The 57,671-nt window shown below is 40.2% G+C and carries 52 protein-coding genes and 2 pseudogenes; 29 read left to right on the top strand and 25 right to left on the bottom strand.

Going from position 1 to position 57,671, the window contains the following annotated elements; translation table 11 throughout:
• Positions 1-8 precede the first annotated feature (8 nt).
• Entirely contained in the window at positions 9-233 is a 225-nt protein-coding gene (locus AC2SLP_RS02715) for a DUF1653 domain-containing protein (protein WP_486535103.1), read from the top strand.
• A 142-nt stretch (positions 234-375) separates the two neighbouring features.
• Here AC2SLP_RS02715 and AC2SLP_RS02710 read toward each other — a convergent pair whose 3' ends face one another.
• From AC2SLP_RS02710 to AC2SLP_RS02700, 3 genes are all read right to left on the bottom strand, one after another.
• Positions 376-1,584 (bottom strand): low temperature requirement protein A, encoded by a 1,209-nt coding sequence (locus tag AC2SLP_RS02710; protein ID WP_486535102.1) that lies wholly within the window; start codon positions 1,582-1,584, stop codon positions 376-378.
• A gap of 140 nt (positions 1,585-1,724) precedes the next feature.
• Positions 1,725-2,309 carry a YceI family protein gene (locus AC2SLP_RS02705; protein ID WP_486535101.1) on the bottom strand — a complete coding sequence of 195 codons (585 nt, stop codon included), beginning with the start codon at positions 2,307-2,309 and terminating at the stop codon, positions 1,725-1,727.
• Between the two features lie 258 nt (positions 2,310-2,567).
• Positions 2,568-3,026 carry an Mpo1 family 2-hydroxy fatty acid dioxygenase gene (locus AC2SLP_RS02700; protein WP_486535100.1) on the bottom strand — a complete coding sequence of 153 codons (459 nt, stop codon included), beginning with the start codon at positions 3,024-3,026 and terminating at the stop codon, positions 2,568-2,570.
• A gap of 490 nt (positions 3,027-3,516) precedes the next feature.
• Between AC2SLP_RS02700 and htpX the strand changes: the two genes are divergently transcribed.
• Positions 3,517-4,428: a protease HtpX gene (gene htpX, locus AC2SLP_RS02695; RefSeq protein ID WP_486535099.1), complete on the top strand. Its 912-nt coding sequence runs from the start codon at positions 3,517-3,519 to the stop codon at positions 4,426-4,428.
• 216 nt (positions 4,429-4,644) lie between these two features.
• Here htpX and pnuC read toward each other — a convergent pair whose 3' ends face one another.
• Together pnuC and nadR are read right to left on the bottom strand one after the other, a co-directional pair.
• Positions 4,645-5,385 (bottom strand): nicotinamide riboside transporter PnuC, encoded by a 741-nt coding sequence (gene pnuC, locus AC2SLP_RS02690; protein ID WP_486535098.1) that lies wholly within the window; start codon positions 5,383-5,385, stop codon positions 4,645-4,647.
• Positions 5,386-5,593: 208 nt separating this feature from the next.
• Positions 5,594-6,640 carry a multifunctional transcriptional regulator/nicotinamide-nucleotide adenylyltransferase/ribosylnicotinamide kinase NadR gene (nadR, locus tag AC2SLP_RS02685; RefSeq protein WP_486535097.1) on the bottom strand — a complete coding sequence of 349 codons (1,047 nt, stop codon included), beginning with the start codon at positions 6,638-6,640 and terminating at the stop codon, positions 5,594-5,596.
• Positions 6,641-7,124: 484 nt separating this feature from the next.
• Between nadR and AC2SLP_RS02680 the strand changes: the two genes are divergently transcribed.
• The 6 genes and pseudogenes from AC2SLP_RS02680 (at position 7,125) to epmA (ending at position 15,200) form a co-directional block, all read left to right on the top strand.
• Positions 7,125-7,337, top strand: coding sequence for a PspC domain-containing protein (locus AC2SLP_RS02680; protein ID WP_486535096.1), 213 nt, complete (start codon positions 7,125-7,127; stop codon positions 7,335-7,337).
• Between the two features lie 428 nt (positions 7,338-7,765).
• Entirely contained in the window at positions 7,766-8,773 is a 1,008-nt protein-coding gene (glyQ, locus tag AC2SLP_RS02675) for a glycine--tRNA ligase subunit alpha (RefSeq protein WP_486535095.1), read from the top strand.
• 75 nt (positions 8,774-8,848) lie between these two features.
• On the top strand, positions 8,849-10,942 hold the full coding sequence (gene glyS, locus AC2SLP_RS02670) for a glycine--tRNA ligase subunit beta (protein ID WP_486535094.1): 2,094 nt from the start codon (positions 8,849-8,851) through the stop codon (positions 10,940-10,942).
• A 562-nt stretch (positions 10,943-11,504) separates the two neighbouring features.
• Positions 11,505-12,569, top strand: a pseudogene (locus AC2SLP_RS02665) (AI-2E family transporter); the annotation flags it as partial.
• Between the two features lie 507 nt (positions 12,570-13,076).
• Complete coding sequence (locus AC2SLP_RS02660) at positions 13,077-14,216, top strand: 4-phosphoerythronate dehydrogenase (protein WP_486535093.1); 1,140 nt, start codon at positions 13,077-13,079, stop codon at positions 14,214-14,216.
• 9 nt (positions 14,217-14,225) lie between these two features.
• A complete protein-coding gene (epmA, locus tag AC2SLP_RS02655; RefSeq protein WP_486535092.1) occupies positions 14,226-15,200 on the top strand; it encodes an EF-P lysine aminoacylase EpmA in 975 nt (324 codons plus the stop codon).
• Positions 15,201-15,380: 180 nt separating this feature from the next.
• Here the strand turns inward: epmA and AC2SLP_RS02650 are convergent, their stop codons facing one another.
• From AC2SLP_RS02650 to AC2SLP_RS02620, 7 genes are all read right to left on the bottom strand, one after another.
• A complete protein-coding gene (locus tag AC2SLP_RS02650) occupies positions 15,381-15,581 on the bottom strand; it encodes a zf-HC2 domain-containing protein (protein ID WP_486535091.1) in 201 nt (66 codons plus the stop codon).
• Between the two features lie 192 nt (positions 15,582-15,773).
• Entirely contained in the window at positions 15,774-16,400 is a 627-nt protein-coding gene (locus tag AC2SLP_RS02645) for a sigma-70 family RNA polymerase sigma factor (protein ID WP_486535090.1), read from the bottom strand.
• Positions 16,401-16,536: 136 nt separating this feature from the next.
• Complete coding sequence (locus AC2SLP_RS02640) at positions 16,537-17,208, bottom strand: HvfX family Cu-binding RiPP maturation protein (RefSeq protein WP_486535089.1); 672 nt, start codon at positions 17,206-17,208, stop codon at positions 16,537-16,539.
• 162 nt (positions 17,209-17,370) lie between these two features.
• Positions 17,371-18,426: an HvfC family RiPP maturation protein gene (locus tag AC2SLP_RS02635; protein ID WP_486535088.1), complete on the bottom strand. Its 1,056-nt coding sequence runs from the start codon at positions 18,424-18,426 to the stop codon at positions 17,371-17,373.
• On the bottom strand, positions 18,413-19,465 hold the full coding sequence (locus AC2SLP_RS02630; RefSeq protein ID WP_486535087.1) for an HvfB family MNIO-type RiPP peptide maturase: 1,053 nt from the start codon (positions 19,463-19,465) through the stop codon (positions 18,413-18,415). The genes AC2SLP_RS02635 and AC2SLP_RS02630 overlap by 14 nt, the downstream gene beginning before the upstream one ends.
• Before the next feature lie 77 nt (positions 19,466-19,542).
• A complete protein-coding gene (locus tag AC2SLP_RS02625) occupies positions 19,543-19,803 on the bottom strand; it encodes an HvfA family oxazolone/thioamide-modified RiPP metallophore (protein ID WP_486535086.1) in 261 nt (86 codons plus the stop codon).
• A 128-nt stretch (positions 19,804-19,931) separates the two neighbouring features.
• Positions 19,932-20,159: an HvfA family oxazolone/thioamide-modified RiPP metallophore gene (locus tag AC2SLP_RS02620; RefSeq protein WP_486535085.1), complete on the bottom strand. Its 228-nt coding sequence runs from the start codon at positions 20,157-20,159 to the stop codon at positions 19,932-19,934.
• 388 nt (positions 20,160-20,547) lie between these two features.
• Here AC2SLP_RS02620 and AC2SLP_RS02615 point away from each other — a divergent pair, with 388 nt between their 5' ends.
• A complete protein-coding gene (locus AC2SLP_RS02615; RefSeq protein ID WP_486535084.1) occupies positions 20,548-20,997 on the top strand; it encodes a GNAT family N-acetyltransferase in 450 nt (149 codons plus the stop codon).
• Between the two features lie 23 nt (positions 20,998-21,020).
• Here AC2SLP_RS02615 and AC2SLP_RS02610 read toward each other — a convergent pair whose 3' ends face one another.
• From AC2SLP_RS02610 to AC2SLP_RS02590, 5 genes and pseudogenes are all read right to left on the bottom strand, one after another.
• The gene (locus tag AC2SLP_RS02610; protein WP_486535258.1) at positions 21,021-21,470 is read right to left on the bottom strand and encodes a YaiI/YqxD family protein; all 450 of its coding nucleotides are present in this window, start codon (positions 21,468-21,470) and stop codon (positions 21,021-21,023) included.
• A gap of 32 nt (positions 21,471-21,502) precedes the next feature.
• On the bottom strand, positions 21,503-22,702 hold the full coding sequence (locus AC2SLP_RS02605) for a 5-(carboxyamino)imidazole ribonucleotide synthase (protein WP_486535083.1): 1,200 nt from the start codon (positions 22,700-22,702) through the stop codon (positions 21,503-21,505).
• A gap of 96 nt (positions 22,703-22,798) precedes the next feature.
• Entirely contained in the window at positions 22,799-23,359 is a 561-nt protein-coding gene (gene purE, locus AC2SLP_RS02600; protein WP_486535082.1) for a 5-(carboxyamino)imidazole ribonucleotide mutase, read from the bottom strand.
• A gap of 97 nt (positions 23,360-23,456) precedes the next feature.
• Positions 23,457-24,461, bottom strand: coding sequence for a metallophosphoesterase (locus tag AC2SLP_RS02595; protein ID WP_486535081.1), 1,005 nt, complete (start codon positions 24,459-24,461; stop codon positions 23,457-23,459).
• A gap of 234 nt (positions 24,462-24,695) precedes the next feature.
• Positions 24,696-24,864, bottom strand: a pseudogene (locus AC2SLP_RS02590) (DUF1328 family protein).
• Positions 24,865-25,119: 255 nt separating this feature from the next.
• Here AC2SLP_RS02590 and AC2SLP_RS02585 point away from each other — a divergent pair.
• The 5 genes from AC2SLP_RS02585 (at position 25,120) to AC2SLP_RS02565 (ending at position 29,288) form a co-directional block, all read left to right on the top strand.
• On the top strand, positions 25,120-25,716 hold the full coding sequence (locus tag AC2SLP_RS02585) for a DUF421 domain-containing protein (protein ID WP_486535080.1): 597 nt from the start codon (positions 25,120-25,122) through the stop codon (positions 25,714-25,716).
• Between the two features lie 68 nt (positions 25,717-25,784).
• Complete coding sequence (locus AC2SLP_RS02580; protein WP_486535079.1) at positions 25,785-27,122, top strand: FUSC family protein; 1,338 nt, start codon at positions 25,785-25,787, stop codon at positions 27,120-27,122.
• Positions 27,123-27,149: 27 nt separating this feature from the next.
• Positions 27,150-27,866, top strand: a complete 717-nt coding sequence (locus tag AC2SLP_RS02575) for a hypothetical protein (RefSeq protein ID WP_486535078.1) — start codon at positions 27,150-27,152, stop codon at positions 27,864-27,866.
• A 238-nt stretch (positions 27,867-28,104) separates the two neighbouring features.
• Positions 28,105-28,725 carry a hemerythrin domain-containing protein gene (locus AC2SLP_RS02570; protein ID WP_486535077.1) on the top strand — a complete coding sequence of 207 codons (621 nt, stop codon included), beginning with the start codon at positions 28,105-28,107 and terminating at the stop codon, positions 28,723-28,725.
• Positions 28,726-29,024: 299 nt separating this feature from the next.
• Positions 29,025-29,288 (top strand): hypothetical protein, encoded by a 264-nt coding sequence (locus AC2SLP_RS02565; protein WP_486535076.1) that lies wholly within the window; start codon positions 29,025-29,027, stop codon positions 29,286-29,288.
• Between the two features lie 232 nt (positions 29,289-29,520).
• Here the strand turns inward: AC2SLP_RS02565 and AC2SLP_RS02560 are convergent, their stop codons facing one another.
• Together AC2SLP_RS02560 and parC are read right to left on the bottom strand one after the other, a co-directional pair.
• Complete coding sequence (locus AC2SLP_RS02560) at positions 29,521-30,192, bottom strand: DUF805 domain-containing protein (RefSeq protein ID WP_486535075.1); 672 nt, start codon at positions 30,190-30,192, stop codon at positions 29,521-29,523.
• 565 nt (positions 30,193-30,757) lie between these two features.
• Complete coding sequence (gene parC / locus AC2SLP_RS02555; protein WP_486535074.1) at positions 30,758-33,058, bottom strand: DNA topoisomerase IV subunit A; 2,301 nt, start codon at positions 33,056-33,058, stop codon at positions 30,758-30,760.
• A 640-nt stretch (positions 33,059-33,698) separates the two neighbouring features.
• Here parC and AC2SLP_RS02550 point away from each other — a divergent pair.
• The 6 genes from AC2SLP_RS02550 (at position 33,699) to AC2SLP_RS02525 (ending at position 41,827) form a co-directional block, all read left to right on the top strand.
• A complete protein-coding gene (locus AC2SLP_RS02550; RefSeq protein ID WP_486535073.1) occupies positions 33,699-35,435 on the top strand; it encodes an AMP-binding protein in 1,737 nt (578 codons plus the stop codon).
• 725 nt (positions 35,436-36,160) lie between these two features.
• Complete coding sequence (locus tag AC2SLP_RS02545; RefSeq protein ID WP_486535072.1) at positions 36,161-37,969, top strand: AMP-binding protein; 1,809 nt, start codon at positions 36,161-36,163, stop codon at positions 37,967-37,969.
• Positions 37,970-38,218: 249 nt separating this feature from the next.
• Positions 38,219-38,935 (top strand): ribonuclease PH, encoded by a 717-nt coding sequence (rph, locus tag AC2SLP_RS02540; protein ID WP_486535071.1) that lies wholly within the window; start codon positions 38,219-38,221, stop codon positions 38,933-38,935.
• Positions 38,936-39,028: 93 nt separating this feature from the next.
• A complete protein-coding gene (locus AC2SLP_RS02535) occupies positions 39,029-39,517 on the top strand; it encodes a hypothetical protein (protein WP_486535070.1) in 489 nt (162 codons plus the stop codon).
• 204 nt (positions 39,518-39,721) lie between these two features.
• Positions 39,722-40,615, top strand: a complete 894-nt coding sequence (locus AC2SLP_RS02530; RefSeq protein WP_486535069.1) for a hypothetical protein — start codon at positions 39,722-39,724, stop codon at positions 40,613-40,615.
• Positions 40,616-40,738: 123 nt separating this feature from the next.
• Positions 40,739-41,827: an alpha/beta hydrolase gene (locus tag AC2SLP_RS02525; RefSeq protein WP_486535068.1), complete on the top strand. Its 1,089-nt coding sequence runs from the start codon at positions 40,739-40,741 to the stop codon at positions 41,825-41,827.
• A gap of 81 nt (positions 41,828-41,908) precedes the next feature.
• On the opposite strand, the gene hemJ is transcribed toward AC2SLP_RS02525, so the two are convergent.
• The 5 genes from hemJ to serB all read right to left on the bottom strand — a co-directional run bounded on the left by hemJ (position 41,909) and on the right by serB (position 46,796).
• On the bottom strand, positions 41,909-42,343 hold the full coding sequence (gene hemJ, locus AC2SLP_RS02520; RefSeq protein ID WP_486535067.1) for a protoporphyrinogen oxidase HemJ: 435 nt from the start codon (positions 42,341-42,343) through the stop codon (positions 41,909-41,911).
• Positions 42,344-42,406: 63 nt separating this feature from the next.
• On the bottom strand, positions 42,407-43,576 hold the full coding sequence (gene bioB / locus AC2SLP_RS02515) for a biotin synthase BioB (protein WP_486535066.1): 1,170 nt from the start codon (positions 43,574-43,576) through the stop codon (positions 42,407-42,409).
• Between the two features lie 255 nt (positions 43,577-43,831).
• On the bottom strand, positions 43,832-44,338 hold the full coding sequence (locus AC2SLP_RS02510) for a hypothetical protein (protein WP_486535065.1): 507 nt from the start codon (positions 44,336-44,338) through the stop codon (positions 43,832-43,834).
• Between the two features lie 245 nt (positions 44,339-44,583).
• Complete coding sequence (locus AC2SLP_RS02505) at positions 44,584-44,997, bottom strand: AciT family ciprofloxacin tolerance protein (RefSeq protein WP_486535064.1); 414 nt, start codon at positions 44,995-44,997, stop codon at positions 44,584-44,586.
• A 479-nt stretch (positions 44,998-45,476) separates the two neighbouring features.
• Positions 45,477-46,796: a phosphoserine phosphatase SerB gene (serB, locus tag AC2SLP_RS02500; protein WP_486535063.1), complete on the bottom strand. Its 1,320-nt coding sequence runs from the start codon at positions 46,794-46,796 to the stop codon at positions 45,477-45,479.
• A 99-nt stretch (positions 46,797-46,895) separates the two neighbouring features.
• Here serB and AC2SLP_RS02495 point away from each other — a divergent pair, with 99 nt between their 5' ends.
• From AC2SLP_RS02495 to AC2SLP_RS02475, 5 genes are all read left to right on the top strand, one after another.
• Positions 46,896-48,458 carry a hypothetical protein gene (locus tag AC2SLP_RS02495; RefSeq protein ID WP_486535062.1) on the top strand — a complete coding sequence of 521 codons (1,563 nt, stop codon included), beginning with the start codon at positions 46,896-46,898 and terminating at the stop codon, positions 48,456-48,458.
• Between the two features lie 230 nt (positions 48,459-48,688).
• The gene (locus tag AC2SLP_RS02490; RefSeq protein ID WP_486535061.1) at positions 48,689-48,934 is read left to right on the top strand and encodes a PA3496 family putative envelope integrity protein; all 246 of its coding nucleotides are present in this window, start codon (positions 48,689-48,691) and stop codon (positions 48,932-48,934) included.
• A 313-nt stretch (positions 48,935-49,247) separates the two neighbouring features.
• The gene (locus AC2SLP_RS02485; RefSeq protein ID WP_486535060.1) at positions 49,248-49,811 is read left to right on the top strand and encodes a YecA/YgfB family protein; all 564 of its coding nucleotides are present in this window, start codon (positions 49,248-49,250) and stop codon (positions 49,809-49,811) included.
• A gap of 3 nt (positions 49,812-49,814) precedes the next feature.
• Positions 49,815-50,243 (top strand): YbjQ family protein, encoded by a 429-nt coding sequence (locus tag AC2SLP_RS02480; protein WP_486535059.1) that lies wholly within the window; start codon positions 49,815-49,817, stop codon positions 50,241-50,243.
• A 58-nt stretch (positions 50,244-50,301) separates the two neighbouring features.
• Positions 50,302-50,793 carry a YbjQ family protein gene (locus tag AC2SLP_RS02475; RefSeq protein ID WP_486535058.1) on the top strand — a complete coding sequence of 164 codons (492 nt, stop codon included), beginning with the start codon at positions 50,302-50,304 and terminating at the stop codon, positions 50,791-50,793.
• 68 nt (positions 50,794-50,861) lie between these two features.
• Here the strand turns inward: AC2SLP_RS02475 and AC2SLP_RS02470 are convergent, their stop codons facing one another.
• The gene (locus AC2SLP_RS02470) at positions 50,862-51,497 is read right to left on the bottom strand and encodes a formate/nitrite transporter family protein (protein WP_486535057.1); all 636 of its coding nucleotides are present in this window, start codon (positions 51,495-51,497) and stop codon (positions 50,862-50,864) included.
• Between the two features lie 376 nt (positions 51,498-51,873).
• Here AC2SLP_RS02470 and AC2SLP_RS02465 point away from each other — a divergent pair, with 376 nt between their 5' ends.
• From AC2SLP_RS02465 to AC2SLP_RS02450, 4 genes are all read left to right on the top strand, one after another.
• Complete coding sequence (locus AC2SLP_RS02465; RefSeq protein WP_486535056.1) at positions 51,874-54,828, top strand: valine--tRNA ligase; 2,955 nt, start codon at positions 51,874-51,876, stop codon at positions 54,826-54,828.
• Between the two features lie 274 nt (positions 54,829-55,102).
• Positions 55,103-55,339, top strand: a complete 237-nt coding sequence (locus tag AC2SLP_RS02460; protein WP_486535055.1) for a hypothetical protein — start codon at positions 55,103-55,105, stop codon at positions 55,337-55,339.
• A gap of 187 nt (positions 55,340-55,526) precedes the next feature.
• The gene (locus tag AC2SLP_RS02455; RefSeq protein ID WP_486535054.1) at positions 55,527-56,504 is read left to right on the top strand and encodes a hypothetical protein; all 978 of its coding nucleotides are present in this window, start codon (positions 55,527-55,529) and stop codon (positions 56,502-56,504) included.
• Between the two features lie 50 nt (positions 56,505-56,554).
• Positions 56,555-57,630 (top strand): IS3 family transposase gene (locus AC2SLP_RS02450; protein WP_486535053.1). Its coding sequence is split into 2 segments (ribosomal slippage): positions 56,555-56,801 and positions 56,801-57,630, totalling 1,077 coding nucleotides; the frame shifts between segments, so codons are not numbered across the junction.
• Positions 57,631-57,671: the final 41 nt, after the last annotated feature.

The following is a 57,671-nucleotide window of genomic DNA, read 5'->3' as shown; positions in this document are numbered from 1 at the left end:
GTATTAGAATGCAAACAGTTCAACAAGGTATCTACCGCCATTACAAAGGCAGTCTATATCAGGTGCTGCATACCGCCCATCATTCTGAAACAGAAGAAGATCTTGTGGTCTATCGCTGTCTGTATGGTGAGTATGGGGTGTGGGTACGCCCGCTAGAGATGTTTACCGAAACCATAGAGCGAGATGGCAAGCAGATACCTCGCTTTGAGCTGATCAAGCCGCTTGCGGATTAAGTCGTCTTAATCTAATAAAAAGCAGCTATCATAAAAAAAGACAGCGTAAGTGCTATCTTTTTCATTTATCTTGTTCATTGCTCTTATTACTTGGGTTGCTCTTAACTCGTTATTAGCCCATTACTATTTCGTTATTAGCCCATTAATGCAAGGCGCTTTGACTTCGATTAAATTTGAAAGTCATTAAGATAGGCGCAAGTACGCTAAGCCAAATGCCATAGGTAATGGGCAGACCGAGTACAACGGCATAGAAGCTAATGCCAATGATAGCTAAAGCGATGAGTAATGTCAGAATATTATACTGCGAGCTGCGACAGATAAGGCGGCGCAGCACCCATAAGATAACCAAAAATGCCGCCAGTTGAAGCATTACCATACCCATAGCATAGGGCATCGTTACCGCATGGTGTACTGACTTAGCAGAGGCTTCGACTGCATAATCCATCGCATCGGGGACTAAGTTTAAAGCGCTGCCAATACCTGCTAGTGAAGCGAAAATAAAAAAATGTCCATACCCAAAAGAAATCAAATCATGACGTCGTCTCTCTTCTTTTAAAATAGCATCAAATGGTACGCTAAAGTACAGCCACCATAATGCAAATAAAAGCGCTACCATACCTGACCCTGTGACCAATATATCGCTGGCGTTGTAAGCAGGATCTGCTAATAAATAGCGGATGGTGCCACTTACTCCTAGAATTCCTTCACCCAATACGATAATGGTTAATAGTCCATACCGCTCGGCTAAATGACTAGGGTGCCAATTATTAAATTGCTCAGCACGCGCCCAAATAGGCATAATTAGTTCCGCGATGACAAAGACTAAAAGTGCCGGCGTTTGTAGTACAGGCGGTAAAAACAGCCAGCTGATCCACATGGCCTGTAAGCCAAGTAGGCCAATTACACTGCGTCTAGCAACTTGTCTGTGCTCAGGTAAGTGTTTGTAGACCCGATACCACTGGCTACAGCTTGCAAGGCGCATAATGGCGTAACCGGCGACGCCAATCCAAATAAGGCCCTGATCAAAAAACCGACTAATATTGGCCGCTATCAACAACGAGCCAAACATTTGCATTAAGACGGAAAGACGATAAGGGGTATCGTCGGGATCGTAGCCTGAGCCAAACCAAGTGAAGCTGGTCCACGCATTCCATAAGATAAAAAATGCTAAAGTAAAAGTAATAAACCCACTTAAATCATGTTCACTCAACCGATGATAAAAGCCTTCTGCCGCGGCGGAGACGGCGATGACATATACCAAATCAAATAATAACTCGAGTGTAGTTGAAGCGCGATGTGGCTCAGTTGGGTCTCGAGCATAAATTCGTCTGATGTTGGGCATAAAATTCATGCGGTATTTTCCAAGTATGGCGTTTTAATACATTGTACTTAATATAGCAAGAATATTAGCAGTCAAAAATAGAGTATAAAAAAAGGCGATACTCAACTATGAAGTAGCGCCTTCTTAAAAAGCTTAATCATATATAGATTTTATTTTTTCAAACCAGCTTCGATTTGAATTTTAAGCTTAATATCCTTCATCATGCCGCCATCAGTGTAGGTGTCGATACCCCATTTAGTTCTGTCGATAGTGGTTTCAAAATCGCCACCACATACTTGGGTTTTTAGTAAGGGGCTATCATAGCAGTTAAACTTAGTGGCTGTCAGTGTAACAGGGTGAGTCTGATCAAGCAACGTAAGATGCCCATTCACGGCAGCAACTTTATTGCCATTAAATACCCAATCTGTAGACTTGAAGTAAGCTGTTGGATATTCCTCAACATTAAAGAAATCAGCAGACTTTAAATGGTCGTTAAATTTGCGATTACCAGTATCAATACTGCTAATTGGAATCGTAACCCCAACAAAGCCTTCACGCTTAGTAGGTTCATACTCTACAATACCTGTTAAACCATAAAAACCACCAGCGTTGGTAGAAGTACCGAAATGATCTACCGAAAAACGTGCGTTGGCATGATGCGGGTCAATTTCATAAGTAGCGGCATTACTGGCCACACTTAACGTACCAAGTCCTGCTAAAACGGCGATAGTGACAGCATTTTTTAATATTTTCACAGTTAATCTCCTTATGATAGTCCTAAAGCTTAATAATTGACTTAAACTATTACTAGATAGATAATTAAGTACGCATAAACATTTATTAGTAATACTTATATTTAAAGCGATAAAGTTTAATAAATATATAAGTTTAGCACACACAAGGCTACTGCTGTTTGAAGCAATTTGGTTGTATTTTAGTATATAAAACACTTATCAAACTGATCTAAAATGCGTCCATATTCACCGATACGTATAAAACTTAAACAGTCTGACTCAAGCCGTCTGAGTAGGTTTAATTTTACGACGTAAAAACAAAGTATTGGCAACCCATGCTGGTCCGATCAGTAAGAACTGCAGGTCTTCAAAGAAAGAAGGTTTTTTGCCTTCTATTTTATGCCCGATGAACTGACCAATCCATGCCACGACAAATACAGCCGCCCAACCCTTAAAGCCAATAGGTAATAGGGCAATTACTGAAAAACAAATCAGCGTAAATATGCCCATTGCAACGAACATAGGCGGGGACAGTTTGAAGTAAAATATGGCTATCAACATGGCGACCACGATAGTGAACCATGCAGCGACTGACATCCCCATACCTAAAATACTGGCAAAAATGGTAGGAACGCACAGCCAGTGAATGGTTTTATTAATTGGGTTTTGATGGCTAACTGCATAGTCAGCAAGCCATTGTTCTAAAGAGCGTTTGGTAGATTGCTTACGAGATGACATCCTAATGTCCTTATTAGTGATGAATGTAGAATTCTATTATTGCAGGTAGCTAGCTTGTTGTAAACACATAGGTAATGTAAACACATAAGTTAATTGCATAGCCTATCTGCTTGATGTTCAACTTAATTTTTAATTTATAGATAAGAGAGGCGCCCTAGATTGAATGACGAAATAATATTGAATAAGTAAGTTATAGTTAATCAGCAAGAAATATTGAATAAAGACCTCACCACCCCCATTTTATTAACTAACATAAGTATTTAAGTATTTAAACAAGAGTAGGACAACAGCAGCAGTAAACCCAGTTATATCGGTTATCTTTATTTAAAAGCTATTTAAAAGCTATTTATAAGCTATCTAGCATAAGTTATTAGTCATAAGTTATGTGACATCATTTAATGGATACATTCTACACCGTTGAATGATACGGAATGATTAAGTAATATGGGCGTTGACGTTGTATTGAAACTTTGAAAAGGAAGTAAAGCGTATGATGCGTGTGGGGTTATTTTTATTAACAAACTTAGCAGTGCTGGTTGTATTCGGCATTGTATTTAGTATTTTGTCTAGCGTCTTTGGGCTAGGGTCTGTACATGGTGTGGGCGGTCTGAATCTAGGTAGCTTAGCGGTAATGTGTGCGATATATGGCATGGTAGGGTCAATGATCTCTCTATTATTGTCAAAATGGATGGCAAAGCGCTCAACAGGGACAGTCGTTATCGACACTCCAAGTAACGCCACAGAAAAATGGTTGATGGATACAGTGGCAAAGCAAGCCAAAGCAGTCAATATCGATATGCCAGAAGTAGGGATTTTTGATAATGCACAGCCAAATGCCTTTGCAACGGGTTGGAATAAGAACAAAGCCTTAGTTGCCGTGTCTTCAGGACTGCTACACTCTATGACGCCAGATGAAGTAGAAGCTGTGTTGGCGCATGAAATTGGCCACGTCGCTAATGGTGATATGGTGACTTTGGCGCTGATTCAAGGGGTGATAAACGCCTTTGTGATGTTCTTTGCACGTATCGTGGGTAGCTTTGTGGATAGAGTGGTATTTAAAAACGAAGATGGCCCCGGTATTGGGTACTTCGTCACCAGTATTGTGATGGATATATTGCTTGGATTCTTGGCATCCGCCATTGTGATGTGGTTCTCGCGTAAGCGTGAATACCGTGCTGACCAGATGGGCGCAAAGCTTGCAGGCCGTGACAAAATGGTAAGTGCGCTTGATGCCCTGCGACCCGTTGAAGCCAGCCCTGCCCAAATGCCAGATAACATGAAGGCGTTTGCAATAGCGACTGGTCAGGCGCAAAGCTTTAGCATTGCTAGCTTCTTTCGCTCGCATCCTTCATTAGATGATCGTATTGCGGCGCTTAAAGATTATACGCCTAACAAGGTTTAATTCATTTGTGGTAAGATTTATTTGGTCATTGGCTTGATTTATTAAAGTATAACCTGCTCCAATAAACTCTTATCTATAAAAATACCGCCAGAGTGTCGCGGTATTTTTTATGGAACATCGTATTTAATACCTCACTCTAATGTCTTATAATAAACACACGGCATCAAACATACAGTATAAAGCATACAGTTGATAACGATGAGGTTTGTATGGCTATTAAGACGTGCTTTCACGGGCGTTTCGTTGCCATTCATACAAACCAACAAAAGAATTAATTTGATACACCATAGTTTGAATGGCAAAAATATAATTGCCCGTCATGAGGTTAACAATTAGCCATACGAAATTAACCATAATCCATATCCACCAATTAAATGAATAACGCAGAATCATAGTAGCTTGCGCCGTAATGGACAGTATAAAGGCAAAGACGTTAATCCAATAAAAGTCTATCTTACCTAAGAACTGACTGCCATCATTTTTAACGAGCGCATAACCTTGATGCGCAAGCCATTCGTTGACGATAGGGAATAAAGCCAAGCCAATAGCAATAAAAGCAATGGTCACCATCCATACCCACTTGGTCGCTGACTTGGGTATCATATTACCATCAGCATCTGTATTTTTAGACCAATAAAACAAGCCATACACATGCGTAAAGAAATTAAATAAAGGAGCAAGCATTAAGCCAACAGCGCCAGAGGTAGCTTGCACCACCACTTCACCAGCGGTTGCTGCCATACCCAGTCCATTACCCATGACGTTTTTGCGAAAGGATAGCGATACCACACAGACTAAGCCGACCAATGAGACGCCCAAATAAAACCAATCTAACGTCTCATGCTCAGTAGTTAGCCAAAACCCTGAACTCAATGCAATAACACCAAATAAAAACCATGCAACAATCCATTGCAGGGCCCATTTTCCCGTAATATTATCCAAAAACTTTATGCGCATATGAGTCCTTTATAGTTGTGGTTCTGGTTTAGAAGGTGTGATTAACATCCATAAGTTAATGTGAATCGATGAAAGTTAATGTGAATCGCTGAAATCCTGAATCAATGACCTACCGTAACCGAATCTCTAAACACATGACCAAACCACTAGCTTGATGAGAGACGTTAGGGCGATAATAGCAAAATTTGATCGTTATGATAAACCTTACTTAGCGCGTTGTATTATAAATATTTTTGTCAATATAATTGATGGCATCGGCATAACGCTGGAAATAGTCTGGGCTAGAGATACGGAAAGTATCTATATTATGACGATTAAAAATATCTACCAAGCGACTCTCAAAACGGTCTCGGGCTGTTTCAGAGCCCAGTGAGCGCATACCATCAGCAACCCAAGGGGTGTTATTGGCCAAAAATAAAGTATGATCGAAGCGAAACTCTTCAATACACGCCGTGACAAAAGGATGAGTACGACCTTCGTATTCTTCACAAAACGCTTGTGTCGTGACAAAGTCAGTATCCACAATTGTAATAGGCGCTTGCGCTTGGTACATGATCTCACGCATGGCTTGGGCGTGGTCAAGTGCAATTGGACCGTAGTCGTTATATTGCAAACCCACCTCAGTACCCCCTAGATCGGTACCGACATACAGCCTACCCATTTCTAACACCAAGTCAGCACCATAATAATTGGCAAGTTTGTGCGCCAAAGTTGTTTTTCCAGAGCTTTCACCGCCAACGATAGCGACTGTTCGGGTGTAACTGCCACGAGCTTCGGGATGAATAATGTCCCAGTTGGCAATCGGGTTAAAATGAATCGCTGTACTATCAAACTCAGGATGAAGAGGGGTGCTGGTGACGTCCATATTTAATGACGTAGTCACCGCAGGTTTAGATAGGGGGTGACCTTCGGTAACCAGTAATACGTTATCTTTATCTATCGAAAATTTATCTTGAATATAATCGATTTTGGCGTTGTAGGCATCAATGTTAATTGTAATGTCTTCAACACTATCATGTACTGGGAATGAAAAATCATCGCACACATGAATCCTGATAAAAGGAAGATCGCTACAGGCCATCTGCAACCAGCGCGCTTTGTCTTGCAATGTCACTGGAAACTTAGGATTCGGGTTGGGGTGCCGGGTTATCACAATATGCAAAACTTCGACCAAAGAAGAAGCATGCAAAATAGTGCGAATATGTCCTAAATGTAGGGGTTCAAAATGTCCTATCATAAGTCCGGATTTTTGCATAACTTGTCCTTAGAGCGGCTTATTAAATGTATATGAACGCAAATATATTATAGATCTTGTCGAGGGTTATATTAAGGGAGTTTATTCTACATAATTCAATCGACAGGTTATATAAATTTATAGATAGGCTGCTAGTTATTAAATTCTGTTAATTATTAATAGTCCAAAAGAATCATATAGTTACATTGTACATCTGTTTTATGCTTTAGTGACAGTTGTGAAAATTTGGAAAGATTCTTTGGCTACAAACTTACAAATTCATTATAAAGGATAAACAGCATTTTTAGTCAATTTAGCTATAATAGAACGACATAAGATATTTGAGATATTCTAAATATCCCCGCACAAATATATTAATTTATTTTTGAGTTATAGATTGAATAATGGACAGCTATTATCGGTATCATAGCGTTAATTTGTCGTGGTGTTAATAGTGTTTAAGTATCTTTGGACGGATATCTCATCATATAAAGGAGTTATGTAAATGCAAAGACTTAATAAATTACATCGTTCACGTAATCATAAAATGATTGCAGGTGTGATGGGCGGTATTGCAGAATATTTTGGTTGGTCACCTAACTTAACTCGTATTTTATTCGTGATTATTTCGAGTGCAAGTACTGGCGTACCTGGTATATTAATCTATTTAATTTTATGGCTAATAATGCCTAAAGCATCTGTAGATTCTTATGTTTAAACATTTTTAAGTTTTATGTATTACTTAAAAGTTTATAGTTATTGGTTTGAAAGTACAGGGTTAGGTTTTAAGCTAATTTAATTTAAGCACCTATTAATTCAAGCAACTTTTTACCTTTTACATTATAACTTTCAAAAATATCACAACATCCCTAATTATAGCTAAATTCCTAATAATTAAATTAAAGTTCCGATTTGTTTTCCTCCTGCCTAGATGGCTAACCATCTAGGTATTTTTTTGTGTACATTAGTGCCTTTGTATCCTAATGCTCGAATATTGCGCAGACCCTAGATAAATTCGCGTTTTTTTAGTAAGGTTAGCGTATTAAAAATTATGTATTTATATCAAAATATACAAGCTTTATTATTTGTTGATCATCAACCCTTCTTTTTATTATTTCTTTCTTTCTTTCAAAACATGGCTATTTTATGACATTTCAAGAACTCATTTTAACGTTGCAAACCTATTGGGCAGATAAAGGATGTGTGGTATTACAGCCATATGATATGGAAGTGGGTGCAGGCACGTTTCATACTGCCACATTTCTACGATCATTAGGCCCAGAAATTTGGAACGCAGCGTATGTGCAGCCGTCACGTCGTCCTACGGATGGCCGGTATGGTAATAACCCAAATCGTCTACAGCACTATTATCAGTTCCAAGTGGTGATGAAGCCTAATCCTCCCAATATTCAAGAGCTTTATTTGGGTTCACTTGAAGCCATAGGTATCGATACGCTCACGCATGATGTGCGATTTGTAGAAGATAACTGGGAGTCGCCCACACTAGGGGCGTGGGGTCTTGGCTGGGAAGTTTGGCTTAATGGTATGGAAGTCACTCAGTTTACTTATTTTCAGCAGGTGGGCGGGCTTGAATGCTTCCCGGTGACGGGTGAAATTACATACGGCCTTGAGCGTTTGGCTATGTATATCCAAGGTGTCGATAGTGTTTATGACTTGGTGTGGACCGATGGTGAATTTGGTAAAGTGACCTATGGCGACGTGTTCCACCAAAATGAAGTAGAGCAATCTACTTATAACTTTGAACACGCCGATGTACCAAAAATGTTTGAACTATTTGATTTTTATGAGCAGCAAGCGGATAAATTGGTAGCAGCGGATCTTCCTTTGCCAGCATATGAGATGGTATTAAAAGCGTCGCACACCTTTAACCTATTAGATGCTCGTGGCGCAATATCAGTCACGGAACGTCAACGCTTTATTTTAAGAGTGCGTACCTTGGCGCGTAAAGTTGCGCAAGGTTATGTTCAGGCACGCGCAAAACTTGGATTCCCACTGGCAGATGAGGCGCATAAAGAAGCGGCTTTGAAAAAGTATTTACCACATGAGAGTGCTGAAGCTTGCGAGAAGCAGGATGGCAAGAAAGACGGGAAGAAAGACAAACAAGCCATTAAGAAAGGCGGCAATCAAAAGTAGATCACGTCAAGCCTGCACACTTGAACTCAATAGCGAGATAAATATTTATAACATCTTATAATCACAGAGAGCCACATGAGCACAATTTTATTTGAACTTGGTAGTGAAGAGCTGCCACCAAAGAGTCTAAAACCCCTACGCGATTCGCTAAAAGCAAGCGTTGAGAGTCAACTAAAAGACGCCAATATCAGTTATGATCAGATCAAAGCTTTTGCCGCACCACGTCGTTTGGCCATCCAAATTGAGGGCATTAGCGAAAAGCAGCCAGACCGTAGTGAGCAAAAACGCGGTCCAGCCGTTAAAGCCGCTTACGATAGCGAGGGCAACCCCACACGCGCAGCACAAGGTTTTGCTAAAGGATTGGGCGTAGATGTAAATGACTTAATAACCATCAATACCGACAAAGGGGATTACATTGGTTATGATTTAACTGTACATGGTCAAGCAACAACTGAGCTATTGCCTGCTATTTTTCAAACTGCATTAGACAATCTACCGATTGCCAAGCGTATGCGCTCTGGTGCTAGTCGTGAAGAGTTTGTGCGTCCTGTTAAGTGGTTGGTACTTATGCAAGATGATCAAGTTATTGAAGCAAACATTCAAGGCTTAACGTCTGCTAATCAAACCTTAGGACATCGATATCACTCCCCAACTGCGTTAACGATTAGTCATGCTAAAGATTATGAAAGCCTGCTTGAAGACAATAAAGTGATAGCAGATTTTGATCGTCGTCAGCAAACCATTTTAGAGCGAGTTAAATCATTAGCAGATGAGGTTGATTCGCAGCCCATCGTGCCGCAAGAGTTACTTGATGAAGTTACTTCATTAGTAGACTTGCCGGTAGCACTACGAGCCAGCTTTGAAGAGCGGTTTTTGCAAGTGCCTCAAGAAGCTTTAATCAGCACCATGCAAGCGGATCAAAAGTATTTTTGCTTAACTGATAAAGACGGTAAGCTACAACCTTACTTTATTTTTATCAGTAATATTGAATCCAAAGACCCAAGTCAAGTGGTTAGCGGTAACGAAAAGGTTGTGCGTCCACGCTTGGCAGATGCTGAGTTTTTCTACCTGCAAGATCAAAAGCAGCCACTAATTGAAATGGCTGAGAGTCTAAAAACACGCGTATTCCAAGATAAATTAGGCACAATTTGGGAGAAGTCTGAACGCATTGCCAAACTTGCAGCCTCAATTGCCTCACTATTAATAGAAGATAATATAGAAGGTTATACTGATATTGATATCGCGCAAACTAAACGCGCTGCGATATTGTCTAAAGCTGATTTAACCAGTACCTTAGTTGGTGAATTTTCGGAATTACAAGGTATTGCAGGTACCTATTATGCGCGATTGAATGGGGAGCCAGAAACCATAGCAGCGGCTATCGAAGAGCAGTATTTACCTAAGTTTAGTGGTGATGTATTGCCGCAAACGCCAATCGGTATTTGCTTAGCATTGGCCGACCGTTTGGATACGTTAGTCGGTATCTTTGGTATTAATCAAGCGCCAACGGGATCAAAAGATCCGTTTAGCCTACGCCGCTCAGCAATTGGGATACTGCGTATCCTAATTGAAAAACAGCTGCCTATTAATCTAGATAAGCTAATTGAGCAAGCCATTACAAATTACGAGGGTAGGCTCGAAAATAGTGAGGAAACTTTAACCCAAGTTATTGATTTTGTGAACTCACGATATCGTGCTATGTATGTCGAGCAAGGTATGAGTGTTGATACGATTCAAGCGGTTTTAGCCATCGACCCCGCTGTACCAATGGACTTTGACCAGCGTATCCATGCGGTAAGTGCATTTCGTAAGCTGCCTCAAGCGGCCACCTTAGCTGAAATTAATAAACGTGTGGCCAATATTTTAGCCAAATCTGAAGGTAAGGTTAGTGATAGGGTGACCCAAAGCTTATTAAAAGAAGCGGCCGAGCAAGCGTTATACAATGCCGTAGTCAAGGCACAAGAAACAGTCGCGCCGCTACAGTCCGAAGCTAAGTATAACGAGATTCTACAGGCCTTAACGAAACTTGAATCACCCCTTACCGATTTCTTCGATAATGTAATGGTGAATAGCGACAATGACGCGTTAAAGTCTAATAGATTGTCCTTGTTAAAACAGGTACGTGAGTTATTCTTAACGGTTGCCGATGTCGGCGAGTTACAGATTTAATGACATCCTAATTGGTTTTTAAAAATACCAGTCTTTTTAAGAGGGCATAACGTTCGATTATGTCCTTTTTGATATCTAATGTTTGAAAATTAAACCTTTTTTGATATATAACCCTCTATAGTCAAAGAACTTTAAAGTAGTCACAAGGCAACCGAGTGCAAGTACTACTAGGGTAGGCTTAACGAGGTTAACACCGTGACTCTTTATAAGTTCGCCGACTATATGTCAAGCTCACTGAACTTATTAACGGTCGTGTTTGTACTCGTTTCCCTCAATATTCTGACTTTAAGATAATGTGTTAGATTTTCAGCAGCTTTAATGCTCTAGCAGTAATATTGTAAGTAATAATTACAAGTTAGCATTACTCATTTATATGACTTTATCGCATAATATTAAGCGTCACTCTTTGACATTATTCTTTTTATCATAACTCTCTTAAGATTATTTTTTATTTTATCGAATCTATACTTTCGAACCTTATAGTATCGAATTTGTGGCATCGTATTTGAGGCATCGTATTTGAGGCATTGTTAAGACTGTATTTCTTTAGGTATGCGTTATCATGATTGAAAACTGGACACGTGAGCTGGTTACGCAGCGAATATTAACCGCAACATTGTTGGTTATCTTATTTATACTGTGTTTTAAAGTGGTACAGTTTTTCATCGTGCCTGCACTTTGGGCAGCGATTTTGGCTTATGTGACATACCCTCTTTACAATTTCTTTTATCGAAAAGTTAAATTAAGCTCTGATATGAGCGCCGGTATCATGACGGTGACTGTATCACTGATTTTAGGCGTACCTATCGTGCTTGGGCTGTTTGTTTTACAACAAGAGGCGCTTAATTTGTACGGTACATTATTACACCGCATCAAAGCAGGCTATGTTGATTTGCCAGAAGAGATTAAGAACTTACCTGTCATTGGACAACAGATCAAAGATATCTTGTGGGAGATAAATAAAGACCCTGAAGCTTCATTAAATGCATTTAGAGCGTGGATGCAGTCGCATTTGTATTACGGTAAGGTAGCGTTAGATGTGGCGTTTAGTACCATGGCAAAGCTAGGTATGGCGCTGATGACGCTGTTTTTCTTTTACCGTGATGGTATCAGTTTGATGAAACAAATTCGTCAAGCGCTGCGTAACATTATTGGCAATCGGATTGATAATTACATTGATTCGGTAGGATCTACTACCCAAGCTGTTGTGTATGGCATTGGTTTGACTGCTTTGGCGCAGGCATTTTTGGCAGGTATTGGCTACTATTTTGCTGGGGCGCCAAGTCCAATTTTGTTAACGCTAATGACCTTTGTGATTGCGTTAATCCCGTTTGGTACGCCTTTTGCTTGGGGCGGGGTGTGTATTTGGCTATTTACTCAAGGAATGGCTGCTGAAGCAATTGGCTTAGCGTTATGGGGGACTTTGGTTATAAGCTGGGTAGATAATTTAATTCGTCCTATCGTCATATCAGGCGCTACTAAGATTCCTTTTATCATTATCTTTATTGGGGTGTTAGGCGGATTAACCGCTTTTGGATTTGTCGGTCTGTTTATTGGGCCTGTGGTGTTAGCCATTGCTCTGGCTGTATGGCGCGAATGGATTAATGAGCACCGTAATGTGATTTTTGCGCCATTCTATACCAGGCTCCATCGTCACCAATGGACGCCTGCAGAAACCCCTGTGTCATTTGAAATATCTCCTGATGTGGTCTCGTTTAGTAAATATCCGTTCGCAGATTCTGCTTTACATCGTGTAGAGCAAGGTTTAGACAAAGAAGCGATGCAAACGCCTTCTGCAGCTGACCCAAATGCTGGCCTCGGTAATAATGAATCCAGTAACTCAAATGCTAGTAGCTTAAAGAAAAACAATATTGTCGTCATAGGCAAAGCGCCTGACTTAGAGGATTCCCCTCAGGTAGATACAACCGATGCAACAGATGAATCCAAGGCGGCTAATAGCACCCACGAAAAATAATAGCTACGCGAAATAGCACCTATAATAAACCGCACCTATATAAATAGAAACTAATTAATAGAAACTATAAAAAAACACTTAAAAAAAAGCACGTATAAAAAATGTCACCTACAATATCCAGTAGGGTATAAAAGCGTTTATATAATAAAAAGGGTAAGTATGCTGACCATAATCGCTGATAGTAATATTGCGAATTTACATGATTATTTTAATGAGCAAGTGTTGCAGCAGTCTATTAATCTCATTGCGATGGCTGGTCGTGATATCGATACCAAAGTCATTGCTGAGTATCAGCCTGACGCATTACTGATTCGTTCAGTTACTCCAATAAACGAAGCGCTTTTAGCAAACAATAGCACTGTTAAATATGTGGGCTCAGCAACCATAGGTACGGATCATGTCGATCAAGATTATCTAACTCAGCGTGGTGTTAATTTTTCCAATGCAGCTGGCTGTAGTAAGCACTCAGTTGCGCAGTATGTCATTAGCGCCATCCTAACACTGCGTCCTCAGTATTGGGCATTTAAAGACAGTAAAGATACACCTACCAAACCAATAGAGCCAATAAAGTTAGGTATTATCGGTTTGGGCAATATTGGTAGTACGCTTGCTGGATACGCCCTTGATTTAGGCTGGCAGGTGCTAGGTTATGACCCTTTGTTAGCTGATTCTAAGATTAACAATGCAAGCTTTGATAAAGTGCTTCGTGAAAGCGACGTTATTAGCTTACATGTACCATTGACCCTGCTGGGCTATAGTGAGTTGCCCACCCAGCATATGATTAATAGTACTGTTTTAGAAAAAATGCCGGTAGATACAATGCTAATCAATACCTCACGTGGTGCTGTGGTCAATGAAGCAGATTTATTGGCGGATTTGGATAAACATCCTGAGCGTCAGGTTGTGCTTGATGTGTTCGAACATGAGCCAACCGTTAGTGCCGAGTTATTAAATAGATTAACGATTGCCACGCCACATATTGCTGGTTATACCCTTGAGGGCAAGCTGCGAGGGACGCAGATGATTTTTGATACTTTTGTACGCTCTTATGGCGAGAGGGGTACAGATATCTTGACCATTAAAGAGCAGGACTTAATGGCTGATTTATTGCTTGAGAATCCATATAAGTGGCAGCAGCTAAAAGATAATCCGCAACAACTGACTGAGTTTTATGATATTAAAGCAGATGATAAGTTGCTTAGAGACAGTGTCGATAGCAGTGAGCAAGCTGTACCTGCTGAGGCGTTTGATGTTCTTCGTAAAAACTACTCTCTGCGCCGTGAATGGCTATTTGTATAGGGTGTTTCCATGTCTCAATCACTTGATTTCCACCCTACAATGAGCCTTGGGATGGCTCATAAACGTGCCGAGATGCTTGCCAAAATCCGAGAATTTTTCGCACAGAAAAACGTACTAGAAGTGCAAACGCCTCTGCTTTCTCAAGCAGGCAATACAGATGTGTTTGTGCCATCAATTTCTGCCAATATTACTCTCCAAGATACCCCAACAACTTACTACCTACATACGTCACCAGAATTTACCATGAAACGTATGTTGGCAGCTTGGCAAGTGGCGATTTATCAGATTTGTCCTGTATTTAGAGATAATGAGGTAGGTCATCGTCATAACAGTGAGTTTACGATGCTTGAGTGGTATCGTCCTGGATTTAGTCTAAATGAGCTGGCTTTAGAGCTGGCTGAATTGCTCACTGTGGTTTTTGAGCGTGAGCAGGTACTAACACACTACAGTTATAGCCAAGCATATATGGATTATGTGGGTGTAAACCCTTTAAGTGCCAATTGCCATATTTTATCGGCTATTGCAAAGCATAATGGTCTGTCTGGTATCGATTTGGGGGAGGATCATCAAGGGTGGCTAGATTTGTTGTTTAGCCACCTAGTAGAGCCTAATTTGGGTCACGATAGTCCGACTTTGATAACCGATTATCCCCCTGCGACCGCGGCTTTGGCAAAAATTGAAACGGATAGTGACGGTAATAAGGTTGCCAAACGATTCGAGTTATATATCAATGGCATTGAGATTGCCAATGCGTATGATGAACTGGCAGACAGTCAAGCATTAAGGGCGCGATTTGAGCAGGATAATATTGAACGGACTCAGCGAGGGTTGCCTGTTATGCCAATCGATGAGCGTCTATTGGCGGCTTGCGATGCGCTGCCAGCGTGTAGTGGCATTGCGCTAGGCATTGATAGGTTGATGATGGTGATGACGGGTGCAAAAAATATTGATGATGTGATCGGGTTTGGTGTGGATAGGGCTTAGTATGCCAGCCATTCGACAACTATAAGCCATTCGACAATTTTAATTAATTCGACAGTTTCAAGTAATTCGATTAGGTCAAGCAATTAACCCTTTTAAACCATTAAGTAGCGTTTAAGCCATTAAGTAGCATTAAAGTAGTATATATACTGGCCTTCATCGATAAGTTAATTGTTAGATGTGCTACTCATTTTCAGAGGGACTATGAGTATCTTTGGACTGAAAGTCTTTCATAATTTTACTCAATGTTTTACTGTTGTCTTTGAACGCTCGACATCCAGGGCACATTATTAAATGGGAATGCAGTTGTATTTTTTCCGCAAGATGTAATGGTCGCTCTTGCCCATCGCTGACAATTTTGGTGATGCGTTTACAGTTTTTCATAGTGTATGTCGCCTTAGCCTTAATATCGATGAATTCTCTACAGCTCTCTAATATAGTCAGCGAACGACTAAATGGTTGCAGTGTTACCCTCGTTAATCCTACTCCAGTAGTACTTGCACTCGGTTGCCTTATAACCCTTTTAAAACTTCTTTGACTATACCTTTTCTATAAAACCCTTATCCAAGAAAGCCGTTATTCGTCAGCATAGTTAAACCATTTTATGGACAAACAAGTCTGAAGACCAAGTCGTGCTCGATGCATTAACACATAATAATTACTGCTACTTATCTTTAACGACTCGCAGATCTCTTGGGTCTCAAGCTCAATGTATTCACGCATCAAAAATGCGCGCGCTTGTTCACTTGGTAGGTTGGTTAAGCAGGCTTCAAGTACCTGCCAAAATCCCTCGGTATGGACATGGGCTTCAGGGTCACACCAACTGTCATCAAATTGACTCGGCTTACACTCTGGATACCAAGACCCAGCCTCATCAAATAAGGCATCCAATAAGCTATCCTCATTGCCATCGCTACTCTCTTGCATGCTCGATATCGTAGAGTATTTACTATTTTTGCGAATATTATCAATAATTTTATTTTTTAAAATGGCAAATACCCAGCTTTTAAAAGCCGCATTGCCTTTAAATTGACCACTATATTGTAGCGCTGAGAGTAACGCATCTTGAACCACATCTTCTGCCAAATGATAATCGTCCAATTGCAGGCGAGCAAATGCAAGCATTTGATGTCGAACTGCTTCGACAAACTGCGGGGTAATACTAGAATGCTCCGGGACAGGAAGCTGACTCGCTTCGTTCATTTTAACAGCTCTTATGTGTACCGTTGTCAAACAAGACAAGTTATCGGGTACGGTTGTTAGTATTTAGTATTGAGGGTATAACTTTAAAGTGCAAGGTTTAGGCATAAGCAAAATCATAAGTAAAAGTATAAGCTAATTAAGTCTTGTAATTATACTGCCGCTTAGAAGCAGAAGGATTTAGCCAATAATCTAAACTCACATAACGACCTGCGCCATAAAATAAGGTCACCAGTAGCATGACTGCATAGGTGGCCGCAAACTCAATTCCGTTATTTAAAATCACAAAATTACCCGTTTCGGTTAGCCAGTCATAGTTACCATGAGTTTGTAATATCTCTTTTGCCTTATCCAAACGTGACGCCGCCTCATTTGTATTCTCTAAACTGGCCTCACTGCCCCAAAAGCCAAACGTATTCATTAGGCTAGAAAGGCTGGTGTCTGGATTGGTCGGAGTAATAGCATACCAGCCATTGACCCAGTGGACACTGAACATCGCTACCAACATGGTAATAATCAAGGAGAATGACACAAAACGGGTGCCTAACCCAAATAATAACGCAATGCCGCCCACTAGTTCTGCCAAAATAACAAGTACCGCCATAAACGTCGGCATTGGCAAACCTAATCCCCAATCACTATTGCCAAACCATTGTACGATGTCATTAAAACCTGTGACCTTGTTCCAGCCTGCACTGATAAAAATAGGCGCAAGGTATAAGCGTATCGCTAAAGGCGTAATAAAATCTAACGATTCTAATCGAGAAATAACGGCGTTAAAGGGTCTAAGGGTGTTGTTGGCAAAGCTCATAAGATACTCTCAAGGTTAGAAAAGGGTTCTATATATTTGGACGGTAAGGTTAGGGCTTAAGCATAATGGAGACTATAGTGACTGGGTATCATTTATTGACACTGTCTGAAAGGTGGTGTCAGAAGTTTAATAAATAATTCCCAGTCTGCTATCACCTAGCTGCTATAAACAGTTAAATACAGGTATTTGAGTATGTCCTAATGTTTTATCCGGTATTGGTATTAAAACCTGCTGATCCACTAGCTGATGAATTAAAGGTATGCCAAAGGATACTAAAATCTGCTCGTCGTCATATCCTAAGTGGTTAGCAAACGCTTGCATCAATTTGGTCAGACCACTGTCAGTTGCCATAATTGGGCTATAGTTATCGACATTGCTACTGCTACTGACATGGCTTTGGATAAAGTCACTTAGGGCATAAGTGAGCGCATTAACGGTCATAAACTGAACCTTATCCTGATAATCTCTATAGACCAAGTAAAAACTGTCCTCAGGATTACTGGGTTGAAACTCCGAGCTAATAAGATGTACCGGCCATTGGTAGTGTAAATTTTGAACGCTTGGATTTATGCTTAAATAGCTTCTACACAAGTCGTTTAAACCCATATCGTTTAAATCTAAATCGCAGTCATCCAAAGCCGAGTCACTGATAAGCTGCTTAGTGTTAACCATCGGAGCGGTAATTGGCAAAGCGTCAAGAATATAGGTATCGACCATAAGCTCGACCCATTCGTAATGCGCCAGTTCGGCAAAATACGGCGGTAGATCTAATAGTTGTAATACATTAGGTTCAGATAAATAATCGACAAAGTGCTGGTTAATTTCTGTGAAATAAGGACTATGGCAAGGATGGTTAAGGAAAAACTGCTTACAAACATAGAGCCATTTATCATCACTAATTAAACTTTGGCAAACAGGAAAACACTTATCTAAGAAGCCTCGAATATTATTAAATACAAGTGTTTGATATAAATTGCCAATACGACTGGGGATGGATGCCCCGTTTGCGAGAGTCACATTTGTCAGATTCTCTTGTGTATGAGTCTCGTTTGTAAGATAAGGGGAAGCATTGTCCGAGTTGGGATTGTCGATACCGGTCTTTTGTTCTCGTAAATATTGACCAAAATTCTGCTGAAACTCTGCCAGATGTGAGGTGGCTGTTAATTCAGAAGCTACCGAGATATCAGCGTTAGCAGAAATCACTTTAGATAAGGTCATGCTGACCATCCTTAGTCTGCAGGCCTTGATTAGCCTGCTGACTATTATTAGCCCTATAACTAGACAATAACGGATAGGGTAACGTCGTTTTTTGGGCAGAACTCGTTTGTGGCTTAATTGACTGAGCCTGTAACTGGCGAATATAGGCCACTTCATCAATCAATTCATCCATACTTGGAAAATTGAAATCGCGCTCTAAACAAGTCGGTAAGGTGCTGGCAGGACGTCCTGTTTTTTGCTCTATAAGGGCATAAGCGTCAGATAATAATGCCCAAACAGGATCAATCACGCTTGCACCATGAGTATCTACAATCAGCCCATCTTCTTCAGTATGATGCCCCGCCACATGGAGATAACAGGTACGCTCAAGTGGCAGTTGCCGTAAGTACTCGTGCGCATCAAAGCCAAAGTTTTGACTTTTGACATAAATATTATTCACATCCAAATGCAATAAGCAGTCTGCCTCATTGGCAACGGCACTGATAAATTCAGCATCGCTCATATCACTGCTGACGCCATTCGTTGGGGGACTAAAGTAATAAGAGGCGTTTTCAAACCCAATTTGCTGACCCAAAATATCTTGGGCCTGCTTAATTCTATTAGCCACCCAATAAACCGCCTCTTCAGTACAAGGGATAGGGAGCAAGTCATATAAATGACCCGAGGTGTCGCTACACCAAGACAGATGCTCGGTGTATAGCCCGATATCGTGGGTCTGCATAAGGGCTTTGATATTTTTTAAAAGTGCGGTATCTAAAGTGGCTGTGCTACCGATTGATAGCGACAAGCCATGACAAACGAAGGGGTGTTGTTCGGTAAATGATCTTAACTGCTTGTGGTATTGACCGCCCATTTGACCGTTAGAATTTAACCAGTTCTCAGGCGATATCTCAAAAAAATCGATAGCAGAGAGATCAGCTTTACGCATCTCAGCCAAAAGCTCACGACGAAACCCAAGCCCTGCTCCGCCTAACTGTTGTATTGATTGAACAGTGGCATCTTTAACGGTTGTAAATGAGCTTGGCATTGTTAACGTCATAGTAGTCCTTTAAAAATCTGATTGGATGGGTAAACCTTGAAGGTCAACCCAGTAATGGGAAATTGCGTCTGTTAAGGCTATTTAGTGCCACCACATTTGGCTTCACCACATTTGGCATCCATTTTCTTGTCTGCACCACATGAACTTTCGGCTTTTTTATCGGCGCCGCAACTACCTTCAGCACTTTTTTCAGCACCACATGACCCTTGATGAGCTTTTTCACCGTTTTTGTAGCCTGAGTCCATTTCATTAGCGGAAAAAGGATTGGTTGATGTACAACCACCTAAGGTAACTAATGAGCCTAGGGCTAAACTTGCAACGATTGATTTGGTATTCATAATAATATTCCCTTTTTGATTAGATTGATTGGTTTGAACGTTGTGCTGTTTACGAAGCGAAAGTGACAACAGCGCTCAGTTTTTAAATGTCCGTTTGTACGTACTGTCAGTTTTAAGCCATAGGTAAGCTATTCACTTGCACCACATTTGCCTTCACCACATTTGGCATCCGTTTTTTTGGTAGGTTTTTTGACTGTGCCGCATTTACCTTCGCCACACTTAGCGTCTGCTGTTTTACTATCACTTTGGTGCGCGTTTAGCATAGGTTCGGCATTAAAGGGGTTTGCTGCATTAGCGCCACTCATAGTCATAAGTGAACCTAATGCTAAACTGGTAATAAATGCTGATTTTTTCATGATGTACTCCATTGATAGGGATAAATAATTGATAGGTGATAACAGTCTACAAACTAAGAGCCCTTTCAATGATGTCGTACTCAAATCAATGGCAAGTTATTTGTCTGTTATTAATTAGACGTGGCACGGGTGACTTTCCTTACACTTATTTTTTACTTTTTTTAGATAATTATTTTAAAATTAATATAAGGTATTGATTTATATTTGTTTTTATTTATAAATAAAAAACGATTAATCGAATGATTTGAGTGGGTGGGCGCAGTATTTCTAGAAAAACATAAAGGGCGTGGAAAAATTAGTGTTACTAAAGCAACTCAAAACGTCTAAAGTAACTTAAAATATAAAAGTAATTGATAATAGGCAAACGACTCAAAATAGGAAAGCTGAGATGATTGAACCAGCAAAAATAGCAGATGCAAAAGAAATCGTGAGTGTTATTAGGGAGAGTATTCTATCCTGCGCTGCAGATCATCAAAATGATCCTGTTGCAATTGAGCAGTGGCTTGCAAATAAAACGCAAAGTAATGTCGAACAATGGATCAGCAACAATGATGCCTTGGTTTATAAAGTTGATGAGCAAATTATTGGTTTTATCTTAGTGTCCAAAAAAGGTGAGATATTGCTTAACTATGTGAGCCCTGATTACCAAGGGCAAGGGATAGGCAAACAATTATTGAACAGAACGAAAGAAGACTTTCTTCAACGAGGTATAACAGCGCTTACCGCTGAGTCGACTTTGACAGCCAAGCCGTTCTATTTAGCCAATGGGTTTAAGGTTATTGAAGATGTGTCAGAGAATGGACGAGTGGTTGCGCATCGGATGGTGTTGGGTTTGTAGGGTAAGGGTGAATTTTTTAATCCCTAACGCACCAGCTTATTTAACCCATCGGCAAATTGCTTTTTATCTTTATCAGAATAAGGCTTTTGACCGCCCATCTGAGTTAAATCGAGCACCCCAGTGGAGCGCATGGTATCCATAAAGTCACGAGCATTGAGTTTTTGTTTGATGTTATTTTTATCATAGATAACACCATGCGGGGTCAATACTTGTCCGTCATTATCAAGCACATCATTGGCCAGCGGAATGTCACTGGTAATAACAAGATCGCCTTTTTTGACATTATCTGCAATGTAGTCATCAGCCACATCAAATCCTGAACCCACTACTTTCATGGCAATCAGTGGTGACTTACGCACTTTTATCGGCTGATTAGCAACAAAGATAGCGGGGGTATTAGTGCGAACTACCGTTTTGGTTATCAGATCTTTTACCACCAAAGGACAAGCGTCGGCATCGATCCAGATAGTCATGCCCTCTTTTTTAACGGGCGATTTATTTTCACTCACGATGCAAACCCCATCTTATTTGGCAGAACTGAAATTAACTGCTCTAAAGCCATATCAAGTTGGGCAACATCGTTTGGCATTAAAGTTATATGGGCTATTTTACGGTCTGCGCGTTCTTCTTTGTGATAAGTATGATAATGTGCACCGTCAATGGCTAAGACGTCAGCCACATTTGGATACTCACCCAGCACATTAACCATCACAGAAGGATATACATTATCAGTATCTCCTAATGGTAAACCAACCACTGCGCGCATATGATTTTCGAACTGACTGGTAACGGCACCTTCGATGCTCCAGTGACCTGAGTTATGAACACGTGGTGCAATTTCATTGGCTAAGATAACATCTTTACCTTTGTCATCTTTACTAACAAAAAGCTCTAAAGCCATGGTACCCACATAATCCAAATGAGTCATTAAAGTTTCAATGGCTTTTTTTGCTTGTGGCAATAGATGACTGGTTCCTACCGCAGGCGCATGGGAGGTTGCTAAAATACCAGTATGATGATGGTTTTCCACCAAATCATACGTGCGGATAGTGCCATCTTGCGCACGTGTGGCGATAATGGACACTTCTCGACTAAAGTCGATAAAGCCTTCGGCTATTAAAGGTGCAGGTGTGAGAGTTAGATTACTTTTACCAGTGACGGCATCACCCAATGCTTTCCAAGCCTCTTCAATGTCTGCTTCAGTTTTTATCACAAACTGACCTTTACCATCATAACCACCACGGCTGGTTTTTAGTACTAAAGGTAATCCAAGCGTATTGCAAGCTTCTTTAAGCTCTGCTTTTGAGCTAACACTGACAAAGGGGACGGTCTTAATGTTTAGTTCATTGAATAAAGTCTTTTCATTTAAGCGATCTTGAGCCACTTTAAGAGCTTGTGGTGGCGGGAACATACCTTGTTTTTGACCCGCATCTGACATTTGCTTGAGGCGTGCTACTGTCTCAGCTGGCGTATTTTCAAACTCCAAGGTGAACACATCGGCCGCCGCGATAAAACCTTCAAGTTGCTCACTGCTAAATACTTGGCCATATAAAGACGCAGGGCAATTTGGGGCATCTTCTAAAAACACACAACGATAACCAAGAGGCAGGGCGGCCTCGGCCAACATCATACCAAGTTGACCGCCTCCTAAAATGCCGATAGTACGGATAGTTTGAGTTGTAGGATAAGCATTGGTTGTTGTCATGGTTGACCCTTAATATATAATCAGCTTGTACTTAATATAATTGAAAATATATAAGTATAGAAGACGCTTTACAGCCATTTTGAAGAGTTGGTAGTTCTACGGGTTAATAACGCCTGGCGTTGGACTGGCTAAAATAGTGTCTGTTTGATTGCTACGAAACTCTACTAACTTCTTAGCCAAGTCTTCATCCTGCAAGGCTAGAATTTGAATGGCCAATAACCCTGCGTTATAAGCACCAGCGGTACCAATCGCTAAGGTGCCAACGGCTATACCTTTAGGCATCTGCACAATAGACAATAAGCTATCCCAACCACTTAAAGTCGATGATTTAACGGGCACACCTAGTACAGGTAACTCAGTCTGACTGGCGCACATGCCGGGTAAATGAGCAGCGCCACCAGCACCAGCTATGATCACTTGTAACCCTTTAGACTTAGCCGATTTGGCGTAATCAAATAATTTATCAGGCGTACGATGCGCTGAGACCACTTCACATTCAAACGCAATACCAAAATCTGCCAATAGTTGCACGCCCAAACTCATGGTAGGCCAATCAGACTGTGAACCCATGATAATGCCTACTTTTGTGGTACCCGCTGGAGATTGAATGGGTCCTTGCGAGGTGCTGGTTTTGTGGCTGGTATTGGCATTTGCCATGATTAGAAATTCCTGTGAAAAAACATCCATCATACAAAATTTTTGACGCAATAAAAAGCCACTTTTTTAAATTTTGTAAGGACTAAACAATGCCTTATTATTTATGGTCTTTATCGTGTTTGTATTGCACAAAGTTATCGGCAGACAGTGGCATCGGATGACTGCTATCAAAGCGATAGGCCGTTAAATAACCAGAGCCAGCTGCTGAATAGTCTGTGCAAACTACTTGATCGCTAAGTGGCTCAGGTTGTCCGGTAAGCCAGTAGTGACCAATAAAGACCGGTTTATCAGTTTTCAATTTAAACTCAAGGTTTTTTGCCACAGCGTCTTTGGGTATTTGCTGCATATCGTGAGATGGCGCACGAGCGATATCGACAATACGTTGTCCTTGTAATTGTTTCTGCCACCATCTCACTCTGACGCGGCTACGAACAGCCCCATCTTTATCGGTAAAGCTTGACCCTGAAGGTAGCGCAATTTCGACGCCTTTTAATACCCTCTCTAAAGCATCGTATTCAATAGAGTGCTTTTGCCCTGTACGCTGTAAAGCTTCCATAGTCAGTTGATTGTCTGCGGTTAACAGGGGCTTTAATACCTGCATGTTGTCTACATCCCAACAGGCGTGAACAAAACAAGCATGCTCAGTCTCAATCCATAGGGGTAATTCATAAAACCTATCAAGCCAGTATTTATGAGCCTCTGAGCCAAACGGCACTTCGTCTAAAAATGCTTTATGTTGACGCTCATGGGTGTCATTGTGGTGGCGCAAATAGATAGGATCAGTAGCCCCTTTAGTTGCAGCCCGTTGCTGCATCGCGGATTCATCAAGGGTGGCATATGCCAAGGCGTTGTATTCATGATTACCCATGACGGCCTCTGCGACGCCAGCATCAATCATTGCATAAACAATTTCTAAGGTTTCAAGCTCTTTATTACCCCTGTCAATTAAGTCCCCAATAAACACAGCTTGATGTCCGTTTGGCGGCTGGTAATAATTAATATCTAAAGTTGGATGTTGGGTTAGTTTATAGCCAAGCTTATTTAATAAACCCTTAAGCTTGTCAGCGTGGCCATGTATATCGCCAATAACGTCATAAATCATAGATTGAGTACATCTCCAGATTACTTAATAAATTTAACTTTAATTAATATAAATTAATTCTAATAAGTTCGTAATGTTTTAAGCTTTGCTAAAAAAAGCATCTATACCTACTATAGATGCTTTTATAAGAATAAATAAGGTCAACGCAACTGTTCAATAGAAACTATTTTTACATGATAGCGGTTATTGTTTGATAGCGGTTATTAATTATTAGGTCGTATTAATTAACAGCTATTAGGTTCTGCTTGAAAAAAATGACACGATAAATAAAATTACCGCTATCACTAAAAGAATAAGTAAAATCATTACTTAATCCTGCCACACCATCGAAGCTTAAAAAGCTTGCAATAAGCGCAATAATTGCAAATATGATAGCCCACTTAACAGGATTCTCTCCATGAATTAAACCTACAAAATTTGGATTATCGCATCCAATGATATTCTTATAGCTTTTTTATTTCGCATATCAGATGTCATTAGCATAGCGAATAGGTACCTAAATAGGGTAAACAATTGTTATGCATTATAGGTAGTCGTGTTTAATACTAGCTATTGTTTTAGGGACAATTAATTCAATAAGTTAAACTGGCTAAAACATTTATAAAATCTTTTATTAAAAGAGTCTGAATTAAACACATTAAACACATTAGGAGCTATTATGGAGTGGTCAAAATGGTTTGCGATGGACTGGAATCAAGTAACGGGCGTTATCTTGTCGGCAATAGGTATATATTTTGGATTGATAATTTTTACCCGGTTAATGGGCTTGCGTAGTTTTTCAAAATTATCAAGCCATGACTTTGCGATGACCGTAGCGGTTGGTAGTATGCTTGCCTCAACAGTGCTTTCAAAGACACCTTCTTTGATGCAAGGTCTAGTCGGTATTGGCATACTGTTCTTATTGCAAGGCATATTTTCACTTTTACGTCGTAAGTTTAAACCACTTAAGATGTTTATAGATAACGAGCCATTGGTATTGATGGCGCATGGTGAGTTTCTATGGGAAAATATCAAAAAGGCCAATCTATCAAAAAGCGATATACAAGAAGTGCTGCGCAAAAATAGTGTAAAATCAAAAACTGAAATATTCGCCGTTATCATGGAAACAACGGGTGACATGAGTGTTATCAAACAAAATGACGTGACTCCAGATTTTGAACTGTTTGATGATATCAGGGAGGCTGAGCATTTGATAAACGGCGTTGTGTTTGACCGTAACTTGATAAAAAAAGAAGTTAAAAATAAGGCTATTTAACCTTTCACTTGAAAACAGAAGCTTTTACTTGAAGGACAGAAACTTACTTGAAAAACAGAAACGTGTGAATGAAAAACTCATTGAAGTCAAAATTGGTGGCCCCTGTTATAGAGCCGTATGCCCGCTATCTGTACGCGAATGTACTCCATGCCATAAGGCTGGGTGTGGCAGTAGTAGCGACTTTATTATTTAGTAAATGGGCCGCCATTCCTCATTCAGAATGGGCGACGATTACGGTGTTTATCATACTCGGCTTATTGCAGTATCAAGGAGCCATCTATACCAAAGCGAGTGAACGTATTTTGGGTACGGTACTGGGTATTGTGGTTGGTTTGTTTTTACTATGGATCAATCAAGACTTACTGGCACCACTAGGCGCGATGTGGTTGTATTATATTATAGTCGGCATCATTAGCTCTTTTATTGGTTATTTCTCAATCAAAAATCTGGGATATATCGGACTATTAACAGGTATTACTATGTGCATGATAATCGCCAGTAGCAATAGTATTGGTCCAGATGGTATCGCACGGGCTATTAACGTGCTTATAGGCACCTTATTTTCAGTCGTAGCGTCACTAATCTTACCGCTAAAATCCACTTTGATGTGGCGTTTTTTATTGGCGAATAACCTTGTTGCCTGTGCGAAGATGTATGATGGGGTAGAAGCTTATATTTCAGACCCAAGCTTAGACAATCGGTTTGCAAATGCTGAGAATGAGGATAGTGAGACTAATAATAAGGAGTTAAGCTTAGATCATCCAGTAATTGCCAATCCTGCTAATCTGGGTACAAACGATGTGCATTTGGATTTAGGGGCTACCACGATAAGCACCTTCATGGATGGTACGCCCAAAGACACTGTTCCTACTTATGTTAATAAAGACATGGTGGCGCAATTTAAGAAAATTAATCAAAGACTACTCAAGGTGCGTGGACATATTGCGCCAACGGCTAGAGAATCTGGCATAGATACACAGACTCTAGACATGATACAGCGTACCCATCGTAATATTATAGGCACCATTGACTTGTTGCTCAGCGCCGCACCCAAGCTTGCCCACAGTCCTATCGATGCCGAAAACCGAGTATTGGTTGATCATTATCATCGTGAACTGACACAAGGTATGCGCCATATAGCAGCCGTGCTGCGTAGTCCTAACGATGAGGTTTTTCGTCCTATAACCCGTATACAGGTTGCAGACTATCCCAGCATTAAGCAACTTACCTTTGAATGGCAGGGCTATTTTTGGTTGACGCAAAGCCTTCAGCAGCAGCTGCAAAGTTTGAGTGAGCTACTACAGGATACGCAGACAAAATGGTATGCAGGCTCAGGTCTTCGTTATCAGCGTCAAGAAAGACGGCGTATTCATGCCCACGGTAGAGAAACGAACTTAGATATATAATCCAGCAAAACAATTAAAGGGCCACACGTGTTGCACAATCATTTAAAAGAAAAACAGCAGCGAATTAATCAGTTTGTATCACGTGCTAATCTTATCTTAACTAACAATCCTCTATGCTATACAGGTAACTTTATCACAGGTAAACCCAATAACCCTGATATGCTATTTGTGAGTATCAATCCTGGACACAGCAACCGAGAAGATTGGGGTGATATAGAAGCACGCCGAGCCCAATCGGTTGTTAAAGAATTTGAACCTGTTGAGTGCAAATACATTGAAGATTCTAAGCGTGGTAGCCGCTATGCCAATCGTATTATTGAAATTGTGTGTGCAGGTGACATCGAGCGTTTAGAACACTGTGCTGAAACCAGCTTTATCTCCTATTTTGCCGCGCCAAAAGAAACGGTACTACAAGCTCAGTTAGCACAGCTGCCTAATCAGAAGCAAGCTGAGCATGCTGCTTTAACCCAGCTTGATATTGAATACATCAATCCAAAGCATATCATTTGCATGGGCTGGCGATCTTTTGATCGCTTTTTAAAGCAGTATGGTGATGACAGTGAGATCATTGTTAATAAACTGCCTTTAATTGGAAAGATGGAGGCGTATTACGCTTATACTGAAGTTCGCGGCATCCCTGTCCATGGCTTAAGACACCTATGTACCAAGCTGACCACTGAGATGCGCACGAAGCTTGAGCATCGATTTAAAGACATTTGGAATGAGATAGAAAAGCAGGCTTAAAAAAATAAAGAGTTAAAGAAATAAAGGGTTAAAGAAATAAAAAACTAAATAGGTAAGCTCTTGATATATGCAAACAATGCCATATAAATTTAATGTAGTAAACATAGCCTTATTTAAAAGCTACTTGAAAACATTAAAATCGCTATTATATATACTTAACTTGAGCCCATATCTTATTAGCTGAGGTTATCAATTAAAGATTGCCAAACGACTAACTTAAGATTGAAGAGAGATAAAGATGAGTATAAACAACGTATCATTTAGCGATAACGCACCTACGTTGGGCGATAACCAAGCTTGCGAAGTTATAAAGCGTGACGTAGCACCTCGGCATCCTGACAGCCGCTTACAATCAGACTGGCTTTTCTTACTAGAGAAACTACCGCCAAATCAATGGTACGCCTCTGACTATGCTTACAAAACCTCAGGCTGGCTAAACGTACATACTAATATTCGCAAGCGTCAGCGTATTTTAAGACAGCTGAGCGAAGAGTACTTAATGGGGGCGCTTAATTGGGAGAATTACCGTTCGCAGATACTTGAGCGTATCGGTATGCATGTTATGAAGCTACACCAGCACCACAGTGTTGAGGATCGCGGATTTTTCCCCGATTTTGTCAGCTCGTATCCTCAGCTCAAAAGTGGATTTGAGATATTAGAGCGCGATCATGTCAAGTTAGATGCGTTACTTGATGAGCTACTGGGCTTAAATAATGAGTTGTCGAGGTCGTCACAAGAAGATAGAGCGTTAGCCGATCGTCTCCATCAGAACTTGGTGACTGGTACTGACTTTTTATCGCAGCATTTAACCGATGAAGAAGATTTGGTCGTACCAATTTTAGCGTTACGTGATGTTTAAAAGGCTATGTTTAGCGACCTATTTTAAAAAGATGACATTTAAAGGTGAATTTTAAAAGGCAATAGAAGAAATCACACTTGTAAATTGCTGTTGGTAGTGTCTATTAAAAACTCGCCTTATCAGTTAGTCTTGAGTCTATATAACGTTAATATCAAGTTGTATTTAGGTTAGTTAAAATGATTTCTGATAAATTTAAAGTACATTCAAGTTTTTAGTCAAAAGTCATCAGCCATTATTTGATTTTTGACTATCAACTAATTTTAACGATTAATTAAATACAACTAAAGCGAGATGTATATATGGATAATGGTGCTATACATAAGATTTGGGGATTAATATCCAGTGTTATAGGTTTAATTCTATTATTAGCCATTGTCAATTCAGGTAATAATACGCCGATATCAAAGTGGCCAAAAGAGGGATTCCACAATCTAGCCTTTAGCATAGGGTGGTTAAGCCCGTTCCCTGATTGGCTTACTTATTTAGTTGCTTTATTGACTATCTTTTTAGTCATGTGGATTTTTTATAAAATTGGTCAGTGGCTGTCTAAAAAGTTTACCTAATCAGGCTTGTTTGATTCAGCCAATATAACCTAGTCCGTATAACTGAGCCTTTAAAACAAGGCTAGATTAGTTTTGCCCAATTCACACTAGGATTTGTTAAGTAACAAACCCATTATAAATAGTCTTATTGGCTTGATTAAAGTTTGCTTCAAGACTATTTAACCTTCTAATTAATATTCTTTTAAACAACAAATCAACACCAAAACAATACTTAAACCAATCAACACTCACATTATTCATTAGACTGCATTCGTTGTTCTATTTGTACTTGTTCTAATTGCAGGGAATCACTAAAAGGATCTTCTAATGGCTCATAATGCAGAGGTTCTTCCATCATCAATGCTACCGCAAAGACGCCGATGTAAATGATGATATAAAATAAAGGTAAGCCAATGGCTAGTATTTTTAATACCGTACTAGGAGGCTCTGCGGGCACACCATACTTATTCACTCCTTCGTCACCAGGGGCAAACATTGCATACAATATAAAAAATAAGTTTAGTACGGGTACAAATAGTAGAAGACTGAGCCAGCCAGATTTGTTCAAATCATTCAATCGGCGTATCATTGGTACAAAGGTAATGTAACCTGACAACACCATATATGCCAAAAATGCAATGATCATCAATCCATAATTGATAGCGCTATCAAAACCAAATGCCATGGTGCTTAAGGAAAATAGAAGTAAGCACAACAGCACAAAAGGAGTGATAATACAAAATCCCAATATGATGCCATAGGCGATATAGCGTATTCGTCCTATTCGACCTTTAGTAGAGTAAAAAGGCTCATTATGATAAGCATGAGGGAGAGGCGGCGCTTGATTAGGCGGTAGCGGTGGGGGCGAATGTGGGCGGTTTGTTTCGGTTGCCTTGTGCCCCGTATCAGGGTTCTCTACCGTCATCTTTTTGCCTTTTATACGTTGTCTTTTAAATAAATATGGTCGTTTTAGATAAACATGATCGTTTGAATATACTTAGTGGTTTTAAATAAACATTCTCGTTTTAAATAAACATTGTTGATTTAAATCTTATCCGTAAGTTTAAACCGTACTAAATGTTTTAGATCGTGATTATTTTAGAATACGCCGGTTAACTAATATATCATGCCAATATAGCACTTACAGCATTATTACGCTTGTTAGCAATTCTTTATTAGTAATTTTTTAGCACTTATAAAAGATTATATAGTAAATATGAGGCTATTGGCGCTGGTATGGCCGAATTAAATTTTCGAGTATGGTTATTAGAAAGTATTTTTATAAAAACAGTTCTTTATGAATGACCGCAAAAAAAGGACGATACTAGATTAGTATAACTAGGTTAGTATATTAAACTAGACTGTCCATACAGCCTAGTTTTTAAGTGTTTAATTAAAATAACAACGCAAGATAAAGAATGAAAATTATCATACTAGGGCTGTCTAGAATGACGCGAATAGAATGAGAGATCAGCTGATTCTGATACGCCTTATCCTGTAATTTCAACCTCACGAACATTTTGAAAGCCTCTAGGCAGTTGACTACCACGATTACCACGTTTGCCATTGTAATTGGCTAAATCAATCGGCTTTAAGGTTATATGGCGTTTACCTGCATTGAGGGTAAGGCTGTCTTTATGATGTAGGGGTACAACAGCAACAACCTCTTCGCCTTCTTTTAGATTAATTAACTTATTACCTTTACCGCGCTGCTGCTCTGGCAATTCGTCAATGGGGAATACCAACAAATAGCCTGCTGATGTCACCACTGCAATCTGATCTTGAGCAAGTGCTTCTACCGTATCCTCATCTTTATCATCTAGTATTAAGTCAATATATGGCACAGTTAATAAACGGGCTTTGTCATCAAAGTTGATGATGTTTTTACCTGCTTTTTGATTGGTATCAAGATTGCCTAATGTATTAATAAATCCGTATCCAGATGAGCTTGTCAGTATGATTCGCTGCGTGTCCTCACCGGCCAATAGCTGCTCAAAGCTTGCACCCGCTGGGGGTTTTAATACACTTGTTAAAGGGTCTCCTTGACCGCGAGCAGACGCTAGCGTATGTGCTTCAATACTGTAGCTACGTCCTGTGCTGTCGAGTATAAAGATTTTTTGATTAGATTTACCTCTAACGTGGGCTTGATAACTGTCTCCTGATCGATAACTCATACCCGCAGCATCCACGTCATGGCCTTTAGCCGCACGTATCCAACCTGCTTTTGACAAGATAGCTGTTACTGGCTCACTGGGCACAAGATCTGACTCTTTGAGTGCGGTTGCTTCCCCGCGTTCGACCACAGGAGACATACGATTATTGCCATGCTCTTTCATATCCGACTCAAGCTCTTTAATCATAAGCTTGGTAAGGCTGGCAGGATTATCAAGAAGTTCTTGAATAGTCGCACGCTCCGCTTCTAAATCGTCTTTTTCAGAACGTAGCTCAATCTCTTGTAATCGGGCAAGCTGACGCAGACGAATATCTAAAATGGCATTGGCTTGAATCTCACTTAACTCATAACGGGTCATCAGCTCCATTTTTGGATCATCTTCTTCGCGAATAATACGGATGACTTCATCAATATTAAGATAGGCCACCAGCAAACCTTCAAGAATATGTAAGCGCTTATCAATTTTGTCTAGACGATAGTTCAATCGGCGTGTGACCACATCACGGCGACTGATTAGCCACTCACTGAGTATTTGTTTCAAGTTTTTGACTTGCGGCTTACCGTTTAGACCAATCATATTCATATTGACGCGATAATTGGACTCTAAGTCAGTACTAGCAAACAAATGACTCATGACGCGATCAACATCGACTCTAGTTGAGCGTAGCTCAAGCACAATACGGCAAGCATTTTCATGATCTGACTCATCATGTATGTCCACAACCCAAGGCAGTTTCTTTTCTACCATCAGTTTAGCAATTTGTTCTTGAATCTTGTTGCCTGACACTTGGTAAGGTAGCGCATCAATGATGACTAAGTTTTTATCATTGGCGTCTACATGATAGACGGCGCGCATTTTATAGCTTCCCCGTCCACTTTCATACATCGCTTGTAGGTCTTTTTTGGAGGTGATAATTTCTGCATTGGTTGGCAGATCAGGCGCAGGGATAGATTGTGTTAATTGTTTGACAGACAGCTCTGGATTCTTAAGCAAACGAATGGAAGCGCGCACCACTTCATTAAGATTGTGAGGTGGAATATCTGTTGCCATACCCACTGCGATACCTGTGGTACCGTTTAATAAAATATTTGGCAAGCGGGCGGGCAAAGTAACAGGCTCTTGTAGAGAACCATCGAAATTGTCTTGCCAATCGACAGTACCTTGTCCCAGTTCAGCCAGAAGCGTATTTGCGTATGCTGACATTTTTGCTTCGGTATAACGCATGGCGGCGAAGGATTTGGGATCATCAGGACTTCCCCAGTTGCCTTGGCCTGTTATAAGCGGATAACGATAGCTAAACGGCTGAGCCATCAGCACCATCGCCTCATAACATGCGGTATCGCCATGCGGATGATATTTACCTAGCACATCACCGACGGTACGCGCTGATTTTTTGGGTTTGGTGGTCGATTTAAGCCCAAGCTCACTCATCGCATAAATAATACGGCGCTGTACAGGCTTTAAACCATCAGCGATGTTGGGTAATGCGCGGTCCATAATCACGTACATAGCGTAGTTTAAATACGCTTGCTCTGTAAATTCGGCAACTGAGCGCGTATCTGTCGCCTCATTTGGAATAACTGCTGAGCTTGGTGGAGTGCTGGTAATATCAGACATAGTGTCAGGTTCTGCCTCAATGTTTTTAGGTGATGAAATGTCTTATTTTAAATATGGTTTTTTTAAATATATATATTTGAGTTATTTGATATATATTTTCTTTGGGGTAAATTTTTAAGTAGTTTAATAGCTTTTATATTTAATACCTCAATCTCAATACATTGCGTAGGCTGTGACTTTAGCCCAGCATATAAGTTCAATAGATACATATCGCTGTGCTAAAAGCACCAGCCTACAATGGATTGTAATAAGTTGAGAGTGGGTATTCAATAAAACAAGCTAATACATAGACAAAGCAATTTAGAATCCACTTATATTAAGAGTATCGTAACGGATATTAAATGAATAAAAAAGTAGCTGTATAGACTATGCGTCAAATAATGACGTCTGTATCCTATTTTTAGTTTCATCTTTACTATACAGTTCCTAATAGCAGGGCAATTAAACATATAAGTTATGTTTTTTAAACGCATTTTTCATAATTTGGTTGTCATATTGTAGATAAATAGTGTATTTTAGTTTTAAATATTGATAGGGCAGTGATATATACTGCAATTATTCTATTGAAAACCACATATTCGGCTTATTTAACTAATATACTCATCAATCCCCTGTTTAAATTTTAGGAGTTTCATAGATTATGGACGATCAATCAACCCAGTATCATCGCCTTAACGAAAAACCTTGGTTAAATACATACGAAAAACTCAATATGAAATATGATATTGAGATGCCGCCAAAAGATAGCTCATTAATAGATATTTTTGAACATAACTTTACCGAACATAAAGGCAGAGTATCTTTTGTATGCATGAACCAAGAGATGTCTTACGATGAGCTCGATGTATATAGCAGACAGTTTGCTGCCTATTTGCAGTCTCTAGGTCTGCAAAAGGGGGATAAAGTCGCCGTTATGATGCCCAATATTTTACAGTCTCCAGTTGCTATACTAGGGGTTATCCGCGCAGGTTTTGTCCTAGTAAATGTTAATCCATTATATACGACGCATGAGCTTGAGCATCAGCTAGAAGATTCTGAAAGTAAAGCGATTATTATTCTTGAAAACTTTGCCAAAACCTATCAAGACATTAGCAAAAAGACGGTAGATCACGTTATTGTGACGTCTATGGGTGATTTGATGAGTCCTGTTAAAGGATTTATTGTCAATACAGTTGTGCGCCATGTCAAAAAAATGGTTCCAGACTTTAATATTAAAGGTAGCGTAAATTTCAAAAAAGCACTTAAATTGGGTGCTAAGCATAAGTACAAGCGTCCTGAAGGCGTCACTTTGGATGACATTGCTGTCTTGCAATATACGGGTGGTACAACAGGTGTGGCAAAAGGCGCAATGTTAACGCATGGCAACTTAGTGGCAAACCTTATTCAATGTGATACTTATATTGGTGATGCCTTCGATAAATATATCGAGCTTGATGAGCAGCCAGTCATTATGACAGCGCTGCCTTTGTATCATATCTTCTCGTTCACCGTGTGTTGTATGTATGGTATGCACAAAGGGGCGATTAACTCATTAGTACCTAATCCACGCGATGGCAAAAGCTTATTGAAAGCTTATAAAGACTATCCACCTGCCTTTTTCCCCGCAGTGAATACCTTATTTAATGGTTTGATTAACTCTGAGCATTTCCGTGCATTAGACCATAGCAAGCTTGAGATGTCTATGGGCGGTGGTATGGCAGTATTAAAAGATACCGCTGAGAAGTGGCGTCAAGGGACGGGCAACGTGATTGTTCAAGGTTACGGTCTATCAGAAACCTCACCTGTTGCCTCAGCCAACCCTATGGGACTCGATGAATTCCCTGGCAATATCGGGGTTCCCTTCCCAGCGACTGATATGGCAATTATTGATGAAGAAGGTAATGAGGTGGCAATCGGTGAACGCGGAGAGATTTGCGTGCGCGGACCTCAAGTGATGAAAGGATACTGGAAGCGCGAAGATGCTACGGCAGAAGTAATGACGCCAGATGGGTATTTCCGCACAGGTGACATCGGCGTCATGGATGAAGAGGGTTACTTTAAAATTGTTGATCGTAAAAAAGATATGATTATCGTCTCAGGCTTTAACGTTTATCCTAACGAAGTTGAAGATGTGATGTCAGGCCATCCTAAAATCCTAGAGTGTGGTGTGATTGGAATTGACAGCGATAAAAGTGGTGAAGTACCGAAGATATTTATCGTATCGAATGATCCAAGCTTAACTGAAGAAGAAGTGATTAGTTATGCCAAAGAAAACTTAACAGGATACAAGCGTCCTCGTTTTGTAGAATTTGTCGATGAACTACCTAAGTCAAATGTGGGTAAAATTCTGCGTAAAGATTTACGTGAAATGGAAGCTAAAAATCAACAAAGCGCATAATTACAATTTGTAAGCGTATAATTGTGGTGTTAGATAATCGTTTTAAATCTTAGGCTTTAAGTTTATAGCGTTAACGAGTACAATACCCGCCATAATCTAATAAGGACATAAGCATCTGCTTGTGTCCTTTTTTGTTAAACGAGCTTTTTGCAAAAAGATATTTTCTTATGAGGGTCTGTTGAACATTCAAATATTAGGACTACTGATAGCTAAAATTGTTCCAAACTAGGCATAAACCGACGATAATGTCTAGACCTTAGCTAGGTTTATAACAACGTTTGGGGCAATTTTAGCATCAGCCCTACGGGGCAGGTCTATTTTTTGTCAATATATTGTGAAATTTTCTAACTTAGAATAACTAAGTGTCTAAAATTTCCCTGCATATTGCCTAAAAAATAACCGCCGCCAGTTCCATATTTGAATGTTCAACAGACCCTAGAGTAAGGTTTTTATAAAGAGTTTTTTATAAAAAGACTTTTGATATGCAAATCAGGGGCAGTATATTTAAACTCTGAGTGATTCTGTTAAGACATCATCAAGCAATATTTATATAACAACAGTATTAATTAATTTTGATAGAATTTAGTGAAAGTTGATTATTAACAACAGTAATCGCACCACGATTCAATATTCCCAAAATGTTGAATTAAATACGATAAATTAGACTAAAAACGATAAATAAGACTAAAACAATAAATAAGTTATATACGTAAATAGGTATTCATATGACCACAGATTCAAACCACACTACAGCAGAAACAAATAGCTCGGTAACCGAAGATTCAGCCATTGGATCATCTAACATCAGTAAACTACATGGCACCTTCCCAACCTATCCAGACATATCAGAGGATCGTCCTTGGTTTGCCTCTTATGAGCGATATGACTTACCAAAATCTATTGAGAGGCCTGACGATAACACCTCCTTATTAGAAGTGTTTGAACGCAATTTTGAGCGACATGGTAACCGAGATGCCTATATATGTATGGGTGCTTCTCTAACTTATCGTGAGCTTGATGTTTATAGTCGACAAATAGCGGCCTATTTACAGTCTTTGGGTTTAAAAAAAGGCGACAAAGTATCGGTCATGATGCCTAATGTCCTTCAATATCCAATTGTTGCGTTAGGAGTGATACGGGCGGGAATGATATTGGTTAACGTTAATCCGTTATATACCAGTCGCGAGCTTGAGCATCAGATCCATGACAGTGGCGCTAAAGCGATATTTATTATTGAAAACTTCGCTAAGACCTTTGAAGATGTCAAAGACAAAGGCGATATTGAACATACTGTGATTTGCAGCATGGGCGATATGATGGGACTAATCAAAGGTTTTGTGGTTAACATGGCGGTTCGCTATGTCAAAAAAATGGTACCCGATTACTCATTACCCGGCCACGTCACGTTCAAAAAAGCTCTAAATTCACGGTCTGCGCAGGCGTATCAGCGTCCAGAACTCGATCAAAGCCATGTGGCCTTACTGCAATATACAGGCGGCACAACTGGAGTAGCCAAAGGCGCTATGCTGACCCACGGTAATTTGACAGCCAATATGCTACAAATTAATGCGGTAATGAATGCTGCGTTTGGAGAAAGTATGCAAGGCGAAATAATTCTTGCTGCGCTGCCTTTATACCATGTCTTCTCGTTTATGGTATGTGGCATGTATGCAATGTACGAAGGGTGTACTGGTCTACTAATACCCAACCCACGTGATTTAGACGGGTTAATTAAAGAGATTGATAAGTATAAGCCTGCGTTTATTCCGTCTGTAAATACGCTGTTTAACGGTTTGGTCAATCACAACGAATTTAAAAACTTAGATTTTTCTAATCTTAAGGCGTCTATTGGCGGCGGTATGTCAGTTTTACCCAATGTGGCAAAAGCATGGCATGAAGCCACTGGACTACCTATTGTAGAAGGATATGGTCTATCTGAAACTTCGCCCGTGGTAAGCTTTAACCCCATGAATATCTCTGAATACACTGCCAAAATCGGGGTACCAGCACCTGATACCGATGTTATATTGATTGATGATGATGGCAATAAGATGCCTGTTGGCGAACGCGGTGAGATATGTGTGAAAGGTCCTCAGGTCATGGTTGGCTATCAAAATCGTCCGCAGGAAACCAAAGATACCTTTACAGATGAGGGTTATCTAAAAACAGGCGATATTGGGATAATTGATGAAAAAGGCTTTATCAAAATTGTGGATCGTAAAAAAGACATGATTTTGGTATCAGGCTTTAATGTATATCCAAACGAAATCGAAGAGGCCATGTCCGAGCATCCTGACGTTTTAGAAGTGGGCGCTATCGGTATACCTAGTGATAAGCGCGGCGAAGATCCAAAAATTTTCGTTGTCACCAAATCAGGAAAATCTGTGACCGAGGCTGAGCTATTAGACTATGGTAAAAAGCAGCTTACAGGCTATAAGCGTCCTCGCCATGTTCAGTTTGTTGACGAACTACCAAAATCAAATGTCGGTAAGATATTACGTAAAGAGCTGCGTAAAATGGAAGGTCTTGAGTAAACGCTCACTGACTGTTGCTTACTGTACTGTCGTTCTAATAACTGCCGCTTTAATGTCTGGCGCTTACATTAAGATGGGCACATTGTGTGCTCATCTTGCTATTCAACTCCGGTCACGTTACGATATCATTCTTTAGATAACACGTGACATCTTGATTGAAAAAAATTTTCTCCTCATTTGATTCTTATCACTCTTATCATTCAAATATTATGATTCAACTATTAAAAACTCTAAGGACAATCCACACCCATGCGTATTAATAACCGAGAGCCAGATCAACTTCGTTCCGTAACCTTTGAGCGTAACTATACCAAGCATGCAGAAGGCTCAGTACTCGTCTGCTTTGGCGATACTAAAGTGCTGTGTACGGCCAGTGTCGAATCTGGCGTACCGCGCTGGCTAAAAGGCAAAGGTCAAGGCTGGGTTACTGCAGAATATGGTATGCTCCCTCGTGCTACCAATACTAGAAATCAGCGTGAGGCAGCACGTGGTAAACAATCAGGCCGTACCCAAGAGATTCAACGTTTGATTGGCCGTAGCTTACGAGCGATGGTAGACCTAAGCAAGTTGGGTGAGAATACGATTTATTTGGATTGTGATGTGATTCAAGCAGATGGCGGAACCCGAACCGCAAGTATTACAGGTGCTGCTATTGCAATGATTGATGCCCTAGAATCCCTACAACAAAAGAAAAAGCTAAAAGCTGACCCGTTGATAGGATTGGTAGCAGCCGTGTCTGTTGGGGTCAAAAATGGCGAGATTTTACTGGATTTGAACTATGAAGAGGATTCGAGCTGTGACACCGATCTTAATGTGGTTATGACACAAAAAGGAGAGTTTATTGAGATTCAAGGTACTGCTGAGGAAAAGCCATTTACTCGCAGTGAAGCGGATCAAATGTTAGCTATGGCAGAGAAGGGTATCGCGGATCTTATCAAACAGCAGCAAACTGCATTGGGCTGGTAATCTAAAACCTCTATGTCATACTTTTAAGCTCAATAAGCATTTATATAAGCTTATTAACTCTATATAAGCTCATCAACCATTGATAGGACACTTATGCTACAAGTCACTAAAACTGGTGCTAACATCACGCTGTCCGGTAAACATACCGGACACGGCGATGGCTTATTTTGGTTTGGCACAGCATTGGTAATTGGGGCAATCGGTGTGGCTATGGCTATGAGTGTGCTGCCTGTACGTCTCGCCATAGGGGTATTAGCAGCATTCATCGTGTTTGTGTTTATTTTTAACAAAGCCCGTAACCGACAAAAGCAGAACGGCTGTCAAATTCAGTCAGGACTTCTTAAAGTCAAAGCGGGTAGTTTTGTTCATAACGTGATGGGTAAAACGCAGCAGATTGTTCTACAGTCTGACGATACGATAACTACCGACGCTAAAACACTTACAATTGTTGCAGCAAATGGTCATATTAAGTGTGAGATAAGCGGTTTTCAATCTGCTAAAGAAGCCCAAGTCATGCAAGCCATTTTACAAGGTCAACAACTTGGTAAACGCAATGCAAATATCAAGATGAAGTCGACTTAACCGTTTAGTTGAAGGGTTATTTGTTGTTTATGCCGTTGCTTATTTATAGGATGCATTGGCTAGTTTATTGTACTAATCTTTTGACTGACTAGCCTTTTAATTCACTAATAGTTAAACCAATTAAGCATTAAGTTAGTCTTGAGTTTATGTGGTGAGGTGGTAATATTGGTTATAAACTAGGGGCTGTGACCTAAGGACTGTCGCATGGACGTGTCAACTTCATTATTAAGAATTAAAAACTTGTTGTCTCGATTGATATATATTGGTATGTCTAGACTTCTATCTAGATTTCTGTCTAAAAGGATGATTCATACAACTTTTGAAAACCAGCCCCAATCTTCATACCGTCTAACTTCTTTCTATATCCAATACCACTCTTCAATTAATAAGCAGCCGTTACGCTTAGCGAAAAGTCCTGCAAAAATGGGTTGTCAGTCAACTGTTACTTTTTCAATATTCATATCCTCAAGATATAAAATAGCGGTAAGTACGGCGGCATTGATAACACTTAGTGCGGTCAGCTCGCTAAGCCATGCTGATAATATCAGTGATCTAATAACTTTGAAGAACCAACCTCATATTATTCCTTCTGTGCAATCAGTTCAGCCTTCAAATACACAATTTAGCGAGCCTAAGACTAATTTTTATAGCAATTATAACCAAGCGCCAAATATCAAAACAGAACATATTGATACCCTTTATACAGCGGAGCAGACGGCGTCTACTGCAGGTAGAATGGTGCTACAAACGGCTCGGCAAATGACCTTAGACAATCAAGAGATTGTGTCAGGATCGTGCTGGGATTATATCAATGCGGCGTTTAATCGATCGGCAGTTGGGCGAGACGATGTATTTAAGGGCGATTATCCTTATGGTCCTTTTATCGATACCGCCCAAATACAGCCTGGCGATTGGTTGTATTATGTCAATCACAGTTATAACGATGGGGAGCACAGCGGACTGTTCGTCGGATGGCTTGATCAAGACAGCAATACAGCTTTGATGTTAAGTTATGCAGGCGAAAATAGACAAGAGCCTGCCAGATATAAGGTGTATGACATCTCGCATACCTACAACGTGATGCGGCCTCGTTATTAGTCACTTATACGTTAGTTAAAAATTTCTATTTCCACTTATTTTTGATGCTTTTTCCATAAAATGAGCCTCATGTTCCTATATCATAAAACCTATTAAATTTTATGCCCACCCTATTAGGTATTTATGATCATCAATCCTATAAAAAGCATCCTTAAAATCAGCTTAATAGGAATGATTATAGCCACTTTTATTGGTGCCGTATTTGTTTGGAGGGTTGCCGATAATATGGCCAATCCGCCGCGCCGAGCTTTGCAAGCGTATCATCAGCAGTGGCTAAAGCATCCGCAGCAAGAAGGCATTACTATATCGCGCCATGACTGTGCTCAAGGTCAAATGCCTTGTTTGTTCGTTATGCCTAGCGTAAATGCACAATTAGGCACACGTGGGCAGCATCTACGTGAGCAGCTGCAACATACCTATCACTATGATTTAGCACCTTATGAAGTGGCTCATGCGAATCCTAAAGGTATTGTGGTGCTGCTACATGGCAGAGCAGGGAGGAAGGAGGATTTGTTACCTGTAGCGGCTCGGTTAACAGCCGCAGGTTTCATTTGTGTGTTGCCTGACTTGCCTGCGCATGGAGACAGTCCACTTAATGTTAGCCGCTTCGGATTAGAATTGACAAAGACCCATCCCAATCTTATTAACCAAGTTGTGCAAGATATACAGCATTCAATAGGTCACAAACTTCCTGTATTCTTATGGGGCATGTCAATGGGCGGCTCCTATGCCAACTATGCGCTAGAAGAAAGCCCGCAGAATTGGCAAGGGCTGATTATAGTTTCTAGTTTTGCAGCGTTAAATGAGGTAGCACAAAAGCAGCTTAATAATTTAGTTTCACCGCTACCTAAGCTTTTACAAGCACCTATTGGTAAGGTTTTGATGACAATGTACGGCTTCTTTATTAACTTGCAAGGGGGCGCTGACCCTAATGAAGTGAACCCTATTGCGATAGCACGTAAGACTCAGATACCCGTCTTAATGATTCATGGCGATCAAGATAATACTATTGATATCAGTCAGGGAAGAGCGCTTTTTGAAAGTTACCCCACTGCAGACAAAACTTGGATGACGGTATCAGATGCAGGTCATAACAATGTTCTTATAACCCAAGCGCCGGTATACGCAACAATGGCTGACTGGTTATTGCGCCACACAAAAAAACATACAGCCGATAATAATCTTACAGCTGATGAGTACAGTAATCCTTAAACTGTAGATGTAAAATAAGATAAGCGGCGTTGCAAGATAATTAGGTGACACTTACCACGTATTTTAAACAGCTAAGCCGGTCTAAAAAGGCTTCACGATCACTAAAATAATGACTGCAATTAATATGAATACAGGCAGCTCGTTAAACCACCGCCAAAATACGTGGGTTTTATGATGTGGGTTGTCTGCAAGCTTTTTACGGTAGGCTCCGCAGGCGCCATGATAAGCAGATAATATGACTACCAACAATAGCTTAGCATGTAGCCAGCCTTGAGTCTTATACACATCCCACCCTATATACACCATCCATAACCCAAATATCCAAGTTGCGATCATAGAGGGCGTCATAATACCGCGATACAGCTTGCGCTCCATGATGATAAAACGCTCATGACTTATCTTATCATCACTCATAGCATGGTAGACAAATAGGCGGGGTAAATAAAAGATAGCGGCAAACCAGCACACCATCGAAATAACGTGCGCCGCTTTTATCCAATTAAAGTAATCAGCCATTTCAAAGTCTCAAATCAATAGTATTTAAATGCATTGCTATAGTACACGCTAGTACACGCTATATTATACATAATTTGTTTGCCCGCTAATGGCATCAATGACGGCTAATTTTGAGGGTGTAGTGGCTTTAACAGGCTCAGATTTCAAACCCAGTGTTTTCATTAGCCTATCGTCATTTGACTGACTTGCGTTACCTGTCGTTAAAAGTTTGTCCCCATAAAAAAATGAATTGGCTCCAGCCATAAATGCCAAAGCTTGCTCGGATTCTGATAAGCTTTCACGTCCTGCGGACAAGCGCACGTAGCTTTTGGGGCAGCAAATACGGGTGACCGCTATGGTACGAATCCATTCCAAAATAGAAAGCTGACCTTCGCCTAGGACTTTATCACCCAAAGGGGTGCCTTTAATGGGTACCAAAAGATTGACAGGAATAGACTCAGGCGGCATGGGCATACTTGTAAGCTCAAGTATCCAGTCAATGCGATCTTCACGGGTCTCCCCCATGCCCACAATACTGCCACTGCACACGTTAATACCTGACTGTCTAACATGTTCAATGGTGGCCAAACGCTCATCATAGCTACGCGTACTCACAACGCTGTCATAATAACGACGCGACGTATCAAGGTTATGGTTGTAATAATCGAGACCAGCGGCGGCGAGTTCCTGCGCTTGTTCAGAGCTAAGCATTCCTAAGGTCATACAGGTTTCAAGGCCTAGAGATTTAACCTCTTTTATCAATTGGGCAACATACGGCATGTCTTTTTTACTGGGGTGTTTCCAAGCGGCACCCATACAAAACCGAGAAGAACCAGATGCCTTAGCACGTTTTGCAGCGGCTATGACTTTGTCTACCTCCATGCGCTTTTCAGCCTCAAGTTTGATTTTATCACGGTGATGACCAGACTGAGAGCAATATCCACAATCCTCTGGGCAGTTACCTGTTTTAATCGATAACAAGGTACTGATTTGAACTTCGTTAGGCTCAAAATACTGTCTATGTATCGTTTGCGCTTTGAGCATCAAGTCATTAAAGGGTAACTCAAAAAGCTGTGCAATCTGCGCACGAGTGCTTATTTTCTGCGCACGAATGCTCTGACTTTGCGCGCCAGCGGTTGTGTTATTTATTAGGTTGATTTGATTAGTCTCTTGAAAGTCAGCGGTGGTGTCAGGCAAGTCCTTTTGAGTGACGCCATTTGAAGTGGGCTCTGTTATACTTAATAACGAGGTCATAAGGTAATCCTTTACAGACAGAGTGCGATTGGCTATTTATTCACTCAATTGTATCATTATATAAGCTCAACATATAAATTCACTATATAAGTTTAAGAGCGTATAAAGACGTTAATATAGTTTTAGAATATAGCCCATAATTAATATGTTATAAAAAAGGTTCAACAACTGCTAATAGTTATTGAACCTTTTTGCTAACGTTACTCTTAAGATTTAAAAAAATTTAAAATTAAAACTTCTCTAAAGCATTAGAATCTATTTTGACATTTTATGCTTGGCAGTACTAATAATTTGCGCTGCGACACCTTGAGCTTTTTGGGCAATTGGACGCGCTTTTTTAACCAGTGGTTTAAGCTCATCAGGTACTTTAGGTACGATATGTTTGGCTAGCTGATTGAACCACATAAGTAGGCTATAATCGCCTTCCATAACCAGCTCTTTATCTTGAATAGCCGTCATGAATGCAGAAACATCACCACCTGTTAACAGCTTAACACCCGTCATAGAGTCTTTAAAGTCAATACGTAAGCTTGGCTGATTTGCTTTACCCGCATACTGCTGGAATGTACCTTCGTCAAATACATAATAACGTGCGATACCATCTGTTTCACTACCAAGCTCGATACTAACTTTGCGATCTTTGATAATCTCTTCGATATTTGGGTCATCACTTTTTACCAGCATAGATAGACGAAGACCGACTATAGCAAGTAGAGCATCAAGAGGGTTTGCTTGAACATTGAGTATAGGAATTGAGAACATAAATGAATCCAGATTAATAATGAATGATAAATTTAATGTAAGTTGACTTTTATTTTAACAGCTTATTCATCCCGTTATTATAATTAATTTATTACTAGTGGTTTATTATAGATAATTAGATACATTGTTACAGCAAAAAGCCAAGCAATGGCTTGGCTTAAATCATAAGGCATAAAGTTTAGCATTGGTTATTATTAACAAGGTTGATAGTATCGGTAATTGATATAGATTGTCAGTATCAACGATTAGTTTCTGAATCTAGGCTGGTAGTTATTATAAATAGGCGTATGCTCAATATATTTATCACGCTGCTCAGATACTTGACGCCTTCTACCAAATAGGGGTATTGCTGTTTTACCAGATGCTTCACGATTAACAAGGTATAAACCAAATCCTACTAAGCTAAAAAGTGTCACAATAAAGGCGATGATGTAGCCTGCAAAAGTAGGAATAGGCGTTGCAGCAGTCAAAACCGTTTGTAGGGCTTCGACGGCTATCATGTAAATCATGCCGCCCATAAAGTAGCCTAGTAAATAGCGATGGCTAGAAAAAAAGGTAGCGATAATACCAATCGCAAATAATGCAAAACCTAAGGTAGACCAAGTTAGAATGCCTGATAGCCCGGATAGGCCAGCGGCCAAAATGGTATGAGTTGCCATATTTATTGCCTCTTAAACTGTCGACTAATATAACGCTAAAAACCTACTTAATAGCTAAAACTGCACTTGTAAAGAAAATTATATATGTAGTTATAAATATAGCTATTTGTGCGATGAAAAAGTAATTTTTGCGTTGATTTAAAATTCATTATGACGGTATTTTATTAAAAAACAAAGTCAAAAATGATGATTTACGACAGCACTTGTCGTGTGAAATAGCAATAAAATTTGACACAATCGCCTAGCCCTGATGAGGCAATAGATCGCCCTTTTTTTAATTTAAAAAAATAAATATTTTTTAACATTTATTTTTTACTTTATCATTTAGATAATTCAGACACCCACTCGTCTAAATATCAGACGATAATTAATTTAGATTAGATTAGTGTCGTTAAGGCAGTAAAGGTTGACCCTCAATAGCTTATTCTAATTAGGGTGCGTGCTTCGCGCCTGTATTTAATGTTTGTGCTAAGCTGAACCTAAAGTAGGTCGTGAGTGGAGTAACCCAGTACGTATAGCACACCTTCAAGCCCAGTGGCATTGATGGCAGCATCGGCACGTGAACGGACGATGGGCTTCGCGTGATAAGCCACACCTAAGTCAGCAATTGCCATCATGGCTAAGTCGTTTGCACCATCTCCGACACACACAACCTGAGCCGTTGATACGCCTTTATGTTTGGCAACTTGCTGCACCAATGCAGCTTTACGTTCGCCATTAACGATGGGTAGCTGCACATTTCCAGTCACTTTGCCATCTTCGATGTCTAATATGTTGGCGTATACCTCATCAATACCAAGCTCATTAGCAATTTGATCGGCAAAGTAGGTAAAGCCGCCGGATACCAAAACCGTATGATAGTTTAAAGATTTCAAAGTAGCGATGAGGGTCCGTGCTCCTGCTGAGAGTGTTAATTCTTTTTGAATGTCATCTAATACCTCTGTTGACAATCCTTCAAGTAGCGCTACACGCTCACTAAATGAGGTATCAAAATCAATTTCGCCTCGCATGGCGGATTCAGTAATCTCGCTTACCTTGTCGCCTATATTTGCTTTTTTAGCCAGCTCATTGATAACCTCTTGTTCAATGAGTGTTGAATCCATGTCAAAAAATGCAATGCGGTGCGGGCGTAGCATATTGGCAAGTGAGACGATATGACAGTCGATAGCAGAGTCGCCGCCCAAGTCATCTGTAATGGGTAAGGTCGCTATGAACTGACGTAAATGTGAGGTGATACCATCATCGAGTAAATGCGCCGCCGCAGACTTTTTACCTGGCTGCATAGTCTTGGTATCAGTTGGCATCAATATGTATCGATAGGTTAGAACAGGGGTCAAGCGGTCGTGACCGTTCTGGTCTTTTAGGTCACTGTCCTCCACAGCATCTGTACTAGAAACAACTTTAATAAGCTGCCATAACGGGTTTTGTGCTTCCCATTCGTCAATATGCGCTTCAAAGCTGATTTTTTTATCAGCATATGAACCCTCTTGTGTCAGTGCTTGCTTTTGCACCACGACAGATAAAGCAAAAACAGGTAGCGACTCAAGCTGCTCAATTAAGTGTAAGGATATTTTGCGGTTAGGTTGGCCGTTTATTTCTAAGCTCACGTCGCCAAATCGTAGATGATTTGGTAACAAATCATTGGCTTGTTGTAATGCTGTGAGCCATGATTTTAAGTGCGCACTCATCTCAGGCCCAAAGGATACGAAGTTCGCCTCCGCGTCTGTAAGGGTGTGAGCACCTGAAATGGTTGTAGAAATGTCGTCATTTTGAGCAATAGTTGTAGATTTTTTTGTCATGGTGAGCAAAGCCCCTTGTAAGCGTAAGCAAGATTAGGAATAATAGGGCGTGCCCAAAAATAAAGCAACTCCTATCTATCTATAAAAGTTTAGCATAACATGACCTATTTAGCGCCACGGCAAGGCTTGTTTGCCATAATTATCATTATCAGTTTTTTTATCCATACTACGCTGCTATTAATTAGTACCGATCAGCAGCTGGATGAACTTAAGATGCAAACTGGCAAACGTATGTTGGTTCAACTGATTGAGGAAGTAAAACTGCCTTTATTGAGTAATGATAAAGTGAGCCTGAGTGTATTAACAGGGCGATATACCAGTGAAAATTCAGTCGCAAGTTTGACCATTAAAGATGTGAATGATGACGTCATATTACAAACTGGACAAGCGCAATTAATGGAAGGTGATACTATTCGCGAGCAAGTCATCATGGGCGATAATGTCATAGGGTCGGTACAAATGACGCTTCGTGATACCAGCAATGGTGAAATTATTGCGTCGCAGTGGTTATTTATATTAGGTTCATTTATCGTACATTTATTAATTTGGTTAATATACGGTTATATAGCGCGCCCCACCAGAGCACAATTGGCACAGCTGAGTCGAGATGTTAAGGAGCATTTACGGGTGCAAAGTCGCACATTAGGCACAGGGCCTGTGCGCCAACATGATGACAAAGCCGAAAAACAACGGTTGGGGTTAAAAGAGCCGCAAGCTGTTAGTGATTATATTCGGGGTCATCAATCAACAGCAAACATCAGTAAAAAAGACCAAACAGATAGGCCAAACGCTACTCAGCAGTCGCACACTTCGGTTGAAAACCCTGTTGATCAAACCCACGTTAATGATAGACACGAAGCGTCTGCTCAAACCAGTAGCAACCAAGCTGCTTTTGGTCAAAATGGATCCAATCATATACCTAGCTCCTATTCAACAGACGGTCAGTCAACAGACAGTCATTCGAAAGACAGCTATTTAAAAGAAAGTGGCGAAGCGGCTACCAACATGTCACCGACGTCTTCTATCTCTGTCAGCAATGGTAGCCAACCTGCCAACTTGGTATCGACACGGCCGCTGAAAACTGTGAGTGTCTTGATACAGTTTTATGACCCTAATCATTTGATAGACACACTGGCAGCTGAAAAATCAAAACCCTATTTAGCCCTATGCTCGCAGCTATTAGATCGAACGATAACTGAGTTGCTCAAACAACCATTATTGTTTGGTGTAAGCGTTAGCAATACCCCAACTTTTGATGCCAAAGGGGCAACAGTTGAGCTCGCGTGTAAAGACGATCACAACAAAATAGCACTGGCTGCTATGATGCTGGCACGAGTATATTTGATGTTAAATCAAGTTACTTATATTAAGCATCGAGAATTAAAGCGGTTTGCTCTAGAGGTTCGTGTTGGCGTAAGCGATTACGCCACCAATAGCAAGATGTCGCAACTGTTAACTAATAATGCCCAAGTGAACGATATCTTAGTGTTGTTGCCTGTCGCAGGGCTTAAACAATTAAGCGGTAATATGCAGCTTAATAACTTACAAAATCCAACGACGGTATATGAACGAGACTGTGCGCGTCTAAGCGGAGTCAGTGAACCAATCATGACGCGCTTGATAACTGTGCGGGATGCGGTATTGTTGTCAGCGAACTCATAATAATCAATAAGAAAGGCTATACAAAATAAACTTAAAAAAACAATAAATAGCTTTAATAAAATTGGCTTTTTTAATTAAATTGTTACGGTATGCTAGTAAATGTTTTTATGATTAAAAGCGACTGCTTATATTCATTTAATTGAACTATAAATTAACTTCTTAACTGACTTACTAATCATCTTATTAAGACTACCTATTATAATAATTTAATAAAATAAGAGGATAAAAACATGAGTGATAACGATCTTGATGACTTTAATGATGATAACTTTGACGACGATGATGATGCCAAAAAAGTAGATGAGGCAGAAGCAGAAGCGGCACGCTTAACCAGCTTAGAAAAGCGACGTTTGATCGATAATATGCTTGAGGAAAAGCGCTTAGAGCGTGAACTAAGAGATGGTTTTGATGATGACTTAGACGATCTTGATGACTTAGATGATGATCTTGATGATTTAAACTTAGAAGAAGAGTAATACCCGCGGTTGGTATTTGCTAACCGTATAGATTGCTTTAGATACTCTAACAGTTTATATGATATTCATCTCTATACGACATTGTCCTCTCACAGCCTTCTATTCAACAAAGATCTATATTCGATCTAAAATTGAAGTAAACATGGGTCGCTCTAACTTTAAATCATAAGTTACCAATATAGTTTAGAGCTTTTAAAAGTTTCAAAAATAAGTAATAAGTTTTAACGTTATATTTTTAAGATCGATAACTTTTTAATCATGCTAAAACGATTTAATAAAACCTATAATAAATAAAACCATATATGAGATCACCATGACTTTAGATGAGTTACAAGATTACCTAGATTCTGATGCCAATAAACATGGGCTTGATAGTGTGGCCACGCATGGCTTTTTGACTGCAACTATTGTCGGGAAACCACTCCCTAACTGGATGTCGTTATTGTTTGAAGGTCAAGATAACCAAGTAAGCAATGATGTCAAAAAAGCGATTAAAGAGTGGCGATCAGAGCTACTCGAAGACCTACAAAGTGAAGCGGGTATTTCGCTGCCTTTAGAGATTGAAGAAGACTCCGGTGAGGTTGATTTTTCTCCAGAGTCCGAATTAACAGCTTGGTCAATAGGATTTGTTGACGCTATGTATGGCGATGAAAACGTTGATTGGTTCAGTGACGAACAAAGCAGCGAAGATGTGGCGATGCTAACGTTACCCATGATGGTGTTCAGTGGCATTGATACCATAGATGCAGACGGTAATGAAGCTGAAGATGAAGATTTGGCCGAGATTCGCGGTGATGATGATGCTTTGGCTCAGATGGCCAATAGTATTGAAGGCAATTTAAGTGAGTTATTTTTATTATTTAATTCAGACGAGTAAGTTATGAGCATACAGCTGTCTAATCTTGAACACCTTCCAGGCTATACCATCGTTGAAAGATTGGATGTGGTGTATGGTAGTACCGTACGTTCAAAACATGTCGGTAAAGATATATTCTCAAGTTTAAAGAATATTGTCGGGGGTGAATTAACCGCGTATACCGAGTTACTAGAAGAGTCGCGTCAAGAAGCGATAGATCGTATGTTAGCGAAAGCAGAAGTATTGGGCGCTAATGCTATTGTTGGTATCCGTTTTTCAACGTCTAGTATCGCTCAAGGGGCGTCAGAATTATTTGTCTATGGTACCGCGGTTAACGCAGTGCCTGAAAGCTATGCCTCGCAAGCTTCAGTATCTACGTCTACGCAGGCCGCACCACAAGTACCGCCGTTACCTGTATCAGATAGCGATCATAATGAATTCGATAGCCAATAGTCGAATGAAGCAATCACTTAATGATAGAGTAATGAGATGATGGGAAAGCGCTAAAGTGATGGATGCTATTTTCGACTTTATTGCCAACAATATTATTTTTATCGGTCTGTTTTTTGTGGGCTGGGTATTTGGTCGTTTTAATGAAGGCGATCATATTAAACGATTGGGTATTGCAGAAAAAGAGCTGGGCCATATTATTGTTTCAAGTGAGCGCTTTTATCGCCCTAAAATCGCTGATGAAACACAAGGCGTGTTGGTGATGGGTAGTGTGGTCATTGCTCAAGACTATTTTAAAATGATTATAGCCCGCTTGCTGAATCTGTTTGGCAAAAACCTAACCACCTATGAGTCTTTATTAGACCGTGCACGGCGTGAAGCCATCCTACGCATGAAGCTAGAGGCTCAGTTTATGGGCTATAATCAGATTTATGGGTTACGTTTAGAAGTGACTAGCATCAATCTGACGGGCAGTATGGTAGAAGCTATAGCTTATGGGACTGCGGTTTATACCATCGATAATCCAAACATACCACCGCCATTACCTACTTAAATTTTAGTAACCCACTTATTTAACCTTTAACCTTAGTATTAGTTACATGATTTTTGGATACATGGCTCTTACCTCTCAGTATTAAACCTATCTAAATCCTTTTTCTTGAATTTCTCTATACCAACCACGACAGGCAAGCTCAATAAGGAGGTTTGTTCGGTATAGAGCAGGGATTGACCCACAACAACAATAATAAATCCGATGGGATACATCAAAGAGGCTAACGTGGTGGCATATAGATTTGGCATCAGCGGTGATAAGAGTGCTAGAACGGTTACTAACATAGTATAGCTCATACCAATCTCTAATCCTGCGATGAAAGCACTGGTAAAAACTGAGCCATTTGAGCGTTTGAGCGTGTGCCGAGCATGAATAAATTGTTCAGTTAAGATGCTGGCATAGCTTTTTGGTTGACTAAAGCTTTCGTCGGAGGCTAAGTCTTTTATGGTATCAAGCTTATTTGAATCCACCTCTTTAAAATCTTCATCTTCTAATGAATTGGTAAGACTAGATTCGTTATCTTCTTTACCTTCTTTAGTATTTTTATCGGCATTACTATCTTTATGAGGGTCTAGGCTTGGGTGTTTATCCTTTGAGATTACCAAATTGGCTTCTTTAAATTCCCGATAGGAATTATCCTCTAAATTGAGATTAGATTTTTGGCTAAGATCTGAGGCTTTAAAAGGAGGGTTAGGATTTGACATAAAATAGGTTTGGTTTGTACTCCAAGTGGTGAATAGCAATCGTTAAAACTAGTGCAAATTATAAGCTTTAACTTGATAAGTTTTAACTAGAAGTGTTACTTATAAAGCTATCTTAAAAGTATAAAGCTTACTAAGTCTACTATTGTTGATTATTGATTATTGATTATTAGTTTTGGGTTATGAAGCTTCGATGTCACTCCTGTGCAGACGTTTCTTTGATATATAAGCAGAAGGTTTAATAAGACATCGTAGGCTTTAATTACGCTCACCATCTAACAAAATTTCGTCATCTGCGTTAAAATCAATCTAACTAACTTTTAAACTTAAATATTTTTTCTTTAATTTACACACTCATTAACAATAAGACACGTCTACTATGAGCAATTCCAATACAAATAGCAATCTGACAGCATCCATTCAATCAGCACTAAAACAATTAGAAAATGCGTACAACCCAAGTGAAGTTGAAAAAGGCATGTATCAAGACTGGGAAGACAGCGGTTATTTTCAGCCTAAATACAGCAGCGATGAGTCGTTCTCGATTGCCTTGCCACCACCAAACGTCACTGGTAGCTTGCACATGGGGCATGGCTTTAACAATGCCATTATGGACTCACTCACCCGCTATCACCGCATGCTGGGTGACAACACGCTATGGCAACCGGGTACAGACCACGCAGGTATTGCAACGCAAATGGTCGTTGAGCGCCGTCTAAATGCTCAAGGCATTAAGCGTACAGACCTTAGTCGTGAAGACTTTATAGATAAGGTCTGGGAGTGGAAAGAGGAGTCTGGGGATAATATTACTCGCCAAATCCGTCGTTTAGGCTCATCTGTGGATTGGTCGCGTGAGCGTTTTACCATGGATGATGGGCTATCCAATGCGGTAAAAGAAGTGTTTGTCCGTCTACATGAAGATGGGCTGATTTACCGTGGTAAGCGCTTAGTAAACTGGGATCCTAAGTTTCAAACCGCACTGTCTGATTTGGAAGTCGAAAACGCCGATGAAAAAGGCTCGCTATGGCATTTTCGTTATTACTTTACTGATGAATCGGTTAAGACAAACGACGGTAAAAATTATGTGGTCGTGGCGACTACGCGTCCAGAGACGTTACTAGGTGACACGGCGGTGGCAGTTAATCCAAAAGATGAGCGTTATACCCATCTGGTGGGCAAAACCATTACCTTGCCAATTACCGGACGCGTTGTGCCTATCGTTGCCGATGACTATGTCGAAAGCGACTTTGGTACGGGTGTGGTGAAGATTACCCCAGCGCATGATTTTAATGACTATGAGCTTGGTCGTCGACATAACACGCCACTGATTAATATTTTTGATAAATATGCACATATCTTGCCTGAAATGCAGATTTACCCGGATTTGCAAACCCGTGATCCACAGCTAGAGGCCACCCCAGAAGCTTATGTAGGTCTTGAGCGCTTTGAAGCTCGTAAACAGTTGGTCGCTCAAGCAAAAGATGAGGGCTGGCTAGAGGACATCGAAGATTACCAATTAAAAGCACCACGTGGTGACCGTAGCGGTGTCATCGTTGAGCCTTGGTTAACCGACCAATGGTATGTGGCGGTTGAAGAGCTTGCCAAACCCTCTATCGAAGCGGTAGAAAATGGCGACATTGAGTTTGTACCTGCCCAATACAAAAACATGTATATGGCTTGGATGAACGACCTACAAGACTGGTGTATCAGCCGTCAGCTGTGGTGGGGACATCGTATTCCCGCTTGGTATGACAATGACGACAACATCTATGTTGCCCGTGATGAGGACGAGGTACGCCGTAAATACAATCTTGACGACAGCATAGAGCTACGTCAGGACGAAGACGTATTAGACACTTGGTTTAGCTCAGGACTATGGACGTTTAGTACGCTTGGTTGGGGTGACCCACAAGCGGATAAAAAAGTGCTTGAAACCTTCCACCCAACCAGTGTGCTCGTAACAGGTTTTGACATCATCTTCTTCTGGGTGGCCCGTATGATTATGATGACCATGCACTTTATGAAAAATGCTGACGGTACCCCGCAAATACCATTTAAGACCGTTTATGTACATGGTTTAGTACGGGATAGCCAGGGTCAAAAAATGTCGAAGTCGAAAGGCAACGTGCTAGACCCCATCGACTTAATTGATGGTATTGATTTACAAACACTGGTCAAAAAGCGTACCAGCAATATGATGAATCCAAAAGATGCTGCCAAGATTGAAAAGCAGACACGCAAAGAGTTCCCAGAGGGCATCCCCTCTTATGGTACTGATGCACTGCGTTTTACATTCACCTCGCTTGCCAGCACTGGTCGTGACATTAACTTCGATCTAAAACGAGTAGAAGGCTACCGCAACTTTGCCAACAAAATCTGGAACGCCAGCCGTTTTGTGCTTATGAACTGTGTGGACAGCTCTGATGCAGGGCAGGGCAATGCACTACCGATTGATAGCCGAGCCAATCCCAAGGTTTGGGAATTGCCTGAAAAATGGATTATGAGTCGTCTTAACTCAACCATTAGCAACATCCATCAGCATTTTGAGCAGTTCCGTTTGGACATGGTTAGCCATGATATTTATGAATTTATCTGGAACGAATACTGCGACTGGTATGTCGAGCTTGCCAAGTCGAGCCTTAATGATGACTCGGTCTTAGAGGCTCGCAAGTCTCAAATTCGTTACGTACTGATTCACGTCTTAGAGTCGGCGATGCGCTTTACCCACCCAATGATGCCGTATATCACCGAAGAGATTTGGCAGACGGTAGCGCCATTGCTCGACCGTAAAAACACTGAAAGTATCATGGTAGCTGACTTCCCACAAGCGGATACCAATTATATTAATGAACAAGTAGAAGCCGATATGGCATGGCTACAAGCGCTTATCGCTGGCGTGCGCAACATTCGCGGGGAGATGAAACTGGGCAATGCGGTGCGCCTGCCTGTGCTGTTGCAAAACATCACCGATGAGCAAATCGCCAGCCTAAACCGTATCGAAAATCAGTTTAAAGCGCTTGCTAAAGTTGAGAGCTTAACGATTGTCGGCGAGGGAGAGGACGTGCCGTTATCTTCTTCAAGTATGGTCGGTAAACTGCGTGTATTAGTGCCGATGAAAGGCTTAATTGACCCAACGGCTGAGCTAAAACGTCTCGCAAAATCGCAAGAGAAGCTACAGAAGCAAGCTGACGGCATCGAGCGAAAACTGGGTAATGAAGGGTTTGTGAGTAAAGCGCCTGCGGAAGTGGTCGAGGCTGAAAAGGCGAAGCTTGAGGAACTGGAAGGTCAGCTTAAAGTTATGAGTGAGCAGATGGCGCAGTTGAAGGCGTTGTAGGTTCTATCAGGCTTTGTGATAGGGTAGAGGGCATGCTTGCATTGGCTTTAAAAAAAGCAAAAGCTTTAAAAGCATGGCTTCATTATCGCAGTCCCATTATAAGGGAGAAATATGCGGGTCAAAGTCCCGTTCCCCTTTAAACGCTATGTCCGTGCCTCGTCCCTCGGTAAACGCAAAAAGAACGTCACCGTAAATATGGTGGCGTTTTTATGGTATTAAATCAATTTAAATAGTGGTATAAGTAGAGTTAAAGGCTGATATGTAAGATTAAAATATGTTCAAAGACTTTATAAACTCTATCAAAGAAGAATTCACTCACCGAGATAGTTTCTGGGCGAACCTAGGCCATGGTGCAAAAGTCGGCATACTCATTTGTATAATTCCTGCATTTTATTGGTTTAAAGCGGATTTGTATTATGCGATTGCTGCATTAATCATTGAGATTGTATTTATTCTGTTTTATTCATTCGCCCATTTTAGTATGTGGCATGACTTTGATGAATGGGATTAAATTAAAAGAGGTAGGACCCTTCAATCCAATGTTCAAGTAAGTATATCCGCCTAAAATTGGACTAAACCGCTCTAACTATTTGAGATTAGGAGTGTTCAAATTTTAAGTTGAGTTTTTATTTAATTACGGTTTAAAAGACTGACTAAGACTCAACATGTTTTTTATTTAAAATCTTATAGGACTGTGTTTGTCTGATTCGAGTATATCTATAATCAATTTAATTCTTGGTTCATTTAATAATAGAGACCGAGCTTTTGTAGTTTGGTTGTTTGTTATATCTGTATTAATTTACTTTAAAGTTCCTGATATATCTAAGCATTTAAAGCAGTTGTTCATATCTTTCTTTCAGAAGAATATTTTTATAGTTATTTCAATGCTTATTTTAAATACTATTATATCTATTTACATCTTAAAAAAACTAGGGTTTTGGGATTATGGGCAATTTAGGAATACCATTTGGTGGTTTTTCGGTGTTGGATTTATAAATATATTCAGGGCAGTTGAAAGTAGAGATATCGAGAGCTTTAAAAAGAACATAATAAAAGATAACTTGAAGATATTATTAGTAGTAGAGTTCTTTTTAAATATTTATACGTTGAGCTTTGTCTTAGAGTTGATACTACTTCCGATTCTATTTTTGGTAATAATATTTGCGTCATTTACAGACGGAAAAGCGGAGTATAGAGAAGTTAATGTCCTATTTACTACATTACAGTCTGTTATAGGGTTTATTCTATTGATTTATTCAGCTTGGTCTTTATCTAATAATTTAGACTTTATTTATAATTTTCAACTTTACCAAAATTTCTGGAACCCTATATTTTTATCCTTGTTAAGTATCCCATTTCTATATTTAATATTTACTTATACATCATACGAAATCGCCTTTTCAATACTGCGTATAACGATTAAAGATGAAGAAGCTTTGAGTTATGCAAAACGTAAAGCTATAAACAACTTCAAATTCAATATAAATAAGTTGAATAGATTTAAAAAGTTGCTATCTACACAGCAATGTAAAACCAAATACGATATTGATAGCTTGATTAAGCTAATAAAAGAGCAGTCTAGTAAGAAAAAGAATCCACCTAACATAGACATAGCAAAAGGTCTAAGTCCATTTCAATGTATCGACTATTTAAAGTGTAACTATCCCCTAAAATAACACAGCTCAAACGTAGAATTTCTTATAAAATACCCATAAGGAGTTTTAACATGAGCAAACGAATGACTGAAACCCAAATAGTATCAATCTTAAAAGAAGCAGAAGCTGGAATACCTGCCAAAGAGCTGTGCCGTAAATACGGTATTGCTAGTTCAACCTACTACAAGTGGAAGTCTAAATACGGAGGTATGGAAGCCTCTGACGTCAAGCGACTAAAAGAACTAGAAGAAGAAAACCGTAGGCTTAAACAGATGTATGCTGATTTAAGCCTCAAATCACAAATGCAGGAAGAAATCATAAAAAAGCTATAGCGCCTGTCCATGAACGTAAAGTCTGGGCACAAGAACTGCAGGCGCAGTATGGTGTTAGTATTGTGGTTAGCTGTCAGGTGGTCTGCATGAGTCGAACTGCTTATTACTACAAGCCTAAACTATCTGATGACAGTGAGATTATTGATGTCTTAAATGAGCTTACTGACAAGCATAATCGCTGGGGTTTTCCAAAGTGCTTTAAGCGTATGCGAGCACTTGGCTATTCATGGAATCACAAGCGCGTACATCGTGTTTACAAAGCGTTAAACTTAAACCTACGCCGTAAGACTAAAAGGCGACTGCCAGCACGCAATCCTCAGCCGCTAAGTGTGCCAAGTGCATTAGGGCATACTTGGTCTATGGACTTTATGAGCAATAAGCTACATAACAATATTCGCTTTCGAACCTTTAATGTGATTGATGATTATAACCGTGAAGTATTAGGCATTGATATTGGTACCAGCATCCCCTCACTTCGAGTGATTCGCTACCTTGATCAGCTAGCCGAGTGGCATGGTTACCCTAAGCAAATTCGTGTGGATAATGGTAGTGAGTTTACCTCACACGTATTCACTGATTGGGCATCGGCTCACGGTATTTACATTGACTATATCGAACCTGGTTGTCCTTATCAGAATGCTTATATTGAACGGTTTAATCGCAGTTATCGCAATGAGGTTTTAGATTGTTACCTTTTCAACAATTTAAACGAGGTCAATCAACTGACTGAAGATTGGATTGAGGTTTATAACACCCAAAGACCCCATGATTCACTTGATGATATGACACCTGCCCAGTACAGACAGGTGGCTTAACGATTCTACGATGATGTTGTGTTAAAGATGGGGTATTTACA

Source organism: Psychrobacter sp. CX21 (assembly GCF_057396255.1).
The sequence above is the reverse complement of the archived record's forward strand: the minus strand, read 5'-3'. Positions and strand labels throughout refer to the sequence as shown.

Bases quoted from the DNA above. Each gene is read 5' to 3' on its own strand.
- AC2SLP_RS02715 (WP_486535103.1), top strand. From the start codon at position 9: ATGCAAACAGTTCAACAAGGTATCTACCGCCATTACAAAGGCAGTCTA.
- AC2SLP_RS02710 (WP_486535102.1), bottom strand. From the start codon at position 1,584: ATGAATTTTATGCCCAACATCAGACGAATTTATGCTCGAGACCCAACT.
- AC2SLP_RS02700 (WP_486535100.1), bottom strand. From the start codon at position 3,026: ATGTCATCTCGTAAGCAATCTACCAAACGCTCTTTAGAACAATGGCTT.
- htpX (WP_486535099.1), top strand. From the start codon at position 3,517: ATGATGCGTGTGGGGTTATTTTTATTAACAAACTTAGCAGTGCTGGTT.
- pnuC (WP_486535098.1), bottom strand. From the start codon at position 5,385: ATGCGCATAAAGTTTTTGGATAATATTACGGGAAAATGGGCCCTGCAA.
- nadR (WP_486535097.1), bottom strand. From the start codon at position 6,640: ATGCAAAAATCCGGACTTATGATAGGACATTTTGAACCCCTACATTTA.
- AC2SLP_RS02680 (WP_486535096.1), top strand. From the start codon at position 7,125: ATGCAAAGACTTAATAAATTACATCGTTCACGTAATCATAAAATGATT.
- glyQ (WP_486535095.1), top strand. From the start codon at position 7,766: ATGACATTTCAAGAACTCATTTTAACGTTGCAAACCTATTGGGCAGAT.
- glyS (WP_486535094.1), top strand. From the start codon at position 8,849: ATGAGCACAATTTTATTTGAACTTGGTAGTGAAGAGCTGCCACCAAAG.
- AC2SLP_RS02660 (WP_486535093.1), top strand. From the start codon at position 13,077: ATGCTGACCATAATCGCTGATAGTAATATTGCGAATTTACATGATTAT.
- epmA (WP_486535092.1), top strand. From the start codon at position 14,226: ATGTCTCAATCACTTGATTTCCACCCTACAATGAGCCTTGGGATGGCT.
- AC2SLP_RS02650 (WP_486535091.1), bottom strand. From the start codon at position 15,581: ATGAAAAACTGTAAACGCATCACCAAAATTGTCAGCGATGGGCAAGAG.
- AC2SLP_RS02645 (WP_486535090.1), bottom strand. From the start codon at position 16,400: ATGAACGAAGCGAGTCAGCTTCCTGTCCCGGAGCATTCTAGTATTACC.
- AC2SLP_RS02640 (WP_486535089.1), bottom strand. From the start codon at position 17,208: ATGAGCTTTGCCAACAACACCCTTAGACCCTTTAACGCCGTTATTTCT.
- AC2SLP_RS02635 (WP_486535088.1), bottom strand. From the start codon at position 18,426: ATGACCTTATCTAAAGTGATTTCTGCTAACGCTGATATCTCGGTAGCT.
- AC2SLP_RS02630 (WP_486535087.1), bottom strand. From the start codon at position 19,465: ATGACGTTAACAATGCCAAGCTCATTTACAACCGTTAAAGATGCCACT.
- AC2SLP_RS02625 (WP_486535086.1), bottom strand. From the start codon at position 19,803: ATGAATACCAAATCAATCGTTGCAAGTTTAGCCCTAGGCTCATTAGTT.
- AC2SLP_RS02620 (WP_486535085.1), bottom strand. From the start codon at position 20,159: ATGAAAAAATCAGCATTTATTACCAGTTTAGCATTAGGTTCACTTATG.
- AC2SLP_RS02615 (WP_486535084.1), top strand. From the start codon at position 20,548: ATGATTGAACCAGCAAAAATAGCAGATGCAAAAGAAATCGTGAGTGTT.
- AC2SLP_RS02610 (WP_486535258.1), bottom strand. From the start codon at position 21,470: ATGACTATCTGGATCGATGCCGACGCTTGTCCTTTGGTGGTAAAAGAT.
- AC2SLP_RS02605 (WP_486535083.1), bottom strand. From the start codon at position 22,702: ATGACAACAACCAATGCTTATCCTACAACTCAAACTATCCGTACTATC.
- purE (WP_486535082.1), bottom strand. From the start codon at position 23,359: ATGGCAAATGCCAATACCAGCCACAAAACCAGCACCTCGCAAGGACCC.
- AC2SLP_RS02595 (WP_486535081.1), bottom strand. From the start codon at position 24,461: ATGATTTATGACGTTATTGGCGATATACATGGCCACGCTGACAAGCTT.
- AC2SLP_RS02585 (WP_486535080.1), top strand. From the start codon at position 25,120: ATGGAGTGGTCAAAATGGTTTGCGATGGACTGGAATCAAGTAACGGGC.
- AC2SLP_RS02580 (WP_486535079.1), top strand. From the start codon at position 25,785: ATGAAAAACTCATTGAAGTCAAAATTGGTGGCCCCTGTTATAGAGCCG.
- AC2SLP_RS02570 (WP_486535077.1), top strand. From the start codon at position 28,105: ATGAGTATAAACAACGTATCATTTAGCGATAACGCACCTACGTTGGGC.
- AC2SLP_RS02565 (WP_486535076.1), top strand. From the start codon at position 29,025: ATGGATAATGGTGCTATACATAAGATTTGGGGATTAATATCCAGTGTT.
- AC2SLP_RS02560 (WP_486535075.1), bottom strand. From the start codon at position 30,192: ATGACGGTAGAGAACCCTGATACGGGGCACAAGGCAACCGAAACAAAC.
- parC (WP_486535074.1), bottom strand. From the start codon at position 33,058: ATGTCTGATATTACCAGCACTCCACCAAGCTCAGCAGTTATTCCAAAT.
- AC2SLP_RS02550 (WP_486535073.1), top strand. From the start codon at position 33,699: ATGGACGATCAATCAACCCAGTATCATCGCCTTAACGAAAAACCTTGG.
- AC2SLP_RS02545 (WP_486535072.1), top strand. From the start codon at position 36,161: ATGACCACAGATTCAAACCACACTACAGCAGAAACAAATAGCTCGGTA.
- rph (WP_486535071.1), top strand. From the start codon at position 38,219: ATGCGTATTAATAACCGAGAGCCAGATCAACTTCGTTCCGTAACCTTT.
- AC2SLP_RS02535 (WP_486535070.1), top strand. From the start codon at position 39,029: ATGCTACAAGTCACTAAAACTGGTGCTAACATCACGCTGTCCGGTAAA.
- AC2SLP_RS02530 (WP_486535069.1), top strand. From the start codon at position 39,722: ATGGACGTGTCAACTTCATTATTAAGAATTAAAAACTTGTTGTCTCGA.
- AC2SLP_RS02525 (WP_486535068.1), top strand. From the start codon at position 40,739: ATGATCATCAATCCTATAAAAAGCATCCTTAAAATCAGCTTAATAGGA.
- hemJ (WP_486535067.1), bottom strand. From the start codon at position 42,343: ATGGCTGATTACTTTAATTGGATAAAAGCGGCGCACGTTATTTCGATG.
- bioB (WP_486535066.1), bottom strand. From the start codon at position 43,576: ATGACCTCGTTATTAAGTATAACAGAGCCCACTTCAAATGGCGTCACT.
- AC2SLP_RS02510 (WP_486535065.1), bottom strand. From the start codon at position 44,338: ATGTTCTCAATTCCTATACTCAATGTTCAAGCAAACCCTCTTGATGCT.
- AC2SLP_RS02505 (WP_486535064.1), bottom strand. From the start codon at position 44,997: ATGGCAACTCATACCATTTTGGCCGCTGGCCTATCCGGGCTATCAGGC.
- serB (WP_486535063.1), bottom strand. From the start codon at position 46,796: ATGACAAAAAAATCTACAACTATTGCTCAAAATGACGACATTTCTACA.
- AC2SLP_RS02495 (WP_486535062.1), top strand. From the start codon at position 46,896: ATGACCTATTTAGCGCCACGGCAAGGCTTGTTTGCCATAATTATCATT.
- AC2SLP_RS02490 (WP_486535061.1), top strand. From the start codon at position 48,689: ATGAGTGATAACGATCTTGATGACTTTAATGATGATAACTTTGACGAC.
- AC2SLP_RS02485 (WP_486535060.1), top strand. From the start codon at position 49,248: ATGACTTTAGATGAGTTACAAGATTACCTAGATTCTGATGCCAATAAA.
- AC2SLP_RS02480 (WP_486535059.1), top strand. From the start codon at position 49,815: ATGAGCATACAGCTGTCTAATCTTGAACACCTTCCAGGCTATACCATC.
- AC2SLP_RS02475 (WP_486535058.1), top strand. From the start codon at position 50,302: ATGGATGCTATTTTCGACTTTATTGCCAACAATATTATTTTTATCGGT.
- AC2SLP_RS02470 (WP_486535057.1), bottom strand. From the start codon at position 51,497: ATGTCAAATCCTAACCCTCCTTTTAAAGCCTCAGATCTTAGCCAAAAA.
- AC2SLP_RS02465 (WP_486535056.1), top strand. From the start codon at position 51,874: ATGAGCAATTCCAATACAAATAGCAATCTGACAGCATCCATTCAATCA.
- AC2SLP_RS02460 (WP_486535055.1), top strand. From the start codon at position 55,103: ATGTTCAAAGACTTTATAAACTCTATCAAAGAAGAATTCACTCACCGA.